General features: G+C 48.5%; 48 protein-coding genes. 14 read left to right on the top strand and 34 right to left on the bottom strand.

The annotated features are described in order from the left end of the window. A partial coding sequence (locus JW881_00265; protein ID MBN1695917.1) for a hypothetical protein occupies positions 1–249 on the top strand: 249 nt, incomplete at its 5' end. A gap of 84 nt (positions 250–333) precedes the next feature. Here the strand turns inward: JW881_00265 and JW881_00270 are convergent. The 8 genes from JW881_00270 to JW881_00305 form a co-directional block, all read right to left on the bottom strand. Continuing rightward, a complete protein-coding gene (locus tag JW881_00270; protein MBN1695918.1) occupies positions 334–2,787 on the bottom strand; it encodes an endo-1,4-beta-xylanase in 2,454 nt (817 codons plus the stop codon). 211 nt (positions 2,788–2,998) lie between these two features. Further along, the gene (locus JW881_00275; protein MBN1695919.1) at positions 2,999–3,910 is read right to left on the bottom strand and encodes a hypothetical protein; all 912 of its coding nucleotides are present in this window, start codon (positions 3,908–3,910) and stop codon (positions 2,999–3,001) included. Positions 3,911–4,074: 164 nt separating this feature from the next. Next, entirely contained in the window at positions 4,075–4,896 is an 822-nt protein-coding gene (locus JW881_00280; GenBank protein MBN1695920.1) for an E3 ubiquitin ligase family protein, read from the bottom strand. Positions 4,897–4,988: 92 nt separating this feature from the next. Next, positions 4,989–5,669, bottom strand: a complete 681-nt coding sequence (locus JW881_00285; protein ID MBN1695921.1) for a hypothetical protein — start codon at positions 5,667–5,669, stop codon at positions 4,989–4,991. Between the two features lie 40 nt (positions 5,670–5,709). Continuing rightward, positions 5,710–6,330, bottom strand: coding sequence for a rhomboid family intramembrane serine protease (locus JW881_00290; GenBank protein MBN1695922.1), 621 nt, complete (start codon positions 6,328–6,330; stop codon positions 5,710–5,712). 25 nt (positions 6,331–6,355) lie between these two features. Next, the gene (locus tag JW881_00295) at positions 6,356–7,771 is read right to left on the bottom strand and encodes an NAD(P)/FAD-dependent oxidoreductase (GenBank protein ID MBN1695923.1); all 1,416 of its coding nucleotides are present in this window, start codon (positions 7,769–7,771) and stop codon (positions 6,356–6,358) included. 206 nt (positions 7,772–7,977) lie between these two features. Continuing rightward, positions 7,978–8,523, bottom strand: coding sequence for a DJ-1/PfpI family protein (locus JW881_00300; protein MBN1695924.1), 546 nt, complete (start codon positions 8,521–8,523; stop codon positions 7,978–7,980). Positions 8,524–8,537: 14 nt separating this feature from the next. Beyond that, complete coding sequence (locus JW881_00305; GenBank protein MBN1695925.1) at positions 8,538–9,527, bottom strand: hypothetical protein; 990 nt, start codon at positions 9,525–9,527, stop codon at positions 8,538–8,540. Positions 9,528–9,595: 68 nt separating this feature from the next. On the opposite strand from JW881_00305, the gene JW881_00310 reads away from it, so the two are divergent. Beyond that, the gene (locus JW881_00310; protein ID MBN1695926.1) at positions 9,596–10,279 is read left to right on the top strand and encodes an HAD family hydrolase; all 684 of its coding nucleotides are present in this window, start codon (positions 9,596–9,598) and stop codon (positions 10,277–10,279) included. A gap of 80 nt (positions 10,280–10,359) precedes the next feature. On the opposite strand, the gene JW881_00315 is transcribed toward JW881_00310, so the two are convergent. The 7 genes from JW881_00315 to JW881_00345 form a co-directional block, all read right to left on the bottom strand. Beyond that, positions 10,360–12,537, bottom strand: a complete 2,178-nt coding sequence (locus tag JW881_00315; GenBank protein MBN1695927.1) for an EAL domain-containing protein — start codon at positions 12,535–12,537, stop codon at positions 10,360–10,362. Between the two features lie 124 nt (positions 12,538–12,661). Next, the gene (locus tag JW881_00320; protein MBN1695928.1) at positions 12,662–12,913 is read right to left on the bottom strand and encodes a hypothetical protein; all 252 of its coding nucleotides are present in this window, start codon (positions 12,911–12,913) and stop codon (positions 12,662–12,664) included. Positions 12,914–13,155: 242 nt separating this feature from the next. After that, complete coding sequence (locus JW881_00325) at positions 13,156–14,019, bottom strand: hypothetical protein (GenBank protein MBN1695929.1); 864 nt, start codon at positions 14,017–14,019, stop codon at positions 13,156–13,158. Between the two features lie 54 nt (positions 14,020–14,073). After that, a complete protein-coding gene (locus JW881_00330) occupies positions 14,074–14,484 on the bottom strand; it encodes a PIN domain-containing protein (GenBank protein ID MBN1695930.1) in 411 nt (136 codons plus the stop codon). Next, positions 14,465–14,731, bottom strand: coding sequence for a hypothetical protein (locus JW881_00335; GenBank protein ID MBN1695931.1), 267 nt, complete (start codon positions 14,729–14,731; stop codon positions 14,465–14,467). The genes JW881_00330 and JW881_00335 overlap by 20 nt, the downstream gene beginning before the upstream one ends. Before the next feature lie 80 nt (positions 14,732–14,811). Further along, positions 14,812–16,101 (bottom strand): ATP-binding protein, encoded by a 1,290-nt coding sequence (locus JW881_00340; protein ID MBN1695932.1) that lies wholly within the window; start codon positions 16,099–16,101, stop codon positions 14,812–14,814. Between the two features lie 220 nt (positions 16,102–16,321). After that, positions 16,322–16,963, bottom strand: coding sequence for a hypothetical protein (locus JW881_00345; GenBank protein MBN1695933.1), 642 nt, complete (start codon positions 16,961–16,963; stop codon positions 16,322–16,324). A 168-nt stretch (positions 16,964–17,131) separates the two neighbouring features. Here JW881_00345 and JW881_00350 point away from each other — a divergent pair, with 168 nt between their 5' ends. Together JW881_00350 and JW881_00355 are read left to right on the top strand one after the other, a co-directional pair. Further along, positions 17,132–18,394, top strand: coding sequence for a HEAT repeat domain-containing protein (locus tag JW881_00350; protein MBN1695934.1), 1,263 nt, complete (start codon positions 17,132–17,134; stop codon positions 18,392–18,394). Positions 18,395–18,578: 184 nt separating this feature from the next. After that, the gene (locus tag JW881_00355) at positions 18,579–20,897 is read left to right on the top strand and encodes an acetate/propionate family kinase (GenBank protein MBN1695935.1); all 2,319 of its coding nucleotides are present in this window, start codon (positions 18,579–18,581) and stop codon (positions 20,895–20,897) included. 50 nt (positions 20,898–20,947) lie between these two features. Here JW881_00355 and JW881_00360 read toward each other — a convergent pair whose 3' ends face one another. From JW881_00360 to JW881_00380, 5 genes are all read right to left on the bottom strand, one after another. After that, positions 20,948–21,679 carry a hypothetical protein gene (locus JW881_00360; GenBank protein ID MBN1695936.1) on the bottom strand — a complete coding sequence of 244 codons (732 nt, stop codon included), beginning with the start codon at positions 21,677–21,679 and terminating at the stop codon, positions 20,948–20,950. A gap of 74 nt (positions 21,680–21,753) precedes the next feature. After that, positions 21,754–23,190 (bottom strand): FHIPEP family type III secretion protein, encoded by a 1,437-nt coding sequence (locus JW881_00365; protein ID MBN1695937.1) that lies wholly within the window; start codon positions 23,188–23,190, stop codon positions 21,754–21,756. Positions 23,191–23,328: 138 nt separating this feature from the next. Next, positions 23,329–23,727, bottom strand: a complete 399-nt coding sequence (locus tag JW881_00370; protein MBN1695938.1) for a rhodanese-like domain-containing protein — start codon at positions 23,725–23,727, stop codon at positions 23,329–23,331. A 230-nt stretch (positions 23,728–23,957) separates the two neighbouring features. Continuing rightward, positions 23,958–24,947, bottom strand: coding sequence for a CPBP family intramembrane metalloprotease (locus JW881_00375; GenBank protein MBN1695939.1), 990 nt, complete (start codon positions 24,945–24,947; stop codon positions 23,958–23,960). Positions 24,948–24,962: 15 nt separating this feature from the next. Further along, entirely contained in the window at positions 24,963–25,985 is a 1,023-nt protein-coding gene (locus JW881_00380; protein MBN1695940.1) for a hypothetical protein, read from the bottom strand. A 183-nt stretch (positions 25,986–26,168) separates the two neighbouring features. Here JW881_00380 and JW881_00385 point away from each other — a divergent pair, with 183 nt between their 5' ends. The 3 genes from JW881_00385 to JW881_00395 all read left to right on the top strand — a co-directional run bounded on the left by JW881_00385 (position 26,169) and on the right by JW881_00395 (position 31,080). Further along, the gene (locus JW881_00385; GenBank protein ID MBN1695941.1) at positions 26,169–27,002 is read left to right on the top strand and encodes a hypothetical protein; all 834 of its coding nucleotides are present in this window, start codon (positions 26,169–26,171) and stop codon (positions 27,000–27,002) included. A 447-nt stretch (positions 27,003–27,449) separates the two neighbouring features. After that, positions 27,450–28,529 (top strand): ribosome small subunit-dependent GTPase A, encoded by a 1,080-nt coding sequence (rsgA, locus tag JW881_00390; protein MBN1695942.1) that lies wholly within the window; start codon positions 27,450–27,452, stop codon positions 28,527–28,529. Positions 28,530–28,836: 307 nt separating this feature from the next. Further along, positions 28,837–31,080: a GGDEF domain-containing response regulator gene (locus tag JW881_00395; protein ID MBN1695943.1), complete on the top strand. Its 2,244-nt coding sequence runs from the start codon at positions 28,837–28,839 to the stop codon at positions 31,078–31,080. A gap of 42 nt (positions 31,081–31,122) precedes the next feature. On the opposite strand, the gene lepB is transcribed toward JW881_00395, so the two are convergent. Then, complete coding sequence (gene lepB, locus JW881_00400) at positions 31,123–32,007, bottom strand: signal peptidase I (protein ID MBN1695944.1); 885 nt, start codon at positions 32,005–32,007, stop codon at positions 31,123–31,125. Between the two features lie 304 nt (positions 32,008–32,311). Here lepB and JW881_00405 point away from each other — a divergent pair, with 304 nt between their 5' ends. From JW881_00405 to JW881_00420, 4 genes are all read left to right on the top strand, one after another. Continuing rightward, the gene (locus JW881_00405; GenBank protein ID MBN1695945.1) at positions 32,312–33,190 is read left to right on the top strand and encodes a hypothetical protein; all 879 of its coding nucleotides are present in this window, start codon (positions 32,312–32,314) and stop codon (positions 33,188–33,190) included. Between the two features lie 76 nt (positions 33,191–33,266). Next, entirely contained in the window at positions 33,267–34,391 is a 1,125-nt protein-coding gene (locus JW881_00410) for a CapA family protein (GenBank protein MBN1695946.1), read from the top strand. Positions 34,392–34,523: 132 nt separating this feature from the next. Then, positions 34,524–36,308, top strand: coding sequence for a VWA domain-containing protein (locus tag JW881_00415; GenBank protein ID MBN1695947.1), 1,785 nt, complete (start codon positions 34,524–34,526; stop codon positions 36,306–36,308). A 7-nt stretch (positions 36,309–36,315) separates the two neighbouring features. Next, positions 36,316–38,487 (top strand): glycoside hydrolase family 3 C-terminal domain-containing protein, encoded by a 2,172-nt coding sequence (locus JW881_00420; GenBank protein ID MBN1695948.1) that lies wholly within the window; start codon positions 36,316–36,318, stop codon positions 38,485–38,487. A 16-nt stretch (positions 38,488–38,503) separates the two neighbouring features. On the opposite strand, the gene JW881_00425 is transcribed toward JW881_00420, so the two are convergent. The 8 genes from JW881_00425 to JW881_00460 all read right to left on the bottom strand — a co-directional run bounded on the left by JW881_00425 (position 38,504) and on the right by JW881_00460 (position 45,577). Then, complete coding sequence (locus JW881_00425) at positions 38,504–38,893, bottom strand: hypothetical protein (GenBank protein ID MBN1695949.1); 390 nt, start codon at positions 38,891–38,893, stop codon at positions 38,504–38,506. A 69-nt stretch (positions 38,894–38,962) separates the two neighbouring features. After that, positions 38,963–39,505 carry a hemerythrin domain-containing protein gene (locus JW881_00430; GenBank protein MBN1695950.1) on the bottom strand — a complete coding sequence of 181 codons (543 nt, stop codon included), beginning with the start codon at positions 39,503–39,505 and terminating at the stop codon, positions 38,963–38,965. Between the two features lie 18 nt (positions 39,506–39,523). Then, positions 39,524–39,757, bottom strand: a complete 234-nt coding sequence (locus JW881_00435) for a hypothetical protein (GenBank protein ID MBN1695951.1) — start codon at positions 39,755–39,757, stop codon at positions 39,524–39,526. Between the two features lie 230 nt (positions 39,758–39,987). After that, positions 39,988–41,877: a FecR domain-containing protein gene (locus tag JW881_00440; GenBank protein MBN1695952.1), complete on the bottom strand. Its 1,890-nt coding sequence runs from the start codon at positions 41,875–41,877 to the stop codon at positions 39,988–39,990. A gap of 213 nt (positions 41,878–42,090) precedes the next feature. After that, positions 42,091–42,990 carry an EFR1 family ferrodoxin gene (locus JW881_00445; GenBank protein MBN1695953.1) on the bottom strand — a complete coding sequence of 300 codons (900 nt, stop codon included), beginning with the start codon at positions 42,988–42,990 and terminating at the stop codon, positions 42,091–42,093. Positions 42,991–43,022: 32 nt separating this feature from the next. Then, positions 43,023–43,787: a class I SAM-dependent methyltransferase gene (locus JW881_00450; protein ID MBN1695954.1), complete on the bottom strand. Its 765-nt coding sequence runs from the start codon at positions 43,785–43,787 to the stop codon at positions 43,023–43,025. Positions 43,788–43,809: 22 nt separating this feature from the next. Beyond that, positions 43,810–44,841 carry a PD40 domain-containing protein gene (locus JW881_00455; GenBank protein MBN1695955.1) on the bottom strand — a complete coding sequence of 344 codons (1,032 nt, stop codon included), beginning with the start codon at positions 44,839–44,841 and terminating at the stop codon, positions 43,810–43,812. Between the two features lie 67 nt (positions 44,842–44,908). Beyond that, the gene (locus tag JW881_00460) at positions 44,909–45,577 is read right to left on the bottom strand and encodes a hypothetical protein (GenBank protein ID MBN1695956.1); all 669 of its coding nucleotides are present in this window, start codon (positions 45,575–45,577) and stop codon (positions 44,909–44,911) included. Positions 45,578–45,927: 350 nt separating this feature from the next. Here JW881_00460 and JW881_00465 point away from each other — a divergent pair, with 350 nt between their 5' ends. The 3 genes from JW881_00465 (at position 45,928) to JW881_00475 (ending at position 50,813) form a co-directional block, all read left to right on the top strand. Continuing rightward, positions 45,928–47,259 carry a patatin-like phospholipase family protein gene (locus tag JW881_00465; protein ID MBN1695957.1) on the top strand — a complete coding sequence of 444 codons (1,332 nt, stop codon included), beginning with the start codon at positions 45,928–45,930 and terminating at the stop codon, positions 47,257–47,259. Positions 47,260–47,413: 154 nt separating this feature from the next. Continuing rightward, on the top strand, positions 47,414–48,550 hold the full coding sequence (locus JW881_00470) for an ATP-binding protein (GenBank protein MBN1695958.1): 1,137 nt from the start codon (positions 47,414–47,416) through the stop codon (positions 48,548–48,550). A 115-nt stretch (positions 48,551–48,665) separates the two neighbouring features. After that, a complete protein-coding gene (locus JW881_00475; protein ID MBN1695959.1) occupies positions 48,666–50,813 on the top strand; it encodes a PAS domain S-box protein in 2,148 nt (715 codons plus the stop codon). 1 nt (position 50,814) lies between these two features. On the opposite strand, the gene JW881_00480 is transcribed toward JW881_00475, so the two are convergent. From JW881_00480 to JW881_00500, 5 genes are all read right to left on the bottom strand, one after another. After that, positions 50,815–51,705: a hypothetical protein gene (locus JW881_00480; GenBank protein ID MBN1695960.1), complete on the bottom strand. Its 891-nt coding sequence runs from the start codon at positions 51,703–51,705 to the stop codon at positions 50,815–50,817. A gap of 108 nt (positions 51,706–51,813) precedes the next feature. Next, entirely contained in the window at positions 51,814–52,206 is a 393-nt protein-coding gene (locus JW881_00485; GenBank protein ID MBN1695961.1) for a type II toxin-antitoxin system VapC family toxin, read from the bottom strand. Further along, the gene (locus tag JW881_00490) at positions 52,199–52,423 is read right to left on the bottom strand and encodes a type II toxin-antitoxin system Phd/YefM family antitoxin (GenBank protein MBN1695962.1); all 225 of its coding nucleotides are present in this window, start codon (positions 52,421–52,423) and stop codon (positions 52,199–52,201) included. The genes JW881_00485 and JW881_00490 overlap by 8 nt, the downstream gene beginning before the upstream one ends. A 52-nt stretch (positions 52,424–52,475) precedes the next feature. Further along, positions 52,476–54,134, bottom strand: coding sequence for a DEAD/DEAH box helicase (locus tag JW881_00495; protein ID MBN1695963.1), 1,659 nt, complete (start codon positions 54,132–54,134; stop codon positions 52,476–52,478). Between the two features lie 5 nt (positions 54,135–54,139). Continuing rightward, on the bottom strand, positions 54,140–54,991 hold an 852-nt coding region (locus tag JW881_00500), incomplete at its 5' end, for a hypothetical protein (protein MBN1695964.1).

Genomic DNA, 54,991 nt, shown 5'->3' on the forward strand with positions numbered 1-54,991 from the left:
CATTTTTCCTGTTCATTCTTTTACCTCCTGCCTTCTTGTCGGCAGAAGCGGGCCGGTGCAGGTGACGGGGTGAAATTGACGGTTACGCTTTTTCTCCTCGTGTTGAATAGTCCCGACAACCGTTTCGTTTTCTGGTTCGCGGTTTCCCTGGGGGGATACGGGGTCCTGTCGTTTGTCTATTATCTGGGTTATCTTTTCAGCCTGAAAAGGAAATATGCCGAGGGACGTCAGCCGGAGACGTCGCTTTGAAATGTATAAAAAAGCCCCCCTTCCGTAGACGGAGAGGAGGGCTTCACGTAATATGTAAAACCTCTTACGGTACACTCGTCATGGTTACTGCGCCTGTCCCCAGAGGAGGGTGCCGTTCCGGTAGAGGGTGATTCTGTCGTACACGGCGAATGATGTATAGGAGGCGTCGAACGAATAGTCGTTCGTCTGGTCGTAGGCCGTCCAGTCGGCCTTGTTGATTCTGATCTGAATCTGGCCTGTCTGTGTTTTCGCGTCGAGGGTGCCCGCGCCGCTCGAGAATCCGATTTCGACGTAGCCGTCGTGAAAGGTTCCGGTCACGTTGCCGCTTCCGATGACCGCGTAATCGGTAGTGAACTCTTCGGCGGAAGATCCTTCTTTTGTGTAATAATATCTGACCTTGAGATCGCTCAGCGAGAAGCCGTCATTAGTGCCATTAATGATATTGATCTGGGGTTTGATCTGACTCGCGCTGGATGACTTTTCACTGCACATATACTGAATTGCGATTTCACCGTCCACGAAGCCGGGGGGAAGGGTGGGAACGGTTGTCGAACCCGGAACGGCCGTCGGTCCGGCGGTCGGCGCCGGAGTGACGTCGGTACTGACCGTGACGGTGATTCTCGCCGCTCCGTTTCCGGGCGAAAGCGTGAAGGTACCGACCGCACCGCCGGTGATCACCTCGTATTCGCCGTGGAAGCCCCTGAACGAATATTCGCCGCCCGAGATACTCCCGCTCGTTTCCGTCGTCCACTCGTCGATCAGGTCGAAATAGCGTCTTCCGGCGGCATTGATCGTCCAGTCCTGGTCCACGATCGCCGCGTCCGCCCCTTTCCAGTGCCTTCCGGCCCAGAACCCCCACATCATGATCCCTTCGACGGCCGGGTGGCTGAACGCGACGCGGTAGAAGGTCTCGAAGAGGTCCGCCCTGACCGTGACGTTCGAGTTTTCCACATCGAACTCCGAACACCAGATGGGAATCCCGAATTGGGAGAGTTTATCGATCCTGTCGTAGACGACGTACGGATTGATTTCATCCTCGAAATGGCACTGTACGCCGATGCCGTGAACTGGTGCACCCTGGTCCAGCAGATCCCGGATCTGGGCGATATAGAGATCGGTTTCGCCGTAGGTCACGACATTGTAATCGTTGACGAAAAGCAGACAATCGGGATCGAGCCGGTGCGTTTCCTCGAACATCCACGGCACGATCGAATCCCCGAGTTTGTCCCTGAAAAAGGAACCGTGGAGCATTTCATTGTTTACGTCCCAGTGCAGGAATTTTCCCTTGAAATGGGTGACCACGCTGTTCAGTCTGCTTTCAAGGGCGGACCGGAGCTGCTGTGCGGAAAGGTTTTTCACCCAGTCCTGGATATAATCCTCGACGGCCCAGAAAATGCAATGGCCCCTGACTTTTATATTATTGGTTTCGCAGAAATCGTACATCTGGTCCGCGGTACTGTAGGAGACGTTCCCCTGGCTGCTTTCGTTCGAGTACCATTTCGATTCGTTTTCGAAAACCGCCCATTCGAAATTGTTTTTGAAAAAATCGGCATAGGTTGCGTTCGAATTGATTTCCGAAGCGATCGCGGTGCCGAAAGCGAATTGGTGGCGGGTTTGCCTGACCTGGATCGTCCCGCTTTGTACCGGGGAGCCGCCCGCATCGACGATAGAAAGCACGGCGTCCCGTTTCCTGGTTTCCTCGATACGGGTGTTCGCTTCACCCTCCCAGTCGTCCGACTGGAGGATCACTTCCGCGTCATCGACATAATAGGTTCTCTCTACGGGAACGTCCTCGGGATACATGACGAGTTCCTCGAGGGTGCCCGTTATCGAGAGTGTATAGAAACCCGACATTTCGGTCCATTCGGCATTGGTCACGTCTTTTGTAGCGAGAATTTCATATGATTCCCCATCACCGTCGACTTTTTTCACCGTCGCCTTGAAATTGTCCGTCTGGGCGTTCGCCAGTCTCACCCAGACCGATATCCTGTATGTTCTGCCGTCTTCGCAAATCGGGAGCAGGTCCAGCCCGGGACCGTTCCATTCTTCGTTCCGTTCGGAGATATAGCCGGAGTAGTTTCCCGTCCGCGCCGCCTGTGTGGTCGCTTCCAGAGAACAGCCTTCGCAGAAGGGGTACCACCCGTCCGTGGTTCCGTTTTCAAAGCCGGGATTGGGAGCGAGGTTTTCGCTCTGCGGGGGACTTGTCGGCGGAACGGTCGCGGCATCGGTCGCCACCGGTGTTGCGGTCGGCGGATTTGTGGGACCGGGAGTCCCTTCGCACGGAAACTCGGAAATAAGGCCGACATACAACTGGGCGACAAGAAGCGCGTCCACGATGTTGATCGTACTGTCGCAATTAACGTCCGCCGCTTCACTGAAAAACGGCGACGGCTCCGAACCGACATAAAACTGCGCCACAAGGAGGGCGTCGACGATATTGATCGTCCCGTCATTGTTCGCGTCTCCCAGGTCCTGGGCTGAAAGGACTGTCATTGTGAAACATAAAAAAAGACCGATAAGAAGCGATATTTTTTTCATTGGTTCCTCCGTTTATTTTTATCTTTATATAATCCTGTTATCTTTTTAACGTTTTTCGTTTTATTTTCTCCGGCATATCGACATCCCCGTCGATTGCGGGAAGTTTTGCCGGTGTTTCAGTATAGCACGGATAAACGGGCGGGGTCAAATAAATTTTATTGTCATTGAAATTTTGATGTAATCATTGAGAAAGCGAGAGATTGAGTCTTTATCAGGAATAGATATATTCTTCCACCCAGTTTGCCCTGTTGAGCTTGTTCCTGAAATTGGTGGAATCATCGGCGATGATTTTTTTGATATAGCCGATGTGACGGTCGATCGCTTCGATATAAAGATTTCGCTTGATATTGAATCGTTTTTCGAAATGGCTCGCCGCGTATGTATACGCATTCATGAGTACCGTTTCGAAGTTTTTTTTCGTTATCGTATAAAAATCGATCGTTTTTTTGATTATGTCGAACTCCGTGTTGTACCCCTCGATGCCGGCTTCCTTGAACTCGTAGTAGAGAAAAAGAAGTTTTTCGAGGTAGGTCCGGTCCGACATCTGGCCCAGCAGATCGGCGGTCCCAAGTATCGCTCCGGCTGTTTTTTCTTCTTCGGATGAAAAGGCGATCGTATTGAATTCACTCGAAAGCCCGGTACAGCGGATGAGCCGTGTGACCGTGGCGATTTCTTCCTGCGTCAGTTTCAGTTTCCCGTTATGTTTTTCCAGAAAGGAGATGCTTCGCTGGATGTGTACCTTTGTGTATTTTGCGCCCGTTCCCTCATTATCCCATTCTTCCTGTATATAGCCGACATCATGGTATAACGCCGATGTTAAAAGCAGGAGTACCAGGTTAACGGGCAGTTTTTCCTTTTCGATATTATAGCCGTCGATCAGGCGGGCGGTTGCGAGAAATGTTTCGAGGGTGTGTTTCAGATCGTGATAAAAGGTATTGCATTCCCTGTAACCGGGATATCTTCCACGGAAAAGACGTCTGATGTTTTTGAATGTCGCCGTGATTTTTCCGAAAAGACCGTGGCGATAATGGGAAAAAAATATTTTTTTAACGGCATGCAATACGTTTTTCGGAAGCGAGGTATCGATAAGCTTTGATAATTGTTCAGTCCCTTTGATTTCCATTACGTTATTCCATTATGCCGGATTCCGGCCCGTTTTGCAAGTAAAATAATACATCCGTTATCCGTCGCGTCTGTTTGTTGCGGAATAAAATGGAACGATAAGCGTTTTTTCGGATAGACGCATCGGGTTCATGGGTTGAAGCGATTAACGGCTGCATCGGTCGACTAATTGTTGGGCATAATGCCGAGGATTTGAAGTATCAGAACGACAATCCCCCCGATACCGCATACGACACCGCCGATCAGCATGGCCGTCATCGCCCCTTTTAGATTACGGAGAAGCTCTTCTTCGCTTTTGACGCTGATCAGAAACTTTTTCTTTGTATCCGATGGTTTCTGCAATGCGATATCGCCGCCGGTATCGGCCGCTTCACCGAGTACATAAATGTCTGTGTCCAGCGGCAGGATCGATTCCTCATATTCATAACCCAATGTCCTTCTTCCGCCGCCCACCGTGATTGATGGAATCGAGACGGAAAAATGACCGATCCTTACCGTTGTGCCGCCGATTTCACCCGGCTGAAACTGGGAATACACCTTTTCCCGTATCATTTCGGCGCCTTCGGGGTTTATTTTTACTTTACCGGTCGAATCCTGAACAAAAAAGGAAACCGAACGCTCGTTCTGGGCTACGGTATCAGAACCCTGACGTGTTTTTTGCTGCCTGCGGCCCTGTTCGTCGGTATCCCAATATGTTTCCTCCCATTTCCGCGTGATCCGGTAGACATAGCTGACACATTTTTTCTGCGCCAGTTCCGATGTCAGCGGATTGTCGCAGACGACACGCCCTTTTACCTCGGCGATTTTATTGAACGAGCCGGGTTCTCCCAGGCCTTCGGCAACATCCTTTGCCTCCTGTGCCAGCTCGGATACCTTATAGGTTTGGGCCGCTTTCATTTGGTAGATTTTTTCCTTATTGGATCGTGAACCGATATAAAGACCGATGCCTATCGCGATGAGAATAATGGCGATAATATACCAGATCATGGCTTTTCTCCTTTCACAATATGATTCAGCATAAATGCTAATTCACGGGGTGCCAATAGTCAAGAAATAAAATGTATAAATGAAAGGGGTTTTCAAAAAACACGGTAGGGGATGATCTCCCTGATATGGAGTCTTATTTTTACGATTGTGGTGTACAAACCGGCGCGGACAAAGGTGTCCGGCGATGAAGCTAAAATTACCTCGCCGGTTATCTCCCTCGGTTTGTTGGCGAGCCGTTTTCGCAGATGATTTCTGACCGCTTCCTTTACGGCATTGGAAAGGGATGTTCTTTTTTCTTTGTATCCGCTGAAAAAATCGCTTTCCCCTTTGCCCGAGGCGACGGGAAAAGCGACGCTTTTCCATGATTGAAGCCGCCGGGCCTGATGGGCCTGGAGGGTGTAGGTGATGGTAAGGAAAAGCCGTTTACCGTGGACTTCCGAATCGACGATTTTGAGATACGGATCCCCCCATTTGATTTCGGCCACAGGCACCAGGTCGAATACCTCCTGTGCCTGCCGGCTGCGGTCGTAGGGAATATAGGTAAACGAGTACCCGTATATCATTCCCGAGATAATAATCCGCGCCTCTTCCAGGGCCCGGCGGGAGGCCTCTTCGCGGGAAAGGGGGATTTCCTCGTTTTCCTCTGATATAAAAGGTTCGAGGTCGCACCAGAGATAGATCGTTATCCGTTCGAGACTCGGCTCCAGACCGGAAATCGGGAAGGCGGAGGTCATCAGGAATATAAACGACAGAAGGAGGTGATTGCGTACCATCAGTATGATTATCGGAAGGGGGGGGACTTTCGCTTACCGTTTATCGATATCGGTCCATGAATATTCGAATGGGATTCATCTTGAGGCGTATCCAGAAGTAGAGGTACCCGAAAACGATACCGGCAAGGTGAGCGAGGTGTGATATGCCGGAGGTCCGGTCGGTAAAATAGAAAAAGACCGATAAGGCGGTGAAAATGAGGACCGCGATCGGCGCCTTGACCGGAATGATGAAACTCATGAGTATTGTCGCGTCGGGAAAGAGGGTCGCGTAGCCGAGCAGCAGCGCGTACAACGCCCCCGAGGCCCCGACGACATTCAGCCCGAATAAAAAGGCGACGATACCGGTCGCCGTGCCGGTGACCAGGTAAAGGGCCAGAAATTCGTTGCTGCCGAGCCGCCGTTCGAGTGCGGACCCGAATATGAGAAGGCCGAACATATTGAAAATGAGGTGGAAGAGGTTGGCGGGGGAATGGACGAACATATAGGTAAAGACCTGCCAGAAGTATCCCCGCGCCATGACACCCGCCTGTGAAAACAGTCCAAGGACAAAAAACGAAGAAGGGAAAAGCTGATTCAATAGGAATATTCCCACATTGATCCCGATAAGGATAAAAGTGACATTATAAAATGTATATCGTACCGGTCTTCGAATAAATTCCATCAATCCCATAGACACAATGTATTAATTATTCGGCGACATAGTCAACAGCAAATTCTTTATAATAATGATATTTTTTGAAATAACGGTTGACATTGTAACGCCATTGGAAAAACGTGATTTTGTTGTCGGTAAGCGGGTATTTCTGATAGTACTGGAATATGCGGTTCGCATCCACGATTGTCTGCGCGATATCGACGCCGATGGAAAACAGGCCGGGATTGGTAAACATTTTGAGGAATACGTCGGCGATATGATGCATATCGTAGTTGATCTGGCTTGAAGAATAAAGCTGCATGAAATTTTCATTGTAAAACAATCCCGATCTGAATATTTTTTTGAGTTTCTCGACCCCGAGGTGCTGGAGGAAAAGCCGTATGATATCGTAGTTTGCCATGATGGCGCCCCGTTTTGTCTGATAATGATGATTGTATGACCAGAGGGACGATGTGGAGACGTCGCCGCGGTTGAGGGCTTTCGTGATCGTCGAAGCGGCGATATCCGCGGCGTAGAGAGAAGACGACACGCCGCTTCCCGTGATAGGCACGTTCTGGCACGCCGCGTCCCCCACACAGAGAAAACCGTCTCCCACCATGCTGTCGATCGAGTGACGGATGCCGATCATCTTGCCGCCGCTTGCAATCCGCTTCCCGATATACGGGTAATCCTTTAGAAACTCTTCACAGCGCCGCCGGGCGGACACTTTTTGTTCTTCCTGCGGGGTCGCGAAGATGAGAAGCAGGGTATTGTTCTTTCTTAAAAACATCATACGGTACGCGTTATAGTGGCCCAGACATGTGTAGAAGATTCCCGGTTTGATGCCGGTCGATTCGACAAACTCCTCTACATATTTCTGCGGCATTTCCCTTTCTTCCTGCCATGCAAAGACCATATCCTTTTTTTCAACAGACCCTTGTATCATAAACGCGGGCGGTACCTGTTTTGAGAGTACTCTGTGAAAACCGGTTGCGTCCGATGTCACCGGCGCTTTCAGTGAAAAGTAGGATGACCTGAATATCCCTTTTCGGATACCGCATACACCGCAGACCGTTGTATTGTCTGTGAGAATTTCCTTGACATCGTGGCCTTCAAAAAAGGACACCCCCGCCGCGAGTGCTATATCGAGAAGGTACCGGTTGAGCTCCCTGTGGTTGATATAAAACACCGAATCACCGAACGCGTCCATTCGGATATGGTAATCCGGATGTTCAGCGTAAAAACGGTACTGTTCCGGGCTTTCCGTAAGCAGCCTTTTATCAGGTATTTTCAGACAGATACGGCCGAAAACATGTTTCTCAACCGCGATATCCCAACTAAAACCGATATCGGCGCGTTTTTTTACATCAAGCAGGGCGACGCGATAGCCTGCTTCGGCAGCTTTTTTTGCGAGTATACAGCCTGCGGTCCCGGCACCGGCGACGATGAGATCGTACTTTCTTTTCATATCCCTGTATATTATCGTAAAAACAGAAAAATAGCGGTAAAAATAATCTTTTTTTAAAAAAAAGCTCGACTTTTTACCCGGCACAATGTATATTAAAACCAGATTGTTATTGTGGGTGCGACAAGACCTGCCAATTATTCCTGAAAAAAGGGAAATCGGTGGGTCTTTTTTTTATCGCCACCCGCCTCGTGTCAAGGATCTTTCCGTTATTTTTGCAACGTTTTCCGGTGAATGGTTTCAGCAGCGGTTTTTCCCGCAAGAACTTCGATAAGAACGATTGCAAACTCGGCCGCCGTTCCGGGCCCCCTGCTGGTAATAATATTACCGTCAACGACGACACGGTCTTCACTGAAATATGAACCACTCAACCTCGTTTCACATCCGGGATAACAGGTGACCTTTTTTCCCTTTATGACACCCGATTTTTCGAGCACATAGGCGGGTGCCGCGCATATTGCCGCTATGTATTTCCCTTTTTCATTCATTTTCCGTATCAGCTCTATTGCACGGCCGGAAGCCGCAACGTGTTCGGCTCCCGGAAGACCGCCCGGAATGATGACGGCGTCGAGGTCGTCGGGTAATTCGCCGATTTCATACGGTGTCTGAATCGTGATTCCGTGGGAACCGGTGACGGTTTTTGATCCGATTCCCGCAAGAAGAACATCGATCCCCGCCCTGTTCAAAAAATCAGCCGGGGTGACGGCCTCGACTTCCTCGAATCCCTCTGCAAGTAACAATGCCGCTTTTGCCATATTCCCTCCTTTTTTTATATGATTCCTTTGAGCAGTTGCCGTGCCGTTGCCAGGTGTTCCTTTGCCGCCTCGTTCCACCGGTAATAATGGCTGTCCTGAAAGCCCGCCTTTGCCGTGAGGGCCGGTTTTCCCGAGGTTTTCGTGCCGTGAAGGAAGGCATCCTTTGCCCAAAGGAGTTTGTCATACCCGACAAAGCCGTTCGCATCATCCAGGACAACCTCGTCGTCGAATACCGCTTCCCTGTACCATTCGTATTTATCGTACTTTTGTATGTTTTCATCGATGATGTAGCTGTAAATACGGCTTTCCATGTAGCTCGGAAGGCGGCTTTCGATCCCGCTTACCCATTTCACCTTTTCGATCACCACGTCATGATCCTCGAAAGAGAGGTGGTTGTATGTCCGCAGGTATTTGTATATCTGTTTCGCCGCTTTGAGAAAACGGTCCGTATTGTCGACAGCCGCAAGGTCGCCCTCGAGCCGGGCATCGGTCCATCTCCCGGTCAGTCCGTCCGGTTTTCCGAGTACCTGCGCGTGACCGATATGGGGAATGATCGACTGGGGATCGACGAGGTTCCACGCTTCATCGGCGCCGCTGAAATTCTGGTGCGCCCATGAATCGGCATAGGTATGCACGGCGATTCCCACACGGTAGAGGTTTCGTGTTTTCAGCCCGGCGACGAGGAGTTCCTTGACCCGTGATGAGCCGGGAGTCGTGTTGAGATGATTCCGTTTCCCGTCTTTTCGCCGGCAGCCGGGATATTCCGGGTCGCCGGGAAAGAAGTGAAAAGGGATATAGACGTTTTTCGGATAATAATCGTCCCACCATCCGTAATTCTGTGTGGGAATGGTTTCATAGATCGATCCGTTTACCCTGATTCTGCGACCGATGAGATTGTTGTCGGTATATTGTGATGAATAGGCGATTATATGGCTGTCCCCGTCCGAGAAGCCCGCCTCCTTGCTGAGGATGTAAACAATATAATAATGAAACTCGAGGTTCATGATAAAAATATATTCAGGATTTTCGTTTTAATCAATCAATCGCAAAGACTCTTGTAAAAGAAATCGCGATGATATATTTTTTTCTCATGGAAATAGCGACGATTCCCCCCATCATCGAGGGGCTTATCTTCGATATCGATCTCACCCTCTACGACAACAGGGAATACTACGAGAGTCAGAAACGGCTGCTCCTCGAAAAACTGGCCCGGATAACCGGACGTTCGTATGAGGAGACCCTCGAGGCGGCGGATGAGTATCAGACGGGATATATGAAGGCCAATAACGGTAAAAAGCTGAGCATGGGAAACCTCTTTCTTCTGGGATTCGGAATCAGTATCGAAGAAAACTGCAGGTGGAGATCCTCCCTCTTCAATCCGGAAGCCTATCTCCGCCTTGACCGGCGGCTTGTTCATACCATGAAAAGGCTTTCCGAACGATTTCAGTGTGCCGCGGTCACGAACAACACGCGGATCATCGGTGAACGGACATTGCGGGTACTCGGTATCGATTCCTTTTTCCGGGTCATTATCGGCCTCGACCAGACACTTGTGTCGAAACCATCGATGAAGCCCTTCTATCGAGCGGCCGAAAAAATAGGGGTGCCGCCCGAACGCTGTATCAGTATCGGCGACAGGTTCGAGGTCGATGTGGAACTGCCGGTCCGTGAAGGAATGGGAGGAATTCTCGTGGAATCCATGGAGGATGTCTACCGTCTTCCCGATTTGTTGATGAAGGAGAGTCAAACACGATAAACAGGGTGATGGTTACATCGTAAAACCGGCAAAGCGGATTGATAGGCACCTGCAATGCCCTTATCCGTTCCTGCGGAGTTTCATTGTTTGATCGGGGGGGATATGATCTTGAGATTTCCTTTTACAAGCATCGCCGTTATCTCCTCAGAAGGAACGGCTTTACTGATATATTTGCCCTGAAAAAGAGTGATTCCCCGGGAAACGAGTATTTCAAGCGCTTTTCCGGTTTCGACCCCTTCGGCGATAACCTCCATGCCGAGTCCCTTCGCGAGCATGAGGATGGTATTGACTATTTTCTGGTTTGCGGTTTTTTCGATTTTGGTTATAAACGATCTGTCTATTTTTATAATATCGATCGGGAGTGTCGAAAGATAGCTGAGGGAAGAATACCCCGTTCCGAAATCGTCGAGTGCGATCGAGATACCCCTGTTGCGGTGCTTGAGTTCCCTGATTGTCGCTATCGTCTTTTCGGGATTTTTCATGAGATGGCTTTCCGTTATCTCCAGCTTGATGCGTCCGGGATCGAGTTTCAGATAGTGGATGATGTTGGTGATCGAACGGATAAAGTCGTAGCGTTCGAATTGTTTTACCGAGACATTGATACTGACGTAGAAATCGGGATGAAAATTCCTTCTCCATTCACGGGCCTGCCGGCAGGCGGTTTTTATCACCCAGTTCCCGATAAGATCGAAAAGACCGTATTTCTCGGCAAACGGAAGATATTTCGACGGGAGGACGAGTCCTTTATCCGGATGCTTCCATCTGAGTAATGCCTCGACGCCGATGAGGGTTCCCTTTTCGTTGACAATCGGCTGATAATACAACGCGAATTCGTTGTGTTCAAGGGCTTTGCGGATTTCCATTTCAAGAATCAGATTTTCAATCGCGGTTTGGTTCATTTCTTCGGTAAAAAAACTGAAGGAATTACCGGTTTCTTTTGCCTTGTACATCGCCATATCGGCGTTTCGGACGAGGGTGTTGATGTCTGCCCCGTCCTGTGGTATCAATGCGATACCGATGCTGCATCCGAGGGATACCTCGGATATAAGATCGGAACCTTCCACCGGAAAGCGTTGCTTGATCGAATCGATGATACGCTGACCGATAAAAGCCGCATCGGTTTTTTTTCTGATTTCGGGAAGGAGGATGACGAACTCGTCTCCCCCGAAGCGGTACAAATCGGTGAATCTGTCCATATCGAGCGCGTCGCTGAAGCGATAAATATGGTCGTTCGTCCGCAGGCATTTATTGATCCGCTGAGAACATTCGATCAGGATTTTATCTCCCACCGTATGCCCGAGGGTATCATTGACTTTCTTGAATCCGTCGAGGTCGAGAAAAAGCAGGGCCGCGATTTTTCCGGGTTCCCGTTTCATCTCTTGCAGTATTTCCTTCAGGTAGAGATCGAAGAGGTCCCGGTTTCCCAAAGCGGTGAGTTTGTCGTGGTAGGCGAGATGTTTCAGGTGTTTTTCCGTTTTTTTTCGGCTCGTGATATCCCGCATGATAAAGGTGAGTGTTCTATCATCGCCTTTCCCGATCCAGCTTCCGAAAGAGACTTCGAGGGGAAAGAGGTGGTTGTCCTTTCTCCGGCCGATGATTTCAAGGCTTTTTGCCTGGCTTTCAAACCCTTTTTTCCCGGCGTCGTCATGGGAGGCTTTTTCGAAGATCGATCTGTACTGTTCGAATCCCCCGCCGGGCAGTATTGTCCTGACATGGTTGTCGAGAAGCTCCTTTTTTTTATAATAAAAAACCTTTTCTGTCGCGATATTGGCGTATTTGATAATAAAATCCTTGTCGATCTGCACAATCGCCTCCGCCGCGTTTTCGGCCAGTGTGATATAATTGCTTTTACTTACCCGAAGCATTTCCTGAAGGCTTTCGAAAAGGGATAGATCGTCGATGATGATGAGGAGTATTCGTTTGTTGTTTTCAAGGAAGCAGATAAGCGTGAGTTCGACCGAAAAGAGCCTTCCCTTTTTATGTTTCGCTTTCAGTATCGTGTTTCGCTTCATCGTCCTTTTTTCTTCTCCGACGCGTTTCATAAGGGAAGCAAAAAGGTTATAACGGAATTCCCGGTGATAATCCCGCGCCAGCAGCCTGAGTATGCTTTGATGAATGAGTTCTTCTTTCGTGTATCCGAACATGGCAAGACAGGGATTGTTGACGTAAAGCACAGCGCCCTTGTTGTCGATCTGAATCACGGCGCTTTTTAAATGCTCGAAGAGTGAGGCGCTGTCGATTCTTACGTTGTTGTCCATACGATAATAGTAGTGTAATCAATTTTGAAACGAAATGGTAGCAGCTTTGGTAAAATTATTGTTTTCGTATGACCGAGGCCGGAACCGGCAGCAAGGTCCGGCAGGAGGAGACACAAAGCCGGTATTACAAAAATATCCGTCTGCGACGGCGGCTTAGTACTATGAAATCGTCTTTTTCATTTTCTGCGATTTTAATAAGATTCAGGCGAAGGAGAATAGTTCGTTTTTCTTCACTTCGCTTCGTCGTTTTTCTGTAGCATTCGAATCCCAGTCTTTCCCGCAGACGAAGGAACTCGAGCGGCGATATGTCGTTTAGGTGCCGTACGATACGTTTCATTGCGATGCCTTTTTCTTCAATGATATCAGTTCGGACCATATATCGTTTTCCGGGCTGACCGCTTTTTTGTGAAGATAATCCCGGTCAACAAGAAGCTGCCGTTTCAGGGGAGATTCCGTGTTTTTTATTAGAGAGAGAGTTTTTTTTATGTTCGTCACCATTATATCATAACAGTTATCCGTAGCGATGGCAAGAATGGGGTTTCCAACGGTTTCCTGAAGTTATATAACTTTGACACCACTTAATTCGTTAACTATTGACTGGAATCCCTGTTTATCCGTCTATATCATATGATCGTTATTCACGATCAACTGCGGCCATTTTTTGAATATAGTTGTGGAAATTTTCTGTTTTGCAAAAGGATTATGAAGGACAACTATATTATGCTTCATTTTATAAGAAAGTAAAAAATATCTGCCGAAAATTTTTATTGTGTATTCTTTAAGCCAGGATTCTATAACGATAATAGCGCTGATCCTGGTATAACCCGGACTGGAATCCTCTTTTATCGGTTTTGTGAAACGGCCGTCCAATACTGTTTTTATACCGGTTTCCCCAACGGCGCTGCCAGTGTCATTATATATCTCAAATGTTATCATTTGTTTTCCAAGAAGCGCCTTTATTAAGGGAAGCCTGCATGTATAGAATGAGTATCCTGAAGGGACAATAACAAGGATATTGGGAGTTTCATCCGTGAATTGCCTATTCGCTTTTTTTATGATTTTACCGATAATGGCACTGTGATCGACGGCATTTGCTTTTTCCTGTATTTTGCGATAAGGCGCCTTGACTTCTATTCCAACCTTTCGTTTTTCAATTATCACGTCCATGTCGAGAACTCTGTTGTTCCTGCCGGCAGGTTTTGGAAATACTTTCAGCTTCAGTTTCTTATCGAAGAACCAGCAGGCAATACATTCGGATAACGCCGATCTGAAGTTTTCGGATTCCAATTCTCGTAATCTATAAACGATTTCTCCGTTATCGTTCAGAAGGTTGTTGCGTTCGGCAGATTCAAGATACTCCCGCCACATACGTTTTATTGCCTGATTAGTTTTTATTATTAACTTTTTGTCTGAATCAGATAGTGGGGCATGGCTGCTTTTTAAAATCTCGAGATTTGACTGTAATTCATGGGATTTGTTCATTTTTTTTCCAGTTCGTCAATCAGTTCCTTTGGAAAAATCATGTCTAAAACGCTTTCATTTTTCAATTTGCAGGAATTCCTTTGAATTCAGCACAGGCAGTCCGCATTGTTTATAATCTTTTTTATTTCTTGTTATAATAAAATCGATATGATTTTTTTTCGCTGTAATAAATTGCATTGCATCTTCAAAATCTTCCGCATCCGTCAATAATGCTTCGTCCACTGTTTCTTCATCTATCGTCAATATGGATAATATTTTTCTTAGTTTTTTAATATTTTTGATTGATCTTTTCTTTCCTCCGAATTTTGTCATAATGTAATGAATATTCGCAACGACAAGCGGGGTTGTATACCCTTCGTATCGATGGTTATCGATTTTTGACATTAATGTTGCAGTGCTTTGATAATCATTTCTTTTAAGAAGCAGATCCAGAATAATGTCCGAGTCAATGAATAGTCTTGTCATCGAGATATTTTTCTTTCAGATATTCATATTTCGCCTTTTTGAAATCAAAATCATCGGGTACGTGAACCGATCCAAGCAATTCCCGAACCGTTGGAGATATATCATCTTCAATTTCTTTATCGCCGGATGTAATCAATCTGAAATAATTCTCGACCACTTCGGATAACGATTCGTTTTTATTCGAGGCATACTGCTTCGCTTTCTCGATAATTTTGTCATCAAGCGATAACGTCAGTTTTTTATTCATTGTAATCCCCTTACGTATAAAATATATAACATTTAATACGTATTGTCAAGAATAGACGTATCATCTGCTAATAAATATTACTATTCTCCTCCGAGAAGGTTCGAGACGTGTGAAGAAAAGACGTATGGGATAAAAACAAAGGTGATTCCCTCTTTTTCCGTTATCCCCGAATAATCTTTATTCATGATTACTCCTTTTTTTATTTTTTCTTTTATACAGAAATTGAGAAGTGAAAGCGGAATAAATCCGCAGGTGCCGCTTTTCACTTCAACGGGGAGTATGGTACGGTTTTTTATAAGGAGAAAATCGATTTCCGTACCGCTTTTTGTTCTGAAAAATTTAATTTCGGTAAAGATATCGATGTTATTTACAATCTCATTATAAAAAAAATTTTCAACGAGTATACCCCAGTCATTCCTTAATGCCGGAACATTATTCATGTTTTTTATAAGAAAGTTTCTCAGCCCCGTGTCTTCAAAATATATCTTCGGATTTCTTACGATTTCATTTTTTCTGTTTTTAAAATATGGCCTGATGATTTCGATTATATATGTTTCTATGGCAATATTGACGATGTCATTAATTTTTCTGTAATACGTGCCCAATTGATTTGCAATTTTATTGATGTTCATCAGATTCCCCGCGGTGATTCCAAGAAACTCCAGGACATTTTTATACCTGACGGTGTCCGAAACACCGCAATGTTCTCTGATATCTTTTCTCAGATAAGAATTGAGAATATCAAAAATCTTTTTGCCTTTTCTTTCTCTGTCGTTTTCAAGAACAACGGCAGGATATGAGCCGAAAATTATTTTTTCCATACAATGCTTCTCGAACGTGTTGAAAATGAAGGAAGAGATATTCTGTCCGGGTATATAGGAGTCATATATATCAAGCAGATTGTCCAATTCCTTGAAAATAAGGTATTCCCTGAAAGAAAGAGGAAATACTCTGAAAATCATTTTTCTTCCCGACATCGACTCTGAAATAGTCTTGTTGATTTCTATACTTGAAGAACCTGTTGCGATTATTTTTATATTCTTGTGATGGTCATGAAGGTTTTTAAGTGTTTTCCCGGCCCGGTTTACTCTTTGAAACTCATCAAGAAGCAAAACAAATGTATCAGTAACAGGATCAAGTCCTTTCGTTTTAATAAAATCCAGTGTATTTTCATACGTCGAAAGGATTTCAAGGTTTGTTTCAATGTCAAGATCCAGTGATAAATAATGTATGCCGTTTGTTAAAAAATATTTTTCCATCAGCTGTAGAATTGAGGTTTTACCGACCTGTCTGCTTCCCAACAGGATGAGAATCTCGGGGGAAGAAAGTTCCTTGATGATGAATGGTATAATATTTCGTGTATAGAGCATAAAATAATATGCTCTATTTTTACATTATTGTCAATACAGTGTTTGTTTTTCAAAATCGACAGTAAATGTTTAATAATCAGTCTCTATCTGTAGTATCATAAAAAAAGCCCGCCTGTTGAAAACGGCGGGCGTGCAACCAGTGGGAGGTTGCATTGTAACGGGTGCAGGAAGGCTCATATAAGTACGACGAATATCCGTATGATTTTCATACGGTTTTTCATCACGGTTTTTTATAAAATTTCTCTGCGTCCTCCGTATCAATATCATTGGAATCCGCTTCGTGAAAATCCCTGACTCGCCTTTTCCAGTCGAAAAAACTGAAAAGATCGCATAGTCCGAAATTTTCCTTCTCCCCTATCGATACCCAGAACTTTTGTTTTTCCGTTTGTGTATCGCCGGTGATACCGAGCACATAATAGGTCCCCGTTTGGGGAAGCCTCACTCTTTGTTCCAGCAGGATCCATGACGCCGTATCGGTAAAGGGTTCGTGAAAATACCTGGGATGGCCGGTCCCTGTTGTCGGAAAGAAATAACCGGTTTTAATGGGAAGATCGACAGGAAGGTCCTCAAGTGGGGGAAGTCCACGTCCAAGCAGGGCGACTGCCGGTCTGAACCCTGAAAGCCGTCCGATTACGGGAACACCTATACTGATATAGACCTCATCATCCTTTTCCCCGCTGAACTTCAACCAGATACGGTCCCCGTCGGTTTCAACATCGTGGTAAACGACCTGTGAAATCCCGGGATTGCTGATAGTAACGACGTTGTCTTTGTTTTTTGCGTCAAAAAGCGGCTTGTGCGCGGAAAGCGGGAGGAGAACAAGGAAAAGCAATAGTAATGATAGCATTATATCTTTTTTCATCTCTTCCTCCTCAATAAGTTCAATATTACAATAATTATAATGATATATTTAGATAATGTCAATATAAATGAGCATATTACTAATATATTTCGGCAACTGTCCGTTTTGCATTCCTGGTGTGATTGGATTATAATAAAAACGGTATAATCCGGGACAGGAAAAGAAAACATGTTTGCCCTTAACGTCATTATCGCAGTCGGTATAATTGCCCTTCCTTTTCTCTTCGGGTTTATCTTTTATGCCTTCTCGTTCAATATAAACGCGTCTCATGCCTTTGAAGAAATCGCAAGAAAAAAGGGAATTACCGTAACCAGACACGGTGTATTTAAAAGGCCGGCAATCGATGCCGTGATCGGCGGGGCGCGGCTTACCATGCGTACACGGTTTTCCGTATTTAAGGACAGCGTCGTCTTTTGTCTCTCGATGAATAAAAAATTGCCTTACGGACTCCGTATTGAGAAAAATATCTTGTTTACGGATGGTGATAACAGGGATTCGACACGATGCAAGACAGGCGATTCGATATTTGATGAGGCTGTGTATTTTTCCGTTCGGCACACCGCCGGTGCCGCCTGTTTTTTCAATGAAAAGCTGAGGATTCTCCTTGTAAAGATCGCCGGCATGGCCGAATGGTTTCTCACAGAAGACGACAACATACGTGTCGGCATGGCATATGTCAGGCAGCCGGCCCTCGAGAAAATGTTCCGGCTGATCCTTGAATTGCGTCCTCTCCTCGAAGCGAAACGATCCATAATAGAGGAACTCATCCAGAACGCCTTACATGATTCGTACCGGGGTGTCCGGCAGAAGAACCTCGATTTTCTCATCCTTTACTATCCGGATGACCCCAAAACAAAAGAGACCGCGGAAAAGACATTCGGGCTTCCCGGCTGGGAGATAAAGTATGCTGCAGCGCAGTTTCTGGGAAAAGCCGGGTTTATGAAACTCTACGAGCGTCTTCATGAGGCCCCCGACGATATTAAAATGAAAATAATCAGGAGAATGAATGAAAACAGGTGGATTGTCAAAGTCGGGCCGCTTCTTTCGTTTCTCAGAATGACCGTTGTCGTACCGATTCAGCTTGAACTTATCGGGATTCTCGGACAAACGGCGTCAACGAGGGCTTGCCGGACCCTGATCGATTTGCTCGGCCATGATGATTATGAAATCAGAAAATCGGCGGTAAAGGCTCTCGCGTCCTGCGGCACGATCGACGCGGTGGTCCCCCTCAACGCCGTAGCCCGGAAACTGATGGAAAATCCCTTTCTTCGCGCTGCGGCGAAGCGTTCGATCGCCTTGATCCGGAAGAAATACGGCGTGAAGGAAGGGTGGCTTTCCCTTACCGGTTCCCGGACCCTGGACGGTTCCCTCAGTATGACGGATGAAGCGGCGGAAGGAGGTATGTCGTTATCCGATGACGACATAAAATAGTAACAATGCAGGGTAACCGCGATCTGCATTAGAGATTGTAAGATTTTTCGCGGATATCATCGACAACTTCCATCCCTCCTTGATAAGCGGTGTCAAATTACGTATACTTTATTCATCGATCAATCGATCGCCCGATCGCCCGATCACGGCGGTGTTCTGCAATCATGGAAATAAGGGAGAACATATGGATATCATGAATTTTTTATTGACCAGGGTATCCCTTTTCAGGGGCTTTCCGGAAGACAAGCTGAAAACCCTTGTGGAGGAATCGACGGTGACTACCTTCGAACCGAATGAAGCGGTGATCGAGTTCGGGGAGCAGGGCAATTTTCTGGGAGTGCTTTTACAAGGGGAAGCCGACGTGTCGGTTACCGATGACGGCGGAACCCGGCACATAATCGATCTGCTCAAAGAAGGAGACGTGTTCGGGGAAATGTCGATCATGACCGGGGATAAAACGATCGCCGATGTGATTGGCAAAACACGATGCACGGCGCTTCTTATCCCGCAGCCCGTGTTTGCAACCACCCTCATCGCTCATCCGCCCGCGATCACCGTTCTGTCAAAAACCATTTCGGAACGGCTCAAGCACTTTGCCTTTGACGAGAAAGGCCAGGAGATCGCAAAATCGGCATTCAAACGAAGCGAAGATCCATACGGTTTCATGTTGAAAAGCATTAAACCGATGAAGATTCTGGTCATCAACTGCGGTTCGTCGTCGCTGAAATACAATCTTTTCGATACGGAGGATGAGGGAAAAACCGCGGAGGGCGGGGTCGAACGGATCGGGGAGGAGGGAACCCTTCATGTCTATCATGGTCCCGGCGGGGAGGTCAGAAAGGAACTGCCAAGAGGAAGCCACAGCGAAGCCCTCAAGGCCATGGTGGAAGAGTTGTGTGATGAGAAAACAGGGGTGATCGGCTCACCGGAGGAGATCGGCGCCGTCGGCCACCGTGTCGTTCACGGCGGGGACAAGTTTATCGGGGCGATGGTGATTACCGATGAGTTACTCGGAAAAGTCGAGGAGCTTTCCGTTCTCGCCCCCCTTCATAACCCGATCAATCTTCTGGGAATCAGGGAAGCGAAGAAGGTTTTTCCCGGTATCCCCCACATTGCGGTCTTCGACACTTCCTTTCACCATACCATACCCCCTTACGCTTTTCTTTACGGTATTCCCTATGAATATTACGAAACAAAAAAAATAAGACGGTACGGTTTTCACGGCATGTCGCACGCCTATGTGTCGCTGAAGGCGGCAGAGTACCTGAAGCGGCAGTACAACGAACTCGAGATCGTCACCTGTCATCTCGGCAATGGCGCCTCTGTCTGCGCGGTCGATCACGGGAGGTCGGTGGATACTTCCATGGGATTTACCCCCACCGAAGGGCTTATCATGGGAACGAGGTGCGGGAATATCGATCCCGCCATTCTGGTACAGCTTGCAAGGGACGAAGGTATGGGCAGTAAGGAACTCGACCGGCTGATCAATAAGCAAAGTGGTATTCTCGGTATTTCCGGAATATCCAATGATATGAGGGAGATTCAGAAAGCGGCGGAAGAGGGAAACAACCGGGCGATTTTAGCGATCAAAACCTTCGCGTACCATCTGAAAAAATATATCGGCGCCTATATGGCGGCAATGGGCGGCCTCGATGTCCTCGTCTTTACCGGCGGTATCGGGGAAAACAGTGCGGGGGTGAGAAGCCTTGCCTGTCAGGGACTCGACTGTATGGGTATCAATATCGATGAAAAACTGAACAGGCAGGCCGTTAGACCGGAGGGAGTCTGTGAAATATCAACGCCCTCTTCCAGTGTGAAAGTACTCGTCATCGCGACAAATGAAGCGCGGATGATCGCGCGGGAATCACTCAAAGTCCTGAAACAGGATCACGTGGAGCGGATTATCGGCATGCAGGAGAAGATACCCATCCCTATCGAAGTCTCCGCGCACCACCTCCATCTTTCACGGGAACACGTCGAAGCGCTTTTCGGCAAGGGTTACATCTTGACGAGTATCGCCGGCCTCTCGCAGCCCGGCCAGTTCGCCTGCAGGGAAACGGTCGATCTTATCGGTCCGCGCGGGAAGGTGGAACGCGTGCGGGTCCTTGGGCCGGAACGGAAGGAGACACAGATAGAAATAGCGATGACCGAACAATACAAACTCGGACTCCAGCCCCCGATACGTGAGTCCGGGGATTTGAGTGGTTCGCCGGGGGTAACGATCGCCGGACCGCGGTCAACCGTCACGATCGAAAAGGGGGTGATCTGCGCGATGCGCCATATCCATATGTCGACGGAAGAGGCCCTCCGCCTGGGGCTTCGCGACAGGGATATCGTCCGCGTCCGGGTCGACGGCGAGAGGGAACTCGTCTTCGGCGACGTTATGGTTCGCGTGCATCCCAACTACCGGCTGGCCATGCATATCGATACGGATGAAGCGAACGCCGCGGATATTAAAACGGGGATGAAAGGCTATATCGAAGGAATACAAAGCAGGGAATAACGCCCGTCGAATGCTTTCATGAATGATCGGGGTCCGGGAAGCCGACAGTTTTATGGTGTTCGATACGAGGTATTATCGTAGATAAAGGTATAGACGACCGATCCGATGCCGCAGAGATTCGCGATACCGGCAAAAGAAAGCGTCACGATCATTATATTTTCATTGAAATTTTCGCCGAACAACATCGCACCGATATTGATCGACAAAGCCGCTGAAACAAACGACGCGAATGACAGATACATTCCCAGATCGGGAAGGGGTTTTTCGTTTTCATAAGCGTACATCGACTGGCGAAGATGATAATATGAAACGCCGGTAATAAGGCTGCTTACGGCGAATAATTCATGCGACGCCATACAGCCGATACCCGAGTACATCCCCGCTTCCGAATCGCTAAAGACGGCGACCATGACAATGGAGGCGATATTTGTCGTTAAAAGACCGATATTGATCCAGTTCCAGAACCGTACACCCGCGATTCTCTCGGCGGGCGGCCTTATGGCCGTTCGCTGTGCCAGCTGTGAAGGAACGGGGGATGCATCGCCGGACGCTTCGGGGTGAAAAAGCATGCTGCCTGAGATCGTCGAAAGCAAAACGGTGTCGCCGCTCCATGGAAAGCAGCAGACGGGAAATTCGGTATAAAGCGGCGAATCGTCACGCGATATCGGCCATGGATCCGCATTGTCCGACCAACCGGTGAACGCCACCGCGAGAAGAAAAAAAACAAGACCGCCGAATGAAATATGGTAACGGGTTCGATTGTATCTGTTGCTTCGGTTCACACCTATAGTCTAAGACAACCGGTTTTGTTTTGCAAGATTTCACGAAAAATATTGTCGAGCGGTCCCGGTGATTATCAGATCGATATATCGCCGATTTTTTTTATCGGCACCGCAGGCGGTATTTCCGCCGTCGATAATACGGGAAGACGGGGATAGGAGGCATGCGTCAGTTTCCGCACACAGGTTCTCGTTTCCCGCGAGCAGACCAGCACCGGAATAACATCCTCCTCCTTTTTCCCTTGCTTCATTGCCGCATCGAGGCCGGCAAAAAAGTGTTTATACGCACCGGATTCGGCGGGAGAAATCATATCGGTATATTCCTCCCCGTAATCGAGGAGCTTCCGGTCCCCCTGGGGATTCACGGCAATGACGTGGAGAACCCCGTTTTTATCGAGAAATTGCGAGCAGATGTGAAGCCCGAGACGTTCCCTTACCTTTTCGACCAGACGTTCGGGTTTTTTCATCTGCGGTCCGTGATCGGCAAGGGTCTCGAGGATGTCGATGATATTCCGGATCGAAACGCCTTCGTCGAGAAGGGCGCACAGTACCTGCTTTATTTCCGTTTTACCGAGCAGCCCGGTAATCTCTTCGACAAGGGCCGGGTAGTCGCCGGCGAGACTGTCCAGGATATTTTTCACTTCCTGTGTCCCTAAAAGCCTCGATGCGTGGTGCCTGATGATCTGAATCAGATGCGTCGTAAGAAGGGTCTGGGTATCCACGACCGAATAGCCGCTTCGTTCCGCCTTTTCCCGTACTTCCTCATCTATCCAGATTGCCGGCAGATTGAATGCCGGTTCCGTCGCCGCTTCGCCCCTCACTTTTTCCCTGACGCGTTTTGTTTCGATGGCAAGGTATTTTGAGATCCGGAGGGTCCCCTTTCCCGCGGCGATCCCCTTGAGGGAGATGCGGTATTCATCGGGTTCGAGATTCATGTTCGCTCGTATGACAATACGGGGAACGACAAGTCCCAGGGATAAGGCGATTTCCCTGCGGACCCGTGACATCCGCTTGAGAAGTGCGGTCTGGTCCGTGATCAGGGGTGAAAGACCGAACCCGACTTCGAGCGTGAGGGGATTGAAATAAAGCGGTTCGGAAGGTCCCCGTTCGGAGGGGACGGGATCTTCGGGATCCGGGGAGAAGGAGGTCGTTCCGTTTTCACGATAGACCAGGGCCTTAAGCCGGAAAACGGAGGAATACTTCCAGTCCTTTTCTTTCAGCGCTTCACCCGGTTCATACTCGCCGTACAAAGCTTCGGCGAGGCGGGGATAGTGGATGACGGGAGTCCCCCCCGCCCCCGCATCGGCAATCATGGTACCGGCTTCATCCCCTTTTCCCTTCCGGATGACGCCCGGACCGGGAACGTATGAAAAGGTGAGGCCTCTGAGGAGGGAAAGCGAGGATTTCACTACCTTTTCCGAAAGGGACAGCGCGACGGCAGTCTTGTTTTCATTGACGATGAGTATATCGGCCGCCTCAGGCGGCTTTTCGTTATTGCTGTCGTTATCCGGCATTCGGGCTTCCTTTTAGAAAAAATGATTTCAAAAATAATAACACAGATTCACCTGAGAATAAAGTAAGATAACGATTGTATTTTCAAGGCGGCAAGCGTCATGGTACCTGCCCCCGATCCCTCATCATATAAACAGCCGTTATTTCTCGAATTCGTAAGGCCAGCGTGTGTATCCGCCCCAGTTCATCATTTTCGTATACCCTTTTTCTTCGAGTTTTTTTATAACACCCTGGGCCCTTCCTCCGGTTTCGCAGTAAACGATGTAGAACTGCACAATCGGCAGTTCGTCGAGTTTTTCCAGAATAACTCCGGACGGGTACGATTCCGCCGTCGGAATATGGCCGTTGTCATAGGCTGTCCGGGGACGGACATCGATAATCCGGATCGATTCATCAGGATTCATGGTCAACGTCCTCAGTGCTTCCGGTTCGAGATATTGTGTCAGCATCTCGGCCTCCGTGCTTGACACATACCCTTCATAACAACCGGTTAACAGCAGGATGAAGAGAAGCAGAGATGTGATTATCATCGGTTTCATATAATTTTTCCTTTCTCAATGCTTTTGTGAATATAAGGTAATCATGAAATGATGTATAATCAATACTAAAATACTAATAAAATAAATAGATAGAACCAAATAATTATATTAAATAAGTTAGATAAGAGGCGACAGATGTATTGCCTCTCTGTTTTATTATTTGAACGGGAATTTATTTTTTCCGGTACCGGTTTGAAGCATCGTATTCAATGGGCCGGCTTTATTACCCGCTACAGCCGGTTTTCTTCCTTGGTTTCAATGGTTTTCTCTTTGTCTTTTTCCTGTTCCCCGAGTACCTGAACAAAGGAATCCGTTATCTCTTTCGAACGGACGAGATATATACCGATCGAAACAAGGATGAAAAGGGGGACGGATGCGACAAGAATCGGGAGGCGGTAGAAGCCGTTTTCCGCAACGAGAAATGTAGGAAGGTTTGAAGAATCCACGGACAGGATGATGAGCACGTTGTAGAGAAAATGGACCGCCATCGAGGTATAGATCGATCCCGAGCAGTAGTAGATAAACCCGAGGAAAAATCCGACGAGAAAGAGTGCCGGCAGGCCGAGCGGATTTTGATGGAAAAGGGCAAAGACCAGCCCCGAGACGAGACAATGCCACGGAAAACTCAATTTTCTCTGAAGCGTGCGCTGGAAGTATCCCCTGAAAAGGAATTCTTCACAAATGGCCGGGGTGAGTGACAACCCGGTAAGCGTGACGATGAGTTCCGGGATCGATTCTATTTTGTAAAGGGGCCGTGCTATTTCGGAAAGCCGTTCGAACACGGGAAAGAGGAAATAGAAAAAGCGCGAGGTCGCGTCGACGATCGGTATGACAAAGAAAACACCCAGAAGCGAAAGCAGGATCGCCGGAAGATGGAGGTGGTCCGATTGAATATACGCCCCGATATCCGTGGTATGCCATTTTCTCATGATGAGAAGCGGAACGGTGAGAAAAAGGCCGAACTGAAAAAAGAAGGTAAGAATGAGAATAAAATATTTATAGCGCCGGTAAAAGGCCGAGTATATATCGATAAAATTAAAATCATCGAATGAAAAAGTGAAACCGCCGAGCGCAGCGTCGATACCGACATAAAGGTTGGCGATGATAGAGGGGATGAATGAATACAGGCCTCCCGTTATAAAAACGAGGATAAAGGAGGCGAAAAGGGGGCTTTTCCCGCCCTTTTCCCAGGTGCCGTTTAAACGGATGGTTCTTTCCATTATTTCGCTTCCCGCCTACAGATCGCCGTCCGGCGGCGGTTCCGAATATTCCACATCCGCAGGAATACTTGAGAGTTTTTCCGTCTTTTCGTTTTTTACCCTGAGATCGATGTAAAAGAGCGCGGAAAAGAGGGGCGATATGAAGATGGTGGCAACGCCGCTTAAAAAGGAGGCGATAAAGATCGGGACGACCGCGTTTGAAAACATCTCTTTTATAAGGTCATACATCCGCGTCATATCGTAGTTCGCCGCGTTATCCAGTACCTGTTCGAACAGCGAGGAATAAAAAGGCATCATCACGCTGAAGGTGATGGGGCCGGTCACTATCGAGACGGCGAACGAGAGGGCGAGCGAAAAGACGAGCAGATAGCCGAACACACGCCACCAGCTCTGGTTGACGAGTTTGAAGCTGTTTTTAAAGCTTTGAACCACCCCGGCATCCGAATATAGGACGTCTTCCTGGATGAAATTGAAACTGTAGACGAGCCATATAATAAAACCGATAGCGACAATGATCCCGACGGCAACGATGATACCGGAAAGCACCCCGCTGATGAGGGAGAACAATCCCCCGGTCAACCCGATCGCGATCGCGACGGCCAGATACCCGCCCGCGAAGATGGCAACAAGGAGGAGGACCTGAAGCACGAGCTTTCCCAGTTTTTCTTTCAGGACGACGAGAATGATTTCCTTTATATCCGTCGATTCGTTTTTTGCCGCCCTGAAGGCCGTCAGCACGATCACCGCCCTGGCAAACAGCAGTAAAAGACCGCCGACTATGGAGGCGATAAGGATGGCGGAGAGGAACGGGCCAATGGCTGAAAAAACGGCATAAGGATTTGCCGATAGATCGCCCTGCACGATTTTTGAGATAAATTCGAAATACGGCCCCATCCAGAGGATCGTCGAAAAGGAGATGATAAAGTAGGCGGGAACGGCGGTAATGAGGGTGTTTTTCCATGTATGTTTTAGCATCCTGAAGGTGCCTTCGAACAATTCCGAAAGGGTATATTCCCTGATAAAAGGTTTTTCTGTCATCGATACTTCCTTTCTTTCGCAATAAACGGTACGGGAGTGTCTCCGGGTCCGTTCATGCTACTATATAGACTAGTGAAAAAGCATATTCTGTCAAGATAGTATGAGAGTTGTCGTAAAAAAAAGAAAAAAAGATTTGCATTATACTGATTCAGATTTTATATTTTGTAAAGAAAGGAGTGTTGTATGGATTATTTTAAAAAGAGCATTGATTTTCTCGCCAAAAATTTTCTTATTGTTATTCCCCTTTATATTTCTTTTGCGATCCCGCAGCTTATCATGGGCAATGCCGTGAATGTGCTGGTCGGACAGTTGACCGGCATGTTCCAGTCGCTGAGTTCGGGCGGAATGGGAGATACACAACAGATGTTGTCGTATGTCATGGATGTTCTCCTGAAAAACGCATCCATTATTGCGGCAGCCTCTTCACTCGGTATGCTTCTCGCTATTCTCGCCGGACCCATCACCATGGGCTTTATCAAAAAAGGACTCAATGGAGAAGAGGTCGGATTGCAGCATACGCTTGACGTGTTGAAGGATAACTTTGTACAGTATCTTCTCTGGATAGTCGGAGGAATTATCCTCGGCGTGATCGTGGGTGTCGGTTTGGGTATTATCTTTGGCATACTCGGCCTTATTGCATCGGCCGCCGGTACCGTCGGTCTCATCCTTATGGTTCTTGTCCTTCTTGCGGTCATTGTTCTTGCGGTGTTTTTCGGGATTCGTCTTCTTCTCTGGCTTCCCGCGATGATCATCGACAAAGCGGGGATTATCGAGGGTCTGAAAAAGGGCTTTGCCGCGAGCAAGGGATCGTTCGGGAGTCTTCTTGGTATATCGATACTCGTCGCACTGATCTCTGGTTTCCTCACCTGGCTGTTGTCGTTCCTCAACTCGATTCCGGTTGTGGGATCGCTCGTCCTAGCCGTTGTCACCACACTAACGAGTTTCATTCTCTCGGCCTTTTACATGATCGTCTACAAGGAAAAAACCTCGGGTGCCGCGGCCCCGCAGGGAGGTTGATGCCGGTATCGACCGCGTTCGAAACCTTAAGGCTGCCCTTCCGGCGGGTTTTCCGGCCGGGGGCGGCCTTTTTTTTCTTCCGGCGGTATCGTCTCGCGGCGGTTTATTTATACTCCTCTGTTTTGAGTTTGTCAGTTTCTTACACGTGGCTGTTCCATCTAATTCCTTATAATAAAAGAAACTGACAAACTCATTACAATCGGAAATACTGACAATTTAATTAATTGTCAGTATACTTGAACAATCACCTCATTTCATGGTATACTTTCATATATCAATAATGTAAGGAGGTATTAATGGTTCTTGTTATTGCATATTCCCGTTTCGCTTACAGGGTATATGCAGGGTAGTTGTTAATAGAAAATAAACCTCATCCGTCCCTTCCGTATCGCATAATCCTCTAGGCGAAAATAACAGAAACATCATGCATCGTTTGGAGGAAAACTCATGTCATTACATCAATTAGGCTGGAACGCCTTTTTTAAAACGTCATTCGACCGGATCGAAGAAAAAGATAAAAAGATCGAGCCCGCCCGTGTCCTCTGCGGTTACCGTGAACAGTATCGTACGGGGTTTGATGGGGGGGAATGCCTCGCGTCGATCAGCGGAAAATTCCGGTATCAGGCGGCACAGACCGGGGATTTCCCTGTCGCCGGGGACTGGGTTGCCGTGACCGTGGAAGAGACGGGGGCGCAGGCGGTGATTCACCGCCTGCTGCCGCGAAAGACCTGTTTCTCCCGGAAAGCGGCGGGAACCGGCATCGACGAACAGGTCCTCTCCGCCAATGTGGATACCGGCTTTATCGTTACCGATTTCGGCTACGACTTCAACGTCCGCCGGATCGAACGGTACCTCACCCTCGTGTATGAAAGCGGTGCCCGGCCGGTCATCGTTCTCAACAAGGCCGATATGTGCGGCGAGCGGAGCCCGTTTCTCGCCGCCGTCGAATCGGTCGCTTTCGGGGTCCCGGTCGTCGTTCTCAGCACGGTGTCGGGGGCCGGATTCGACTCACTTTCAGGCTTCCTCTCCGAGGGGAAAACGGCCGCGTTTCTCGGCTCCTCCGGGGTGGGGAAGTCCTCGATCATCAACCGCCTTGCGGGATGCGACCTGATGGCCACGGGAAACACCAGATCAATGGGAAAAGGCCGGCATACGACATCGAGGAGGGAGCTTTTCGTACTGGATGCAATCGGGATCGTCATCGATAATCCCGGGATGCGGGAGATCCAATTATGGGCGGACGAGGATTCGGCGGACGATACCTTTCCGGATATCGCACGTCTTGCCGCCGGATGCCGGTTTCGGGATTGCACGCATTCGCACGAACCCGGCTGCGCCGTCCTCGCCGCGGTACGGAACGGTACCATCGACGAAAAACGGTATAAAAGCTTCATGAAGCAGAAACAGGAACTCAGGCGGATTTCGAAATATGCCGGACTGTCGAAACAGGAAGCGCACAAGAAGAGGAAAGCAAATGATAAAAAGCTGGCAAAACTCATACGGCATATGAAAAAAAAGGACGAATAAAAACCGGTCCGCCGGCAGGCCGGCGGACTTTTTTTTCCGGCTGTGCGGACGGCCGGATATGAGGAATATTGAAAATACCCGTTTATCGATGTGATGGCGTGAAATATCCAAAGCCGCCGTCTTTTTTCCTGTTCCGTATCGAATCGGCCGGTCATTTTCCGCCCGAAAAACAAAGTTTTAAAAAAAATTCTTTAATACGTGCATCCTTTGTATTATACTTGTGAATGAGAAAGGCCGGATGGAAAGGGAACAACGAGTATGTGTGTAAAGAACAATATAATGGAAACACCGTCCGATGGTTGCCGTGATGAGTGATAAAGTCATCGATCTTCTCGTTATCGACGGCAACGCAGAAGACAGGGCTTATATAAAAGATATCCTGTCAACGTATTCGGAGAAAGAATATACGGTAAACGAGGCCAAAAGCATCAATGAAGGAAAGGCCGTTCTTAAAGGCAATCCTTGTCATGTCATCCTCCTCGATCTTTTTCTTTCAGGCACCGCGGAGTTCGGCGGTCTTGAGGAAATTCTGAAGCATTTTCCGAGTATTCCGGTGATCGTTTTTACGGCTATCGGGAACGAGGAATTGGGGACGGAAGCTCTTATCATGGGCGCACAGGATTATCTTGTCAAGGGTGCGATCGATACCGGGGGGCTGGTAAATGCCGTTACCGACGCCATCGGCCTGTTTCAGGCGAAAATCGCTTTCAGCGATCTCAGCCGTTATTGTGAAGCGGTGCTGTTCTCCCTCGGCTGTATCCTCGATTACAGCCATAATGCCGAAATCTCCCCTTTTTCCCACGCTTTCTTTTCGGCGATGAAGCAACGGGTGAAAGAACTCAAGTTCGGTACCGATTTTTCCTTTTTTCTCATGAACAGAAAAGAAAACAACCTGACGCTTACAGCGTTCAATGACAAAAACTGGGACAAGCGTGAGGAGTCTTTTTCCGTTTCCGAAAAAGGCAGCGTATTGTTCAAGGCGATTCGTACGAAAAAAGTGATAACGGAAGAGGGGGCTTCACACGCCGTATTCGGTAAAGAAATGTCGAATGTAAAAACGCCCGCCCGGCTCATTTGTGTTCCGCTCATTGTCGGGAGTAAGGCCGTCGGTGTGATTAATCTTCACGGGTATACCGGTCTCAGCGTGTCGGCACAATTGTATATCAGACTGAACATGCTGTTGTATTATCTGAAACAGCATATCCTGGATGATTTGAACAGGAAAAAACTGGAGGAACCGGTGCTTTCGGACGGCCTCACGGGACTCTACAACAGGCGGTACCTTCTTTGGGAACTCGAGCGGGAAATCAGTCGCGCAAAACGATACCGCGGCTCGCTTTCCGTTCTCCTCATCGACATCGACAATCTGAAAGGGATTAATACCGATTACGGCTATAAAACAGGCGATCGCGTCCTGCGGCATATCTCTTTGCGGCTCAAAGGATCGGTACGAAATACCGATCTGATGGGGCGCTACGGTGGTGATGAGTTTTTGGCGATATTGACGGAAACAAAAAGCTTCGGCGCGAACGTTCTGAAAAAGCGAATACAGAAAGGAATTTTTCAGCACAAGATCGATACCGGCGGTGAAGAACCGTTGACCGTTGACACGAAAATCAGCGCGGTGGAATATGATTTGAAAACGGAAACGGCGCGGGAGTTTATCGATCATGCGGGAAAGCTTCTTGTTCAGGAAAAAAAACGGGAAAACGAACATACAGAAGAGGTTGTCGAAGAAAAAATCGTTCCCGTACCGCCGAAAAAGGATGTCGTTCATATCTATTTTATCGAACCGCTTCAACTCATTTCAGTCGTCATCGATACCCTGGTGCGAATCGGTTTCGAATCGTATCAGGTTGATGAAAAGGACAAGCTGAGTCTGCTCAAGATACTGAACAAGGATGTGAGGAATGTTATTTTTATCTGTATTTCGAGTCAGAGTGAACTGGAAGGCTGGTTCGAGTATATCGACAAGGTCGAACGCCTGCGCGGCTATACGATTCAGATCGGGGTTTTCATTTACAGTAAATTTGACCCCACCGACGCGATGAAATTTCTCGAAAAAAACATCGCCGTCATCAAATTTTCGGATATTCAGCAGGATACCCTCTCCGTGTTGAAAAAAATCCTCTTTTATTTTGAAGCACGGGGAAAACGCGGCTACGTACGCGTCGAGGCGATCGAGGATTCCATTGCCTTGTTTACCATAGAGAGCGAACGGGATACGATAAAAGCTAAAATTCTCAATATCTCCGAGCAGGCATTCGCCTGCCAGTTCAGAAAAAGCGATATCCATCACATTATGCAGGGCAGATATTTCCCGAAAGTACTGCTTAGGCTCAAGGGGATCATGGTATCGATCGCGGCAAAGGCCGTTACCTCGAAAAAGGACAATCCGCAGCTATGGGTGATGCATATATGCAGCGCGATTTACGTGAACAACAAAGTATCCTATACCACTGAACTCAGCAAGGAAACAAAAGATAAAATTCACCGCTATATCAGGCTTTGTCTCAAAGAAAACATCAAGACAAAGCTCATCAATGTATAGAAATAAATCATGTCGTATCGGACGTTCATTATCGTACGATTACTATCGTATGATACCGATCGCCGAGGGCGGCCATATCCTGAAAACCGCTTTTCCGATAAGGTTACCGACCGGCACCGGTCCGTAGGCCCTCGCGTCATGGGAGTTATCCCTGTTGTCTCCCATGGGAAAAAACCGTGTCTCGGGAATATACCATCCGAGTGTGTATTTTCTCCATGATTCGACGAATTCCCAGTCATACGGTTGCCGCGCGTACGGCTCGTACCGGGGCGGAAGACCGGAAACAGGTTTTTCCGATTGCGATGGGGTCACGGCTATATGGAAAATCGGGTAATCGAGTGAAAGCCGCCGTTTCAACGCTTCTTCCGTAATCCAGCTTTTTTCACCTTTGGGAAGCAGCTGAATATCTCGGTTTCGCACCCTGATCCTCTCTCCCGGAATACCGATCACCCTTTTCAGCAGAAGCCGCTGTTTGGGATGGCCGCCTTTATCGGTATCGATATCCACGAGAGTAAGGGTCAGGCGGAAAATGATGCGGTGAAGGAATTTTTTCACCGGATGCATGGGGGCCAGGTTTTTGTCGGGATTTTCCAGTACCACTACTTCTCCCCTGCGTGGGTTTCGGAATATGTCACGTTTCCATGATGGGGGCAAAAGTTCGGGACCAAAAACGAACTTGTCGACGACGGCCCTCGTTCCGATTTCTATGGTCGGTTTCATGGAACCGGTGGGAATCACATAGAGTTCGAAAATAAAGTATTGAATGACGGTGACGATAAGGAGGGCAAGAAGAATCGCTTCTATCCAGTCACGGACGGGATGTTTCCTTTTAAGCCGTTCCTTTTTTATCAGTTTTTTTCTTTTTCGCCGTGTCAGGAAGCCCTCCGTCCATTCACGAAGGTACCGTCCTGCTTTCTCTTTCTTCACGAAGACCCCTTATTTGCATATTGAAAAAGCGGGAAAATCCGTCAGTAAAAATCCGACTCCATAAGGAGGCGGTTTGCTTATAATAGTCAATAATAAATAAATACATAGACATATGTAAAGCGCATGAATGCCGTTTCTCTATAGCTTTTTCGAAGATATAGCCGCGTTCAGGATACGCCGCCTGTTCTTGGTATACGGTGATATAAATATCCTCTCCCGCGTGTTGAGGATTTTTTTCGATTGGCGTATAGTATTCACATCACAGGGGAGGAATGCCTGTTTTACAAGGGCGAAACCTTTTATTATGAAAAAACCGATATGTCATACGCTCGTTATTCTTGTTGCGCTTTTGTCTGTTGTTGCGGGTTGCGTGGGGCATCAGCATGAAGCGGCCGTCACTGCCGTGCCCCCTGTCCGGGACGTCCGGCCGGAAGCGACGACGGTTTCCGTTGAGGTGACGGGCAGAGAAGATATCGCGGCTGAAAGCGCGCCGGATATCGCGGCGGACAGAGAAACTGCGGGGTCCGGAGCCGGCGGGGGTCCGCTTTTGACAAAAGAAGCGGTTGCGGTATGGGTCGACGCACATGTGACTGAATATTTTCAGCAGGCCACCTTGAGTTGTGAACCCGCGATGATCAGACTGATATGCGGGATCTGGGGAATACACGATCTCGGTGAAGAGGAGGTCACCGCCCTTATGCCGAAACACCCGGACGATCCCGAACGCGGTTTTGTCATGGAGGATATCTCGGGGAGCGTGTATCATCCGGACGGGACGCCGAACTGGGCGAATTACGGCGCCCACGCCCCGGTCGTGCTGGACACCCTCAGCCGGATACTTTCGGAAAAGGGACTCGAGGATATGTATCGGGTCGAAGAGGTCGCTCTCACGGACAGCGAACTTCGCGCTTTTATCGCGGAAGAAGAGGATTGTCTTGGTGCCGTTATCTGGGTCGCGGCCTTTATCGACGGGGAAAAACCGCCGGCGAACGATCGGGGGCAGGTTCTCGGCGAACATGTCCAGTTTGTCTCCCCGCAGACCGACAGCCGCGGGCGTTTACTGGTCTACGATGTGTGGCCGTGGGAAAACCAGCCGTTTCATCTGTTCACCCCCTTCAACCGCGACATGTTCGATTACCGGACTATCGTGATTATGAAAAAAGAAAAAGAAAGCGGCCGGTAAAAATTTATCCGCTATACTCGATTTTTTTTGTAAACTGTAGTATGATTGTAAAAAAGTAAGGATGAGACCCCCGGCAATGCAAGGATCTGATAAAAGAAAGCTACTCATTGTTTTATTGTTCGTTATACGTACCGTTTATCTGTCTGCGGCCCCTGATGAAACACTCACCATATCCTTTATCGGCGATACCATGGCCCATGATGTCAATTTCGTCATTAAAAATTACGCTGTCGTCTATGAAAATATAAAAGATATTCTTCATTCGGACGACCTCACTTTTTCCAACCTCGAAGCCCCCGTCGATGAAAAAAGGCCTTACCGGACATATCCCGCATTCAACATTCACCGGGAATACGTTCAGGCGGTGATCGAAGGCGGTATCGAGGTCTTCTCACTCGCGAACAACCATACACTCGATCAGGGTGTGGAAGGATTGTACCAGACCCTCGGTTCGCTTTTACTGCTGCGTGATTCGAACAATATGGAAGTATACTTTTCCGGAATACGGGGGAACACGAAAAAGCCGTTTGAGTCCGTGGAAATACGAAAAAAGGGGTGGCGAATCGGTTTTATCGCGGTGACCCAGTTTCTCAATACCGCCCGTTCATCCCCGTATGTCCATATGGTCAACTATTACGTCAAAAGCCAGGCGGATGCCTTTCTTGCGTTTATTCGAAAGGAATCGGTGAAGTACGATCTTTTTATCGTATCCTTTCACGCGGGGATCGAGTACAAACTCCTGCCGGATAAGGTAAAGGCCGATTATTTCAGGCAATGTATCGACGCCGGGGCTCATATCGTGTTCGGTCATCATCCCCATGTGCTGCAGCCGTATGAAATCGTGGGGACGGGAAACCGGAAACGGCTCATTATGTATTCGATGGGTAATTTCATTTCCGGTCAACGGTGGTGCAGGAAGCCATTTGAACCGGAACACTACCGCTCATATACGGGAGATTCCCTCATTCTCACTGTCGATGTCACCTTCGGCCGGGACGGAGCGTCCGTCGAAACCGTCACCCCCGTTCTCATCACAAATCATATCAATGAAAACCGGGAGGTGGTGGTTGAGACATTTGAGAACATTATCCGTAAAAAGCTTGTACCGGAATGGTCGGATTATTATAATAAACGGTATACGATAATGAAAAAACTTGTTGCTACATACGGATCGTTGCGATATGAATCGTCGGGGAAGTAAAAACGGTTTCGATTGCCGTGCGATATTATGAAAAGACCTGTTACGTGACGGGAATTGAAACGTAGTAAAAGAGAGATAATTTCAGAGTATCGGAGGAAGAAAGGTATGAGACGGTTAAAAGGATTCCCATATATGTTTCTTTGCATTGCGGTCTGCTCGTTTATCATGACCTCCTGCATGACACGATTGGCCGGCAGGGATTACGAAAAAAGAGATAAAGAGGAGGCGGACGGGTCGGCGTTGTCGGATTCCATGTCGAAAACACGCGAGGATACGTACGGCGGGGACGATCTTTTTTTCGAAAGTCCGGACGAAGAGGGAATGATCGTCGCCGAGCGTGACGAATCGTCCGGTAAACTGAAGGATTCCGGAAAAGGGTCGACACCGTCAAGTTCGGGCCTCAGGGCTGGATTCGCGGATGACAACAAGCAATTCAACTATTTTATCTCGTTTCTCGATGAACACAAATATGTCGAACACTTTGTCATGAATGTTTCAGAACGGGTGATCCTCCGGGTGAGTGATACCGCAGGAAAATCGATTCCGAACGCCAGGGTCGATATACAGGGAAAAGGCAATCTTCTCTGTTCCGGAAAAACATATGCAGACGGCACTTTTCTCTTTTTCCCGTCCGAATACGGGGACGTTTCCTCATTCGATGCGAGTATTACTTTTCTGCAGCAGACAAAGACCGTGCGCATCGAACGCGACGGAAAACGGACCGTCGATGTCGTTTTTTCATCGCCGCGGCCTGAAATGAAAAATATCGAACTGGACATTCTATTTATCCTGGATACCACGGGAAGTATGGGAGAGGAAATACAACGGTTGAAAACGACAATCGAAATCATCAACATGAACCTTGTCGCCCTGTCATCGAAACCCCGCGTGAGGTTCGGGATGGTCTTGTACAAGGACAGGGGGGATGAAGAGTATATCACGAGAAATATTCCCTTTACCTCGGATATCGAGGTTTTTCGCGGGGAATTGCTAAAGGTCTCGGCGTATGGGGGCAATGATATCCGTGAAGATCTCCAGGCGGCGCTCGACGATGCCATTCACAAGATGGAATGGAACGAGGGAGGCATCAGGCTGGGATTTATCGTCACCGACGCGCCGCCGCACCTCGACTACGGCCAGCAGTATACCTATGTCGATGCAGCACGCGATGCGAAGGCCGATGGCATCAAGATATTCAGCGTGGGAACGGGCGGACTGTCGATCGACGGGGAATATATCCTCAGGCAGATTTCGCAATACACCTATGCAAAATATATCTTCCTTACCTATGGTGAGGAGGGGGAAAGCGAAGGCGGAGCGCCGGGAAGCGTGAGTCATCATACCGGGGCAAATTATCAGACGGACAAGCTTGAGACGATCATCATCAGGTTCGCGAAAGAAGAGTTGAGTTATCTCACGGATCAGCCCCTCGAGGAAGGGGAGGAATATTTCGAAGCGGTTAAGATAAAGGACGAAGAGAAGGAAGAAACACTGAAGAAACTTTTCGACATGGCGATTTCCCAGCTTATCGATTATGCGAGTATAAATATCAAGCAGGGAACCACGGCCGCGGTGATTCCCGTCATTCCGGTCGAGGGAAAAGACGCCCTTAACGCCGAATATTTTACGGACCAGCTGATTGTCTCTCTTGCCGCGAATGACGTCTTCAAGCAGGTCGAACGAAAGGAAATTCAGAGTATCCTCGATGAAATGGAACTACAGCTTTCGGGGCTTGTGAACGACGAAAGTGCGGTGCGTGTCGGGGCGCTGCTCGGCGCGGAAATGCTCATTACCGGAAAGATGTACCGGAAAGACAAGACCATCGAAATCTTTTTCAAACTTCTCCGCGTCGAAACCGCGGAAGTCTTGAGCGTGACAAAAACGAAGATAGATGCTAAACTGGGACTAAAGGAATAGGACACAAGTGGAAGCGGCATACAAGAATACTTCTCTTTCCATCGAAAGGAGGGTATCCGATCTTCTTTCGATGATGACCCTCCGGGAAAAAGCGGGGCAGCTTTGTCAGGTCGACGGCCGTATCGGGCCGGAAAAAGAAATCACCGAACGATATGTCGGGTCAATCCTCCATATACTGGGCGACAGGGCGGATGAACTCCAGGCACTTGCCCTGAAGACGCGGCTCGGCATACCCCTTCTCTTCGGGATCGACGCGATACACGGCCATGGTTTTTGGCCCGGCGCAACGGTGTTCCCCACACAACTCGGTCTTTCGTGTTCGTGGAATCCCGAAATGATCCGGCAGGTTGCCCGGATAACCGCAACCGAAGTGGTCCTCACCGGGATTCACTGGACGTTTTCTCCGGTAATGGAAGTGGTCCGCGATCTTCGATGGGGACGGGTCGATGAAACGTTCGGGGAAGACCCGTATCTTGTCTCGGAATGCGGAAAGGCCATGGTGGAAGGGTACCAGGGGGAGGGCATCGAAGCGCCCGATACGATTCTTGCCTGTGCGAAACATTTCGCGGGATATTCCGATACTCAGGGCGGGCGTGATGCCTCCGAAGCGGATCTGACAAAACGGAAACTCTTGAGTCTTTTTCTTCCCTGTTTCGAGAAGGCGGTGAAGGCGGGATGTGAAACCGTGATGATTGCCTATCAGGTGATCGACGGTATTCCGTGCAGTGCGAACGCATGGCTGATCAGGGAGATGCTGAAAGAAAGATGGGGTTTTGAGGGCTTTACGGTAACGGACTGGGATAATATTGGTCATATGCATAATCTCCAGAAGGCGGCCCCGTCATTGGAGGCTGCGGCCCTGCGGAGTCTTTCTGCGGGCGTTGATATGGCCATGGCGACCCCCTCGTTTCCCGACCTGGTCGTCAGCCTTGTCGAAAAGAATAAGCTGCCGGTTGAGGTCATCGAAGCGGCGTGCAGGAAAATTCTCACCGTCAAGTTCAGACTCGGACTCTTTGATAACAGGAAACTCTTCTCGGATAAAACCCGGGCGAAGCACGAAATCTGTTGTGAAAAACACAGGATGGTTGCCCGTGAAAGCGCGTATCAGTCTGTCGTGCTGTTGAAAAACTCGGACGGCCTTCTTCCTTTTTCGAACCGGATCAAACGTATCGGTGTGATCGGACCCAATGCCGACGATCCGTACGCACAGCTCGGCGACTGGTCCTCACATCCCATGGTGATCGGCGAGGAGACTAAAAAGCAGCCGAGAGAAAACATCGTGACGGTTTTGGACGGTATCCGTGCCCGGGCGGGGGCGGAGATCGATGTGGAGTACCTCAAAGGATGCGACGTGCTTGGCGAAGAGGAAGCGTCTCCCGATGAGATACGGGAGTTTGCCGCGAGGATGGACGTCGTCGTTGCCGTCGTCGGCGACACCCTCCCCCAGATCGGCGAGCGGAGGGACCGCGCCGATCTCGATCTTTCAGGCGACCAGGAACTCCTTCTCCGGACCGTCGATGAAAAAGGCGTTCCCCTCGTCGTCGTTCTCGTCAACAGCAAGCCATTGAGTATTGCGTGGGCGGCCGGGCACGCGGACGCGATTCTCGAAGCATGGAATCCGGGTATGGAAGGGGGGGCCGCGGTGGCGGGTATCCTTTTCGGCGACAGGAATCCTCAGGCGAAACTTTCTATTTCCTTTCCCTATCACGTGGGACAACAGCCGGTTTACTACAACCAGCTTCCCGGCTGGCACGCGGACAAATACGTCGACATGCCCCCGGACCCGCTTTTCGCGTTCGGGTTCGGTCTCAGCTACACCACTTTTACCTATAAAAATATGAGTCTTTCATCTGAAAAACTGGGGGCGGGTGAAGAGCTTGTGGTGAGTGTCGACGTCGCCAACACCGGAAGCCGTGAAGGGGTCGAGATCGCCCAGCTGTACGTGAACGATCTCTATTCGACCGTCAGCACACCGGTGAAACAACTCAAGGGGTGGCGGCGGGTGACCCTCCTGCCGGGAGAAACAAAACGGATCGATTTCCGGCTTCCCTATGAAGAACTCTGGCTGATCGACGAACACCTCGAAAAAAAAGTCGAAGCGGGACGTTTCGAGGTGATGGTCGGCGGTTCGTCACGGGAGGGCGACCTCCTCAATGCGGAGTTCGAGGTGGTTGAATAAGCGACAACATTTCCTTTTATTGCAGCGGTATCGCTTTATTATTCCTGAAGAATATAATTTCGGAGATCCCGCTGTCGTTGTCCTTTTTCGATTCGCAGACATCCATTATCGTAAACGACATTTCCTTGAACATCAAAGGTGTATCGAGTTTGACTCGCTTCATTTCAAACGCATCGTTAAAAACAACAACGATTTTTTTACCGTTTGCCGCGATTTCCATTTTTTTTATACGATTGTTTGTCTTCCACCATTTCGGGTCGAAATATCCCGGCGCGATCATAATCTCGTCGGCCGTTATCGCTTCCGACAGGACGATGTGTATATATTCCCCGATGCCGGGGCCGTCCACGTTTTCGAGCCAGCCTGTTGTAATGTCATTGTCAAAGGCTTTTAATGGTTGATACATGTCCCGGTAATCGATATAGTTTGAAGCCGCGCATGCGAGAGTATTGTCAATAACAATAATATAACGGCCTTACGCATAATTTTCCGCCAATGACCGGTAAAGATGCTGATATTTCTCATGGATCATTTTCCGGTCGAATACCCAAAAATCCTCGAGCATTGCCTCCAGTTCCTTTCCGGTAAAATATGTTTCCGTTTTTGGAAAGAATATTTTGTCTTCTTTTTCGATATGACGCGGATAAAAATTAATTAAAAAAGTGATTTTTTCGATAATCGTATCGATGCTCGATGTCTCACCCCGCATGTAGCTCCCGTTCGCGTCGACCAGGTCCCCGACAACCGTTCTTGCCCGAATATGTTCGTCGATCAATTCCCGCATCATTCGGTTATCATCGTCATTCATGTGCTTGTTCTCAAGCGCCTTGAAGAGTATGTCTTCCTCTTTTCCATGGTGGGTCCGGTCGGCGTAGGTTCTGATAAAATCGACCATTGTCGCGATAAAAACCGGATCGACCTTTTTTTCTTTTTTAATGATGTCCAGTTCCCTGCCGGCAAGGACAAGCATTTTTTCGATAAGCCGGTGTTCGATCATGAGAGGTCCTCTTGGTTTCATGGCATCCTCCTTGTTTTTTTATTGTTGGCTGGCCGCAGCCCGTTCCTTTTTCACTTGTTGATAACTCGTTGTTTTTGAGTCTCCTGATAATTCAAAATACTCCCCGTTTTTCCAAAAACAAGGTTTGACCGATCCAAAGCCGTAGGTATTGCCTGAAATAAAGACGTCACCGCCGCTGATATAAAGGCTTGTCGTTTCACTACCCTTTGGTAACGTAATATATTCATCGTTTTTCCGGTAACAGGGTTTCATTGATCCGAACCCGTATACTATATCGGTAATATATGTATCATTATCGATAAAAAAAGAATCTGTTGTACAGCTTCCTTATTTCAATCTGACACATTCGCCGTTATTCCAGTAATATGGCTTGAGTGAACCGAATCCTGTAATAGCAGCGGGTATAATCCAGGTACTATCTTTAAAAACATTCTTTCCTATCCAGTCGTTTTTATTTTCCACACAAACCGACGATATTATTACTAAAATACGATTTCGGTAAACCCGAAGCGGTCGGTCGTGTCTCCGGTTCCCAGTTCCCCTTCCCTGTTCAAACCGGTCACCCATACCGTTCCGTCTGCTTTTACGACAATTGTATGCGCCCGCGAGGCGATGGTGTTCACCTCGTCCATTATTTTTACAAACCGATCGGTGCTTTTCCCGAGGCCCGTTTTCTTTCCCTCCGTCAATGCATCGCCGGTCGCCCACAAGCTGCCGTCGTTTTTGACGGCAAAGCTGCAATCGGTACCGCAGCCGACTGCAGCGACATCGGACAACACACGGATAAAGGTATTTGAGTCGTTTTTATCGCCGGTCCCCAATTGGCCTTCGGCGTTGCTTCCGGCCACCCAGAGGGAACCGTCGTTTCTGATCGCCATGCTGTGCCAGAACCCGCATGCGACCTTCGAGACGTCATCAAATACCGGATAGAATTTGGCGGTATCGTAATTGTCGCCGATGCCGAGCTGGCCGAATTTATTGCTGCCCGTGCCACAGAGAATTCCGTCATTTTTTATCGCAAAGCTGAATGAGGCGTTCCTGTTCGCGTCATTCGTCGATACCCCCCCTCCCGCCGCCGCCGCGACGTCACTCAATGCCTTGAGAAAAACGTTGTAGGTCACACCATTTCCGAGACCCAGCTGGCCCTGGTCGTTCCTGCCCGCGGTCCAGAGGGTATCGTCTTTTTTGACTGCCAGGCTATGGGAGTAGCCGCACCCGATGGCCTCGACATTCTCCAATACCCTGACAAAGGTCTTCCTCTCCTTGAAGTCCCTTGTTCCAAGCTGTCCGTCCCCGTTCCATCCGGTTGCCCAGAGGGTACCGTCCCTTTTCAGGGCGAGACTGTGGAATCCTCCGCAGGCAATATCGATGACGTTATCGAGAACCCGGACGAATCTATTTGTCCCCGTGCTTTCTCCTCTCCCGGTTCCCCGCCCGGCCTGGCCTCCCGAAGCCCAAAGCGTACCGTCGCTTTTTAGCGCCATGCTGTGCCATTCACCGCAGGCGGCTTTTATCACGAACGGAATCGTGACTTTAACCTTTTTCAGCGCTGCGAGGGGTGTAAGTAATGTGCTTTTGTCTTCCGGTGTCTTCTGCGGCCGCGGCAGCAAGGAGACCGCATCGGATGCTTTTTCCCCGACAATCGCGATCACGGCGGAAAAATCGCTTTCTGCTGCATCCGGTTTCCCAATAATCGCTTCCAGCGCTCTTTTCCCTTCGCCGAATGCCCGCGCCGCGGCGTGCGTATCGTCCGCCGTGACGGAGAGTGTTTGCGCTTCCCCGATCGTTATCGCGTTTGTTATGACGGCTTCTTCCACTCTCCGTTTTAGACCGGTCGTATCGTGCGGTCCTTCGGTGAGCTTCCCGATTTCGAGTGCTTCCGGGAGAAGGAGCACGCTGCCGGTATCGACGGAAACGGTAGTCTCGCCGGTTACGGAGACCTCCACCCGGAACCCGGCACTGCGGGCAGTGACGCCTGCTGCATCGGTTTTGACCCTGAAGGCTTCGGTGCCGGAAAGATTTTCCACGTTGCAGAGGACGGCGCCTCTTTTCAGGACAAGGCCGATATCGGTATAACCCGGCTTTACCCCGATTGTCTCGAGGAGGAGGGTCGTCTTTTCCTCCATCCGGATGACCGCGTTCTCGCCGAATTGTATCTCGCAATACGAATATTCATCGGTTTCGATAATGCTTTTTTCCTCGAGTTTGTCGCCAAGAAGAGCATGCTCCGAGTCTACCTTCACGATCGCTTCGATAACCGTGATAAAACCCTGTTTTGGGGTCGTCACGATCCCCTTTCCGGGTTTCCAACACGAAACACACAGTATCACGAGTATCGAAAGCACCGCGATCGGTTGTTTCCTGAAAACCATATATGTCTCCCCTTCGTTTTCATTGTCTGCAGCGGACGCACGGGCGCCGCTTGCGGCCGGCTGATTCGTGAAGCGGGAAAAGCCGCAATGCAGGCTTATTATAAAAAATAAAAAGGTTTTGTCAAAGTATCACCCGGTAGTTGCGTGAGAAGATGTCATGGGGTTGATCGGCAGGATATACAGCGACAATCATCAATGTGCGTATAAGCTGCCTTACAGGGGCGTTCCCTGCCGTCGTTTCCTGCTTTGTTCATACATGTCGGAGAGGGTGACGTCGGGGTGGCGGTATTTTATACCCGGTGCCCTCCCCCAGTGATGAATCGCCTCCTGAGGGCACCATTCATCGCAGGCATAACACATTTCGCAATGATGAAGCCAGACCGGCCGTTCGTCGATCAGCCGGATGTTTCGAACAGGGCATACCCTGACACAGGTGCCGCAGCCATTACATTTTTCATCGGCATATATACTTTTATCCGAGGAGTAAATCAGTCTGCGAAAATCGGACGGACCGGCCCCGGGCTCTTTTGCGTATCTTTTCAGGGCCGAAAGACACGGTTTTCGCAGTAACCGGTACATGGGTGTCATAAACAGGTTCCATAGCGATTGAAAAAAACCGAACCCGGTCTTTTTCCCCGTGACGATACGCCGGCAGATGTCAATGATTTTCTCTCTGCTTTTTTCAAGGATCACTTCCTGATTTTTTTCGATGGGAACCGGAATGTGGCCGTAATCGAGGTTGTTCATCGGAAACCGGACGGAAAATTTGCCCCCCAGTCTTCCTCCCGCGGATGTGATGATTTTGGCCAGCCGTTTCAGGGTGGGAAGCGCGTTGACATGCTCGTAGCCCCCGCAGGTACAGACGGCGAATATGTGTTTTGTCCCGATATCCGCAAGCTTTACGACAAAGGATTCCACGATCAGCGGGATGCCGTGGAGGTGGGCCAGATACGCCGGGAAGACGATCCCGATTGTCGATGCCGCTGTGTGTATGGAGGGTTCGTCGATGACCGAGGCGATCGAAATCAAATTTCCGTTCGTCCGTTCAGCGATTTCCCTGGCAACGGCCAGTGAGTTGCCCGTTCCGGTAAAATAATAGATGTCGGTGTCCATTTTACCGCCTTTCTCCGGTCGATAGACCGGCTTTAGCCGTTCATGCTTCCGAGATACACCCGTGTGATGTAAAGGAGTTCGATAATGCCGTTTTTCTGTGTCTTTTCGAACAATGTATCGAGTTTCGCCATGTATATTACGTACTCATCCGTCCCGACTGCGGGGGTGTAGGAGGAGGAAAAAAACCTTCCCTTCAATCCCCGGAGATCCAGTTGCTGCGAATTGGGAAATCCGGCCGTTATCAGGCTGCCGCCGCCCAAAAAACGGCGAATAACGGCTTCATCCGTCGACGTGTGCATCGAGGCAGGGTATTCCGGAAGCTGTTCGAGTATCGCGTTATAGCCCTCGACACATGCGGTTCCTTCTGTCTGCCTGTCGTTCCAGACGAAAAGCACCCACTTTTTACCCCGAAGTATCCGTTCGAACTCCCGTTTCGTTTTTTTATGATCGAACCAGTGAAAGGCCTGGAATGAGGCGGCAAGGTCGATGATGTCGTCCGGTAAGGTCGTGGATTCAGCGCTTCCGTCGATCGAATGAAAAAGTGGATCGGCGCCCAGACGTCTTTCCGCTTCATGTCTCATTTTATCGTTCGGCTCGACGGCATAAACCGGCAGCGCGAATACCTCGAGAAGGATTGCCGTCGATATTCCGGTCCCCGAACCGATATCGGCGATTGCGCCGCTTGCTTCGATGCGACATATGTCGGCTATGAAGCGAACCGCTTCCGCCGGATAAGAGGGGCGGTATTTCGAATAATCACTTGCCCTGTCGGTAAAACGCTGTTTCGGGTCGTTCATTGCAATCATCCGCCGGTTTCATCTATTCGAATGCATCCGCGGGAAGAATGCAGAGGTAAAGATCGAAGCCCCCGGCTCCTCCGTCCCTGTTCGAGGAGAAGATGAGGACGTCGTTATCGTCGGTCCGGTCGTTATAATACGCCCTGAACAAAGACGGCCGGTATTCGTCGGAAGAAGTATTGATCCCGGGATAAATTTCATCCATATTCACAGGTGCCGTCCACACTCCGTCACGATATATACTGTAATAGATATCGAAAGAACCGGCCGTGTCGGAAACAAACACCATTATATCGCCGGCGATAAAAGGACAACGTTCGTTCGATTCGGTGTTGAGTCCCGGCGGCACGGAAAGGGCGTCTGCGTTAACGGCATCGTTCAGAAACTCTTCGATAGGTTTCGCTTCCGGATTGGCGTAGGCGAAAATATCGTCATTGCCCGGGCGGTTCGATGAAAAATACAGGGTGCCGGTCGATTTATGATAGGTAGGGTAATAATCGTCGTAATCGGAGTTGCCGCAAAACGATGAAAGCTCATCACCTTGCTGGTTGATGAAATAGATGTCGAAGTCGCCGCCGTCCGGGCGGTTCGATGCGAGGAGGTAGAGGATTTCGGGGTCGGTCAGGACCTCATCCGTTTGGTAATTAATGTGAAAGAGTTCACTATACGTGTCGAGGATATAAGGACCGTATTCGGTATATTCCGAGTTGTAGATGCCGTCCAGGTATGGGCCGATCCGTGAGTTGATAATGTATGCTTCAGATAAGGTGACGGTTTCTTCTCCTCCGTCATAACTTCCCGGATAGTCGATTTCGAACCTGATCGAGGCTTCCCAGATATCGAAATCGCTTCCCGACAGACCGTAATTCGTTGAATAGATGATATGCTGCGCGTAATAAAAATGGGGAGGGGGGGCGGCATTGTAATCATCGGCTTCCGTGTTGATCCCGGAAAGATTGTACAATCCTGGATTGATATGCAGGTAACGGTCGTCTTTAAGTGGACAAGAGAGAAGAATAAATGAAAAAACGGGTAGTACGATAATTTTTTTCATGATGGCTCCCCATGATTTGTTTCAGGTACAAATGGATAAAAAAACTATAGTACCAAATATTAACACGTTATTCTACATAGCGGATGCAATGTTTGCTTGTGATACTATTGTTTTTATCTCTGAAAATAAGCTCAATGGGATTGTTATCATTATTATATGTGATTTCAACTTTTCCATAATAATTGCCGTAATTATAAAAAATTTCATCTGTCAACAAATTATTATCATTATATATCAGTATATGCTTCATAAATATATCTTTCCAATTTTGTTCCAGTTCATCGATCGTAATGAGGCGGCCGTCATCATCGAGATAATAAATATCGTAGATCATCAACGTTTCCTCTTCGTCTATAAAGAAAAATACGTTTACTTCAAATATTGTTTTATTATTTTTATATGCAAAGGTCGCTCGTGTCGTCGGCTTTTCACTGTTTTTCTCAAAAGTGATTATCTCAACAATATCCTTTTTATCATATAAATAATACTTATATTCATATTGCTCGTCATTTTTATAAAATGTTACATATCGAAGGGATCCTTTTTCATCATATGTGAATTGGCTTTTTTCAACATCATCGTTTTTCAGTTCGAGAATTGTATTGAGTGTGCCGTTTCCGTTGAAGTAATTGATTTTCTTTCTTTCAAGGACGAACCCGTTTTGGTCTTTTTTAAGTATGTCTATGTGTTGTTCTTTCGGCGTTTTATTGATACAGGTAATATCCCATCCGTGCAAAACAGGAAGAATAAAATGTCCTGGTTTTTTTTTTCGTACTTCGTTGAAATGCAGGATATAAAAGTTAGTAATAAAAATATAAACAAGTGAAATATGACTGGTTTATAGAAAAACCGTATTTTTTTCATTCTTTCTCCATACGGAAAACGTCTTTATGCAGAGAGATTTTCACTCTGGATATCTTATCGTAGAATTGAAAATAGGTAAAGTAGATATATTATCCTGGTGCATAAAATCAGCTATATTTATTAATGATTACCGGACGATTTGTCTGTATATCGTTAATTATACGTACTTGTTTCTTCGCTTTTTTTTCTTTATCATAAGTAAATCAACGGAGGTTAAAAAACATGCATCAATCGGGTTATGCACTGGTATTAAGCGGCGGCGGGGCGAAGGGTATTTATCATATCGGGGTCTGGAAGGCATTGCGTGAAATCGGCGTCACCATCGACGCGGTGATCGGTAATTCCGTCGGGGCACTCATCGCCGGCTTTATAGCACAGGGTGATTTCAATAATGCGGAAAAGGCACTCGATGACATCGATATCCGGCGGTTCATCGAAATTCCGGAAGAGTTCGTCAAAGACGGAAGGATCGTCATCGACAGGAAATCCATGAAAAAACTGGACAGGGTGAGGGAATCCGTTATCAAAAACAAGGGTATCGATACGACCCCGCTCAAAGTCTTTCTCAACAAATACCTCGACGAAGGGAAAATAAGGAAAAGGGGTCTTGATCTGGGCATCATTACCTTCAACCTCGATGATTTCAGGCCAGTGGAGGTGTTTCTCGATCAGATGGAGGAGGGAAGTCTTTTTGATTACCTCCTTGCAAGCGCCACTTTTCCCGGCTTCAAGACGACGAAAATCAGGAAAAAGCACTTTATCGACGGTGGCGTGTACAACAACATACCGTATTCAATGGCAAAGGAGCGGGGATACCGTAAGATCATCGTGGTCGATATTTCCGGTATCGGGTTTGTCAAAAAACCGGATATCACCGGAACACAAACAGTCTCTATCAGGAACTCGATTCAGCTCGGAGGGGTCTTCGATTTCAGCAGGGATTTTTTTCAACGTTTCAAGCTTCTGGGGTACCTCGATACGATGAAGACCTTTGAAAAGATCGGGGGGATCAGGTACTTCTACCGTGACAATCCCGGATTATGCCGGACGCTTGCTTCCCGGCTTGAATCGGAAAATGCCGTTAATGGTTTTTTCAATGATGACAAATGGAGCGGAGACGGCGGCCCGGACACGAATGAGGCCCGGATACGTGAAGTCCTTCCGAAAGAGTACCGGCATTACCGGCAGATCGTTCATTCCCTTGCCGAATGTGCGGCTTTGAGTCTGAATCTGGACAGAATAAAGGAACGGTCATTCGGGGAGTTTGTCGATGAGATACGGCGGGGATATCGGGATGTCGAAACCGAGATAAGCGATCTCAGAAAACGCTTTGATAAGAAAGATATACGCGAGCTGGTCGAAGAAATAATCGATGTTGCCAAACATACCGATATCGATACCTTTTCCTCCGCTTCCGTCTATAAATACGACAGAATTCTTGAATCGATCCTCCGTCCGCGCGGCGGCAAGGTCCCCTTTTCATCGTTATCGGGCTTTTTTCCGTTTTTAAAAGGGGCGAGAATATTTTTTCGTCTGGTTGACGGAGAGAAGTAGCCCGTCTTTGTAACTCCTAATGTGCTAAAAACAACAGTATATGAGAAAAACCATGCCATGGGTTCTGTGTATATACTATTGACATATATTTAATTTATGGATAATCTTGACCTTGAAATTTCGGTGACTACTGCCGAGATTTCAAGGAAAGATAATGATTTCAAGAAAAACCGATCTCCTGGAAGTTAAAAAAAGAATATCCGCTTATAAAATAACAGCGATTTTGGGCCCAAGACAATCGGGAAAAACAACACTTGCACGGGAGTTCGAAGCAGCCGATTATTTTGATCTTGAAAATCCCGGAGACCTCGCCCGATTGGATAATCCGCAGCTTGCATTGGAACATCTTGAAGGACTGATTGTCATTGATGAAATTCAGCGAAAACCGGATCTTTTTCCTTTACTGCGATATCTGGTCGATAAAAATCCCGGACAGCGATACCTGATCCTTGGAAGCGCTTCCCGGTCATTGATCAGGCAGAGTTCCGAATCCCTCGCGGGCCGTATTTCCTATTATTATTTGTTCGGTTTGAGGACAGGCGATATATCAGAAGAAAAGATACGGCAACTCTGGCTTCGAGGCGGTTTACCCCCCTCATATCTCGCCGAATCGGACGCCTCAAGTTACCAATGGAGGGAAGATTATATTACAACCTTTCTCGAACGGGATATTCCCGCCCTGGGAATACGAATACCTGCCTACACGATCAGGCGTTTTTGGCAGATGCTTTCTTTTTATCATGGAAATATAATCAATTTGAGTGAAATCGGCCGTTCTTTCGGCATAGCCGATACGACCGTCCGCCATTATCTTGATATTCTGCAGGGAACATTTATGATACGGCTGCTATATCCCTGCTATACTAATACGAAGAAAAGATTGGTAAAACGCCCGAAGTTATATTTTCGGGATAGCGGTATCTTTCACTCCCTGATGACAATTGAGTCATATAAGTCTTTACAAAGCAACCCCCGGTTGGGTGCGTCATGGGAAGGCTTTGCTTTTGATGCTGTATGGAGAAGCATCAATAAACCCGATGACCGGGCATATTTTTGGGCGACCCACAGCGGCGCGGAACTGGACCTTTTTTGGCAGCATGACGGACACAATTGGGGATGCGAATTCAAGTACGCCGATGCACCAAAACTGACCAGATCAATGTCAGCGGCCCTCGATGATGTGAACTTTGAAAGACTTTGGGTGATTTACCCCGGGAATAAAGCTTATCGGCTGCATGAAAAAATAATCGTTCTTCCCCTCTCTGAAATTTCCGCACCCTGGAAATATTGAATCATGGACCGGTCTCACCGGATAAACTACATTTTTTCTCCCGATGATTAATGTTATTTTATGGATTTTTTATTATCCGTTTATTATAATTAAATTAAAATCGATGGTGACCCGCATGAAACCGGATAAAGAAAAAGAGAAATCCCCGAACCGTATATTCGGAATGAGTACCGATGCGCAGGATCAATTTGAAATGTCATTTGACTGGCTTTTTAGCGTATTCAGCTTATTTATAATTCTCGGGACTTTTATTGCAACACTCAGAATCATTGAACACGGATTTTCATTTAATTACATCATCCAATGGGTTTCGGTGTCGGTCATATTGTTTTCCATGATCGTAAAAAGAAAAATGACCTTTAAAACCAGGCTTTTTATACTTTGGGCTGCGGGGATTCTATTCGCGTCTTCGGGTCTGTATGCCTTTGGCCTTTTGGGGCAGGGGATACCGGTAATGCTTTTTTCAATCGCTATAGCAGCCGTCGGCGGGGGTAAAAAACATGCCGTCATCTCGATTATTCTTTGTACGATACTCATCATTGGTGCCGCACTCGGCTTCATGACGGGAATACTGCCGCTTCAGGTCAATCCGGGAGCCTATACCCTTTCGGTCTCCGGCTGGATCACTGCCGTGATTACTTTCATTATACTCGGCGCCGCCATTTCGAGTTTTCTCATAAGGTTCAATACGGCGTGGTTTACTGCGGTCAGGACCTTTCGTGATTCGGAGAAACACTACCGCGATATCTTCAATGCGACAAATGAAGCGGTTTTTATCCACGATGCCGACACCGGAAAAATACTGGATGTCAACCGGACCATGTTGTCCATGTATGGATACGTGTATGAGGAAATCCCGGGATTGTCGATCGGGGATCTTAGTTCGGGAGAAGGTGAGTATACCCGGGAACACGCGGTTCAAAAAATAAAAGACACGATCGGTCGGGGTTCCGTCGTGTTTGAATGGCAAAGCAGGAAAAAAGACAATACAAACTTCTGGACCGAAGTATCGCTCAAGCGTTCACAAATCAGCGGCAAAAGGCGGGTGATTGCGACGATCCGGGATATCACCGAACGGAAAAGGAGTGAAGGTGAAAAAGAAAAGCTTGAAATGCAGCTCAGGCAGGCCCAGAAAATGGAAGTGATCGGCCGGCTTGCCGGGGGAGTGGCGCATGATTTCAACAATCTGCTGCAGGTGATACGCACATATTCGGAACTTCTCATGGTGTCTCTGGAACACGGACAACAGGAGTACGGTTTTGTTGAAGAAATTGCCGGGGCGGCGGAGCGGGCCACACACCTCGTGAGTCAGCTGCTTGCCTTCAGCCGCAGGCAGATATTGCAGCCGGCAAACCATAATCTGAACAGGCTGACAAACGATCTTCTCAAGATGTTGAAGCGTCTGCTCGGCGAACATATCATGATAGAGGTCAAAGCGGATGAAGATCTTGAGGATGTGTATGCCGATCAGCAGATGATGGAACAGATTATCATTAATTTATGCGTCAATGCCAGGGACGCGATGCCGGACGGGGGAATTATCGCTATAGAAACGGCCAATGTCGAACTGACCGCCTCTGATATCAAACCCGATGAAACGATCAAACCGGGGAATTACATCCTTCTGGCGATTACCGATAACGGCGCCGGTATGGATACGGAAACCCTGCATCATATTTTCGAACCTTTTTTTACGACAAAGGATCAAACGAAGGGAACCGGTTTGGGTCTCTCGACCGTTTACGGTATCGTCAGGCAGCATAACGGACTGATTCGCGTATCGAGCGAACCGGAAAAAGGAACGACATTCAGGATTTACCTGCCGGTGAGTGAAATAAAAGAAACAATGGCGGATGACCAAAAGGAAGATAAGGCTACCGGTGGACACGAGACCATTCTTTTAGCCGAAGACGAGGATGAGGTGAGAACATTGATCCGGTATGTTCTTGAAGGAGCCGGATATCGTGTGATTACGGCACAAAACGGTGAAGAAATGCTCGAAATTTTCATGAAAAACCGGAATGAAATCGATCTTATGCTGATGGATGTGGTTATGCCTAAAATAGGCGGCTACATGGTCTACGACAGGCTGAAACATATACATGCGGGCATTCCCGCCGTCTTCTTGAGCGGTTACAGTGAAAACGGGATTCAAATGCCGATCACCCCGGAAGAGGGATTGTCATTAATTCAAAAGCCGTTCAAAACTGAAACCCTTCTTCGCGTCATCAGAAAGGTGCTCGATAAAAAAGGACGCGTATAAATCAGATGGGAAAGCTTATCGCAAAGCGAACGCCATTTTTTATGTTGATTTCCATTGTCCCGTCGAGTTGTCGAACGAGGGCGTGAATGATTCTGAACCCCATTGATTGTGAAATATCGTTTTCGCACCCGACACCGCTGTCCCACATTTCGGCAATGAGAGATGTTCCGTCTTGTCGTTTCATCCTGACATGAATGGTGCCCCCGTTCCCGTGGGGGAAGGCGTGCTTAAAGCTGTTGGAGAGTATTTCCGTCACGATGATACTCAGCGGGATGGCCGCATCAAGGCCGAGTTGAACATCGTCCGTGTCCTGAACAATATCGATGTTAGCGTTCGGCTCGTACGTCGAAACGACATTGCTTATCAGTCTCGAGATAAAGGATTTCAGTCCGATTTTTGAATGGTTCTTTTCTCCGTAGAGTTGTTCGTGAACAAGCGCCATGGCCCGTATCTTTTCCTCGATATCCCTGCAGATCTCTTTGTCCCGCTTGTCAAAAAAGCTTTTCGATTTGAGTTTCATGAGACTGACGACGACCTGCAGGTTGTTTTTTACCCGGTGGTGAATTTCATTGATGAGGGTTTCCTTTTCCTTTAGCGCGCTTTCGAGTTTTTCCGTCCGTTTTTCGATTATCTCTTCCATGGAAGCGTTCAATTTCCGCAACTCGTCTTCGACCTGCTTCTGCTTGACGATACTGTGCAGGTACACGAATACCTGTGGCGGCGCGATCAGTGCAGGAACAATCGTTGAAATAAGAAACCCGATCAGAATGAATTCGCCGAATGCGATGTAGAGGGAAACAACCGTGATGAGTCCGGAAACGACCACGGTGACAATCGATATGGCGGCAACGACGGCTTTAATGCCGTACCGCCGGATAATCGAATAAATCATATACGATACTATATATGTTTTTACGGATGTCGATCAAGCGCCGGGTTGGATCCGGGAACCGGTGCGCCTTGACCACGATTGGCCAACGATAAAGACAGACGATGGTCTTTATACAATCACCTTAACATCATACTTTTTGAAATTAAAATCTGCGGTGACAACAGCGGCGGATTCCCTTATCGCGGTGGCGATGATCATTCGATCCGCCGGATCCTTGTGATGGAGAGGAAGTCTGTTTGCGGCACAAAGAATCGAGACATCGAGTGGGAAAAGCACAAGTGAATGTTTTTCGATAACGGAAGAAAACCATTGTTCGGCATTCAACGGAAGGATAAGCATTTCTTTTTCGTGTTTCAGACTGATTTCCCACGCGGAAATTGCCGACACATACACAATCGATGCATGATCGATCTGGTTTCTTGCGGTTTCACTCAGCTTATCGCTTCCGTTTGCCAGCCAGAGAAGGGCGCATGTATCGAGGACAATTGTTTTTTCAAACATCTCCCCATTCTTCCTCGGTCGGTTCTGTGGGATCGTATTTTATCTCGATATTGCATAATTCGGAATGGACGGCGGTACGCTTGCCGTGAGGTACGGGATTTATTTCAGCGACGGCAATGCCGTGTCGCATGATGATTACCTTTTCGCCGTTCTGTTCGATAGCCCGAATAATGGCTGAAAAATGAGTTTTCGCATCATGTATATTGACGGAAATCATCGACTTTAAAAACAACCTTTCGGACTAAATATAACCAATAAAGTTGATTTTGTCAAGCTTTTTGATTTTTTTGCTTTTTAATCGAAAGCATCGAAATAATATGGGAAGCCTGTCCCTTCGTGAGGTTTTCCGGAATTTCTATTCCTTTTTCACTAATAATCGAAAGCTGCTTCTTCGTGGCAGGGTGTGTTCGCCATTTTCCCCTCAGATCGACAAGCCGGAGAATGTCCGGCCGATGTTCGGTCACATGGTGTTCGGCATACGCGATCGCCTGCCTGACGGTGTCGGTCGCTGTCATAATCGTATCCTTTCCCCGCGAACGCAGAATGACTTCCCATTTTCCGAGGATGGTCGCCGCGATGGTAATGGATTGTCCTTTTGTCAGGTTGAGTCCGTAGCTGTTTTTTCCGATAGTCGTCCAGCTGAAGCGTGCGCAGCTTCCGAGTTCGGGGGGAAGGCTGAGTTCGTACAGATCGATTTTTCTGCAACGGTAGCGCAGATCGTCCAATGAAAGGGCGAGGTCGGTCCTTACCCAGGGGCGGTTATCCGCCACCCACTGCAAGGCCTTCTCCACCTCGTCCGTTGTTTTTCCCGCGAGATCGAACCCGTCGGAAAACCCGAATAAAACGGGAAGCGTAACCAGTTCGTGCTCCCTGGTGACATCGACGATGTCGATCACCGTCGCCTTATCCTTTTCCTGATGAAGCCGCGTCGCCCGCCCGATCATCTGGGTATAGAGGAGTGACGACCGGGTCGGCCGCGCGAGAATGATCCCTTCGACGGACGCTTCGTCATAACCTTCCGTCAACACCATGCAGTTCGTCAGTACGGTTACCCTGCCCCCGCTGAAATCACGGAGAACCTTTTTCCGTTCAGCCCGGTCCATTTCACCGGTAACCGGTCTTACACTGATTCCCGCCTTCGAAAAAGCATCCGCCAGACTGTGCGTATGGGCGACATCGACGCAAAAACAGAGTGTTTTCCTGCCGGTGAGGTATTTCTTATAAATATCCACCACCAGATCGTTTCGTTCCCCGACATTGACGGCCCGGGAAAGATGGGAGGCGATATAATCGCCCATCCTTTTTTTGACCTGCCGCAAATCAATATCCGTTTCCACCCGGTAGCCGGTCAAAGGTGCGAGATACCCCCCGGCGATCATTTCCGGCAGGCTGCGTGAGAAGGTGATTTCATCAAAGACCTTGTCCAGTCCGGCCCCGTCGCCGCGTTTCGGCGTTGCCGTAAAACCGACAAGCAGTTTTTTCGTCTCCTTTTCCATGAGGCCGAGCCGTTCGAAAATTCTCCGGTAGGTCGAAGCGACGGCATGGTGAGCCTCATCGACAACGATGAGATAAAACTCGTCCGGATCGAACCGTCCGAGTCGTCCCGAGCCCTTTCTCCCCAGGGTCGGGACGCTCGCGACGACGACATCGCAGCCGGGATCCGCCGTACGCCCGGCCTGTTCTACTTCCACCGCGAGTTCGGGATTCGCCCGCGCTATTTTCTCCTTCGCCTGGTCGAGGAGTTCTTCACGGTGGGCCAGGACGAGCATCTTCTTTTTCATCCTGAAAAAATCCGGGAAAGAAGCGAAAACAACCGTCTTACCGGTTCCTGTCGGAAGGCACACCAGCTGTTTTCGAACACCCTGTTTGTAGCGTGCGAGGATCGTGTCGAGACATTCCTTTTGATAGTCCCGGAGCGTTACGGACATGCCGCCTAAAATCCGACCCTGGTTTCGAGAAAAATACTGTGTTTAATACAGTTGTCATGCTCGATAAGTTCCCGGTTCCATACATATTCAAAGGTATAGCCGGCGCCGGCTGTTAGCGTCCCCCATGAAAGCGGGAAGGTAGCCGAAAGATCGGTTGCAGCCTGAAAGACGTACTCGATCACATCCTGGGTGAGAAATCGCGACGGACCGTAGAAGGTCACCGTTCCGTCCTCGAGATATCCGTCGTCATAGATCGTTCCCGTTCCCTGGGGAAGCCCTTCGGAGGCGTTTCCGTGCCGGATCAGCCTCGTCGAGAACGAACAGTCGAGCCATGGAAGGGGCGTCAGGGAAAGTGAGAGGTTGATCCGGTCCGAATTGGGTTCGAGGATACTCCCCACATGGGTCCCGAGGTGGGTATAGCTGAGAAAGGGGACGGAGGATCTGGCTGAGTGCGTAAAGGCGTAGGGGGTGATCATCAGATAATCGAGACCGATCCGTTTCAGGATCGTGCCGGGAGGCGTCCATGAGAGGCCGGCCCGGAGGGCGAACTTGTTCTGGGCGGAATCGAGATTGAAGAAGGGGGTCCCCTGTTTGCTGCTGCTCGAAAAGGCGTCCCAGTCGTCGACATACATGATGAAATTCGAGGCGAGTGAAAAGGGGAGGCGGAAGCGTCCGTACAGGCCGACGAATGAAGAATCGTAATTGCCGGTCAGCTGCTGGCTGAAAAAGAGGTTCTGGACGGGAATGAGATACGCGAAATTGAAGCGTTTACCGCCGATCACGGACTGGATAAAGCCGACCGACATCCAGCTCAAGGGCGTTATTTCGAAGGAATGGACGAGGAGGTACTTGAACTC

Source organism: Spirochaetales bacterium (assembly GCA_016930085.1).
Taxonomy (GTDB): domain Bacteria; phylum Spirochaetota; class Spirochaetia; order SZUA-6; family JAFGRV01; genus JAFGHO01.

Excerpts from the sequence above, each read along its gene's own strand:
- JW881_00325 (MBN1695929.1), bottom strand. The coding sequence starts at position 14,019 with ATGAACAAATCCCATGAATTACAGTCAAATCTCGAGATTTTAAAAAGC.
- JW881_00415 (MBN1695947.1), top strand. The coding sequence starts at position 34,524 with ATGTTTCTTTGCATTGCGGTCTGCTCGTTTATCATGACCTCCTGCATG.
- JW881_00445 (MBN1695953.1), bottom strand. The coding sequence starts at position 42,990 with ATGGACACCGACATCTATTATTTTACCGGAACGGGCAACTCACTGGCC.
- JW881_00330 (MBN1695930.1), bottom strand. The coding sequence starts at position 14,484 with ATGACAAGACTATTCATTGACTCGGACATTATTCTGGATCTGCTTCTT.
- JW881_00305 (MBN1695925.1), bottom strand. The coding sequence starts at position 9,527 with ATGAACCTCGAGTTTCATTATTATATTGTTTACATCCTCAGCAAGGAG.
- JW881_00280 (MBN1695920.1), bottom strand. The coding sequence starts at position 4,896 with ATGATCTGGTATATTATCGCCATTATTCTCATCGCGATAGGCATCGGT.
- JW881_00345 (MBN1695933.1), bottom strand. The coding sequence starts at position 16,963 with ATGAAAAAAGATATAATGCTATCATTACTATTGCTTTTCCTTGTTCTC.
- JW881_00425 (MBN1695949.1), bottom strand. The coding sequence starts at position 38,893 with ATGTATCAACCATTAAAAGCCTTTGACAATGACATTACAACAGGCTGG.
- JW881_00290 (MBN1695922.1), bottom strand. The coding sequence starts at position 6,330 with ATGGAATTTATTCGAAGACCGGTACGATATACATTTTATAATGTCACT.
- JW881_00310 (MBN1695926.1), top strand. The coding sequence starts at position 9,596 with ATGATATATTTTTTTCTCATGGAAATAGCGACGATTCCCCCCATCATC.
- JW881_00315 (MBN1695927.1), bottom strand. The coding sequence starts at position 12,537 with ATGGACAACAACGTAAGAATCGACAGCGCCTCACTCTTCGAGCATTTA.
- JW881_00485 (MBN1695961.1), bottom strand. The coding sequence starts at position 52,206 with ATGTTTGAAAAAACAATTGTCCTCGATACATGCGCCCTTCTCTGGCTG.
- JW881_00365 (MBN1695937.1), bottom strand. The coding sequence starts at position 23,190 with ATGCCGGATAACGACAGCAATAACGAAAAGCCGCCTGAGGCGGCCGAT.
- JW881_00410 (MBN1695946.1), top strand. The coding sequence starts at position 33,267 with ATGCAAGGATCTGATAAAAGAAAGCTACTCATTGTTTTATTGTTCGTT.
- JW881_00295 (MBN1695923.1), bottom strand. The coding sequence starts at position 7,771 with ATGAAAAGAAAGTACGATCTCATCGTCGCCGGTGCCGGGACCGCAGGC.
- JW881_00470 (MBN1695958.1), top strand. The coding sequence starts at position 47,414 with ATGATTTCAAGAAAAACCGATCTCCTGGAAGTTAAAAAAAGAATATCC.
- JW881_00320 (MBN1695928.1), bottom strand. The coding sequence starts at position 12,913 with ATGGTCCGAACTGATATCATTGAAGAAAAAGGCATCGCAATGAAACGT.
- JW881_00300 (MBN1695924.1), bottom strand. The coding sequence starts at position 8,523 with ATGGCAAAAGCGGCATTGTTACTTGCAGAGGGATTCGAGGAAGTCGAG.
- JW881_00455 (MBN1695955.1), bottom strand. The coding sequence starts at position 44,841 with ATGAAAAAAATTATCGTACTACCCGTTTTTTCATTTATTCTTCTCTCT.
- JW881_00495 (MBN1695963.1), bottom strand. The coding sequence starts at position 54,134 with ATGTCCGTAACGCTCCGGGACTATCAAAAGGAATGTCTCGACACGATC.
- rsgA (MBN1695942.1), top strand. The coding sequence starts at position 27,450 with ATGTCATTACATCAATTAGGCTGGAACGCCTTTTTTAAAACGTCATTC.
- JW881_00385 (MBN1695941.1), top strand. The coding sequence starts at position 26,169 with ATGGATTATTTTAAAAAGAGCATTGATTTTCTCGCCAAAAATTTTCTT.
- JW881_00435 (MBN1695951.1), bottom strand. The coding sequence starts at position 39,757 with ATGAAACCCTGTTACCGGAAAAACGATGAATATATTACGTTACCAAAG.
- JW881_00395 (MBN1695943.1), top strand. The coding sequence starts at position 28,837 with ATGAGTGATAAAGTCATCGATCTTCTCGTTATCGACGGCAACGCAGAA.
- JW881_00480 (MBN1695960.1), bottom strand. The coding sequence starts at position 51,705 with ATGATTTATTCGATTATCCGGCGGTACGGCATTAAAGCCGTCGTTGCC.
- JW881_00335 (MBN1695931.1), bottom strand. The coding sequence starts at position 14,731 with ATGAATAAAAAACTGACGTTATCGCTTGATGACAAAATTATCGAGAAA.
- JW881_00270 (MBN1695918.1), bottom strand. The coding sequence starts at position 2,787 with ATGAAAAAAATATCGCTTCTTATCGGTCTTTTTTTATGTTTCACAATG.
- JW881_00465 (MBN1695957.1), top strand. The coding sequence starts at position 45,928 with ATGCATCAATCGGGTTATGCACTGGTATTAAGCGGCGGCGGGGCGAAG.
- JW881_00285 (MBN1695921.1), bottom strand. The coding sequence starts at position 5,669 with ATGGTACGCAATCACCTCCTTCTGTCGTTTATATTCCTGATGACCTCC.
- JW881_00375 (MBN1695939.1), bottom strand. The coding sequence starts at position 24,947 with ATGGAAAGAACCATCCGTTTAAACGGCACCTGGGAAAAGGGCGGGAAA.
- JW881_00405 (MBN1695945.1), top strand. The coding sequence starts at position 32,312 with ATGAAAAAACCGATATGTCATACGCTCGTTATTCTTGTTGCGCTTTTG.
- JW881_00340 (MBN1695932.1), bottom strand. The coding sequence starts at position 16,101 with ATGCTCTATACACGAAATATTATACCATTCATCATCAAGGAACTTTCT.
- JW881_00430 (MBN1695950.1), bottom strand. The coding sequence starts at position 39,505 with ATGAAACCAAGAGGACCTCTCATGATCGAACACCGGCTTATCGAAAAA.
- JW881_00475 (MBN1695959.1), top strand. The coding sequence starts at position 48,666 with ATGAAACCGGATAAAGAAAAAGAGAAATCCCCGAACCGTATATTCGGA.
- JW881_00490 (MBN1695962.1), bottom strand. The coding sequence starts at position 52,423 with ATGATTTCCGTCAATATACATGATGCGAAAACTCATTTTTCAGCCATT.
- JW881_00355 (MBN1695935.1), top strand. The coding sequence starts at position 18,579 with ATGGATATCATGAATTTTTTATTGACCAGGGTATCCCTTTTCAGGGGC.
- JW881_00380 (MBN1695940.1), bottom strand. The coding sequence starts at position 25,985 with ATGACAGAAAAACCTTTTATCAGGGAATATACCCTTTCGGAATTGTTC.
- JW881_00275 (MBN1695919.1), bottom strand. The coding sequence starts at position 3,910 with ATGGAAATCAAAGGGACTGAACAATTATCAAAGCTTATCGATACCTCG.
- JW881_00370 (MBN1695938.1), bottom strand. The coding sequence starts at position 23,727 with ATGAAACCGATGATAATCACATCTCTGCTTCTCTTCATCCTGCTGTTA.
- JW881_00350 (MBN1695934.1), top strand. The coding sequence starts at position 17,132 with ATGTTTGCCCTTAACGTCATTATCGCAGTCGGTATAATTGCCCTTCCT.
- JW881_00450 (MBN1695954.1), bottom strand. The coding sequence starts at position 43,787 with ATGAACGACCCGAAACAGCGTTTTACCGACAGGGCAAGTGATTATTCG.
- JW881_00440 (MBN1695952.1), bottom strand. The coding sequence starts at position 41,877 with ATGGTTTTCAGGAAACAACCGATCGCGGTGCTTTCGATACTCGTGATA.